The 57,671-nt window shown below is 50.2% G+C and carries 44 protein-coding genes, 6 tRNA genes and 1 pseudogene (1 of these 51 running past the window's edge); 44 read left to right on the top strand and 7 right to left on the bottom strand.

The features are described 5' to 3' along the window. Positions 1 to 136 precede the first annotated feature (136 nt). The 7 genes and pseudogenes from AC0MA3_RS03345 to AC0MA3_RS03375 all read left to right on the top strand — a co-directional run bounded on the left by AC0MA3_RS03345 (position 137) and on the right by AC0MA3_RS03375 (position 1,407). A pseudogene (locus AC0MA3_RS03345) lies at positions 137 to 675 on the top strand (AAA family ATPase). A gap of 79 nt (positions 676 to 754) precedes the next feature. Then, positions 755 to 829 (top strand) — tRNA-Glu (locus AC0MA3_RS03350). A 119-nt stretch (positions 830 to 948) separates the two neighbouring features. Beyond that, positions 949 to 1,022, top strand: a tRNA-Met gene (locus AC0MA3_RS03355). Positions 1,023 to 1,029: 7 nt separating this feature from the next. Beyond that, positions 1,030 to 1,107, top strand: a tRNA-Asp gene (locus tag AC0MA3_RS03360). A gap of 40 nt (positions 1,108 to 1,147) precedes the next feature. Beyond that, positions 1,148 to 1,222: transfer RNA gene (locus AC0MA3_RS03365), tRNA-Gly, on the top strand. Between the two features lie 6 nt (positions 1,223 to 1,228). Further along, positions 1,229 to 1,305 (top strand) — tRNA-Arg (locus tag AC0MA3_RS03370). Between the two features lie 23 nt (positions 1,306 to 1,328). Further along, positions 1,329 to 1,407: transfer RNA gene (locus AC0MA3_RS03375), tRNA-Leu, on the top strand. A gap of 461 nt (positions 1,408 to 1,868) precedes the next feature. On the opposite strand, the gene fabV is transcribed toward AC0MA3_RS03375, so the two are convergent. Next, on the bottom strand, positions 1,869 to 3,059 hold the full coding sequence (gene fabV / locus AC0MA3_RS03380; protein WP_474655176.1) for an enoyl-ACP reductase FabV: 1,191 nt from the start codon (positions 3,057 to 3,059) through the stop codon (positions 1,869 to 1,871). A gap of 314 nt (positions 3,060 to 3,373) precedes the next feature. Between fabV and AC0MA3_RS03385 the strand changes: the two genes are divergently transcribed. The 8 genes from AC0MA3_RS03385 to yajC all read left to right on the top strand — a co-directional run bounded on the left by AC0MA3_RS03385 (position 3,374) and on the right by yajC (position 11,227). Then, positions 3,374 to 4,144 carry a BofC C-terminal domain-containing protein gene (locus tag AC0MA3_RS03385; RefSeq protein WP_474655177.1) on the top strand — a complete coding sequence of 257 codons (771 nt, stop codon included), beginning with the start codon at positions 3,374 to 3,376 and terminating at the stop codon, positions 4,142 to 4,144. Positions 4,145 to 4,378: 234 nt separating this feature from the next. After that, entirely contained in the window at positions 4,379 to 4,882 is a 504-nt protein-coding gene (ruvC, locus tag AC0MA3_RS03390) for a crossover junction endodeoxyribonuclease RuvC (RefSeq protein ID WP_474655178.1), read from the top strand. Beyond that, positions 4,879 to 5,502, top strand: coding sequence for a Holliday junction branch migration protein RuvA (gene ruvA, locus AC0MA3_RS03395; protein WP_474655179.1), 624 nt, complete (start codon positions 4,879 to 4,881; stop codon positions 5,500 to 5,502). The genes ruvC and ruvA overlap by 4 nt, the downstream gene beginning before the upstream one ends. A gap of 29 nt (positions 5,503 to 5,531) precedes the next feature. Then, positions 5,532 to 6,539 (top strand): Holliday junction branch migration DNA helicase RuvB, encoded by a 1,008-nt coding sequence (gene ruvB, locus AC0MA3_RS03400; protein ID WP_379160953.1) that lies wholly within the window; start codon positions 5,532 to 5,534, stop codon positions 6,537 to 6,539. A gap of 41 nt (positions 6,540 to 6,580) precedes the next feature. After that, complete coding sequence (locus AC0MA3_RS03405) at positions 6,581 to 8,665, top strand: SpoIID/LytB domain-containing protein (RefSeq protein ID WP_474655180.1); 2,085 nt, start codon at positions 6,581 to 6,583, stop codon at positions 8,663 to 8,665. Between the two features lie 9 nt (positions 8,666 to 8,674). Then, positions 8,675 to 9,703 carry a tRNA preQ1(34) S-adenosylmethionine ribosyltransferase-isomerase QueA gene (gene queA / locus AC0MA3_RS03410; protein ID WP_379160957.1) on the top strand — a complete coding sequence of 343 codons (1,029 nt, stop codon included), beginning with the start codon at positions 8,675 to 8,677 and terminating at the stop codon, positions 9,701 to 9,703. A gap of 21 nt (positions 9,704 to 9,724) precedes the next feature. Next, on the top strand, positions 9,725 to 10,861 hold the full coding sequence (tgt, locus tag AC0MA3_RS03415) for a tRNA guanosine(34) transglycosylase Tgt (RefSeq protein WP_474655181.1): 1,137 nt from the start codon (positions 9,725 to 9,727) through the stop codon (positions 10,859 to 10,861). Between the two features lie 51 nt (positions 10,862 to 10,912). Then, a complete protein-coding gene (gene yajC, locus AC0MA3_RS03420) occupies positions 10,913 to 11,227 on the top strand; it encodes a preprotein translocase subunit YajC (RefSeq protein ID WP_074112186.1) in 315 nt (104 codons plus the stop codon). A gap of 75 nt (positions 11,228 to 11,302) precedes the next feature. On the opposite strand, the gene AC0MA3_RS03425 is transcribed toward yajC, so the two are convergent. Then, entirely contained in the window at positions 11,303 to 12,142 is an 840-nt protein-coding gene (locus tag AC0MA3_RS03425; RefSeq protein ID WP_474655182.1) for a phosphatase PAP2 family protein, read from the bottom strand. A gap of 96 nt (positions 12,143 to 12,238) precedes the next feature. Further along, on the bottom strand, positions 12,239 to 12,631 hold the full coding sequence (locus tag AC0MA3_RS03430; RefSeq protein ID WP_379160964.1) for a TIGR04086 family membrane protein: 393 nt from the start codon (positions 12,629 to 12,631) through the stop codon (positions 12,239 to 12,241). 292 nt (positions 12,632 to 12,923) lie between these two features. On the opposite strand from AC0MA3_RS03430, the gene AC0MA3_RS03435 reads away from it, so the two are divergent. Beyond that, positions 12,924 to 13,691 (top strand): YetF domain-containing protein, encoded by a 768-nt coding sequence (locus AC0MA3_RS03435; protein WP_474655183.1) that lies wholly within the window; start codon positions 12,924 to 12,926, stop codon positions 13,689 to 13,691. Positions 13,692 to 13,698: 7 nt separating this feature from the next. On the opposite strand, the gene spoVB is transcribed toward AC0MA3_RS03435, so the two are convergent. Then, the gene (gene spoVB, locus AC0MA3_RS03440) at positions 13,699 to 15,297 is read right to left on the bottom strand and encodes a stage V sporulation protein B (RefSeq protein WP_474655184.1); all 1,599 of its coding nucleotides are present in this window, start codon (positions 15,295 to 15,297) and stop codon (positions 13,699 to 13,701) included. A gap of 174 nt (positions 15,298 to 15,471) precedes the next feature. Here spoVB and AC0MA3_RS03445 point away from each other — a divergent pair, with 174 nt between their 5' ends. The 6 genes from AC0MA3_RS03445 (at position 15,472) to AC0MA3_RS03470 (ending at position 22,204) form a co-directional block, all read left to right on the top strand. Next, entirely contained in the window at positions 15,472 to 15,726 is a 255-nt protein-coding gene (locus AC0MA3_RS03445) for a post-transcriptional regulator (RefSeq protein WP_379160970.1), read from the top strand. A 216-nt stretch (positions 15,727 to 15,942) separates the two neighbouring features. Then, positions 15,943 to 17,193, top strand: coding sequence for a protein translocase subunit SecD (gene secD, locus AC0MA3_RS03450; protein WP_474655185.1), 1,251 nt, complete (start codon positions 15,943 to 15,945; stop codon positions 17,191 to 17,193). After that, entirely contained in the window at positions 17,183 to 18,085 is a 903-nt protein-coding gene (secF, locus tag AC0MA3_RS03455) for a protein translocase subunit SecF (protein ID WP_379160974.1), read from the top strand. The genes secD and secF overlap by 11 nt, the downstream gene beginning before the upstream one ends. Before the next feature lie 120 nt (positions 18,086 to 18,205). Beyond that, positions 18,206 to 19,168, top strand: coding sequence for a cation diffusion facilitator family transporter (locus AC0MA3_RS03460; RefSeq protein WP_474655186.1), 963 nt, complete (start codon positions 18,206 to 18,208; stop codon positions 19,166 to 19,168). Positions 19,169 to 19,196: 28 nt separating this feature from the next. Beyond that, a complete protein-coding gene (recJ, locus tag AC0MA3_RS03465; protein ID WP_474655187.1) occupies positions 19,197 to 21,608 on the top strand; it encodes a single-stranded-DNA-specific exonuclease RecJ in 2,412 nt (803 codons plus the stop codon). Between the two features lie 77 nt (positions 21,609 to 21,685). Beyond that, a complete protein-coding gene (locus AC0MA3_RS03470; RefSeq protein WP_474655188.1) occupies positions 21,686 to 22,204 on the top strand; it encodes an adenine phosphoribosyltransferase in 519 nt (172 codons plus the stop codon). Between the two features lie 104 nt (positions 22,205 to 22,308). Here the strand turns inward: AC0MA3_RS03470 and uraA are convergent, their stop codons facing one another. Continuing rightward, positions 22,309 to 23,619: a uracil permease gene (gene uraA, locus AC0MA3_RS03475; RefSeq protein WP_474655189.1), complete on the bottom strand. Its 1,311-nt coding sequence runs from the start codon at positions 23,617 to 23,619 to the stop codon at positions 22,309 to 22,311. Positions 23,620 to 23,923: 304 nt separating this feature from the next. Here uraA and AC0MA3_RS03480 point away from each other — a divergent pair, with 304 nt between their 5' ends. From AC0MA3_RS03480 to AC0MA3_RS03540, 13 genes are all read left to right on the top strand, one after another. Next, positions 23,924 to 26,104, top strand: a complete 2,181-nt coding sequence (locus AC0MA3_RS03480) for a RelA/SpoT family protein (RefSeq protein WP_379161581.1) — start codon at positions 23,924 to 23,926, stop codon at positions 26,102 to 26,104. A gap of 21 nt (positions 26,105 to 26,125) precedes the next feature. After that, positions 26,126 to 26,569, top strand: coding sequence for a D-aminoacyl-tRNA deacylase (gene dtd / locus AC0MA3_RS03485; RefSeq protein WP_379160984.1), 444 nt, complete (start codon positions 26,126 to 26,128; stop codon positions 26,567 to 26,569). Between the two features lie 533 nt (positions 26,570 to 27,102). After that, complete coding sequence (locus tag AC0MA3_RS03490; RefSeq protein ID WP_379160986.1) at positions 27,103 to 27,609, top strand: type 1 glutamine amidotransferase domain-containing protein; 507 nt, start codon at positions 27,103 to 27,105, stop codon at positions 27,607 to 27,609. Positions 27,610 to 27,670: 61 nt separating this feature from the next. After that, complete coding sequence (locus AC0MA3_RS03495; RefSeq protein WP_474655190.1) at positions 27,671 to 28,117, top strand: hypothetical protein; 447 nt, start codon at positions 27,671 to 27,673, stop codon at positions 28,115 to 28,117. A gap of 822 nt (positions 28,118 to 28,939) precedes the next feature. Next, positions 28,940 to 30,193: a histidine--tRNA ligase gene (hisS, locus tag AC0MA3_RS03500; protein ID WP_474655191.1), complete on the top strand. Its 1,254-nt coding sequence runs from the start codon at positions 28,940 to 28,942 to the stop codon at positions 30,191 to 30,193. 65 nt (positions 30,194 to 30,258) lie between these two features. After that, on the top strand, positions 30,259 to 32,037 hold the full coding sequence (aspS, locus tag AC0MA3_RS03505; RefSeq protein WP_474655192.1) for an aspartate--tRNA ligase: 1,779 nt from the start codon (positions 30,259 to 30,261) through the stop codon (positions 32,035 to 32,037). A 118-nt stretch (positions 32,038 to 32,155) separates the two neighbouring features. Further along, positions 32,156 to 32,911 carry a tRNA threonylcarbamoyladenosine dehydratase gene (locus tag AC0MA3_RS03510; RefSeq protein ID WP_474655193.1) on the top strand — a complete coding sequence of 252 codons (756 nt, stop codon included), beginning with the start codon at positions 32,156 to 32,158 and terminating at the stop codon, positions 32,909 to 32,911. Positions 32,912 to 33,042: 131 nt separating this feature from the next. Continuing rightward, positions 33,043 to 34,344, top strand: coding sequence for an NCS2 family permease (locus tag AC0MA3_RS03515; protein WP_379160996.1), 1,302 nt, complete (start codon positions 33,043 to 33,045; stop codon positions 34,342 to 34,344). 182 nt (positions 34,345 to 34,526) lie between these two features. Beyond that, the gene (locus AC0MA3_RS03520) at positions 34,527 to 36,713 is read left to right on the top strand and encodes a HelD family protein (protein WP_474655194.1); all 2,187 of its coding nucleotides are present in this window, start codon (positions 34,527 to 34,529) and stop codon (positions 36,711 to 36,713) included. Positions 36,714 to 37,098: 385 nt separating this feature from the next. Continuing rightward, positions 37,099 to 37,380, top strand: a complete 282-nt coding sequence (locus AC0MA3_RS03525) for a CD3324 family protein (protein WP_379161000.1) — start codon at positions 37,099 to 37,101, stop codon at positions 37,378 to 37,380. A gap of 178 nt (positions 37,381 to 37,558) precedes the next feature. Next, on the top strand, positions 37,559 to 38,863 hold the full coding sequence (locus AC0MA3_RS03530; protein ID WP_474655195.1) for a replication-associated recombination protein A: 1,305 nt from the start codon (positions 37,559 to 37,561) through the stop codon (positions 38,861 to 38,863). Positions 38,864 to 39,301: 438 nt separating this feature from the next. Then, positions 39,302 to 42,037, top strand: a complete 2,736-nt coding sequence (locus tag AC0MA3_RS03535) for a glycoside hydrolase family 9 protein (protein ID WP_474655196.1) — start codon at positions 39,302 to 39,304, stop codon at positions 42,035 to 42,037. A gap of 26 nt (positions 42,038 to 42,063) precedes the next feature. Then, complete coding sequence (locus tag AC0MA3_RS03540; RefSeq protein ID WP_474655197.1) at positions 42,064 to 45,045, top strand: glycoside hydrolase family 48 protein; 2,982 nt, start codon at positions 42,064 to 42,066, stop codon at positions 45,043 to 45,045. A gap of 135 nt (positions 45,046 to 45,180) precedes the next feature. Here AC0MA3_RS03540 and mnmA read toward each other — a convergent pair whose 3' ends face one another. Next, on the bottom strand, positions 45,181 to 46,302 hold the full coding sequence (gene mnmA / locus AC0MA3_RS03545; protein ID WP_474655198.1) for a tRNA 2-thiouridine(34) synthase MnmA: 1,122 nt from the start codon (positions 46,300 to 46,302) through the stop codon (positions 45,181 to 45,183). A 309-nt stretch (positions 46,303 to 46,611) separates the two neighbouring features. On the opposite strand from mnmA, the gene cymR reads away from it, so the two are divergent. Next, positions 46,612 to 47,031: a cysteine metabolism transcriptional regulator CymR gene (gene cymR / locus AC0MA3_RS03550; RefSeq protein ID WP_379161010.1), complete on the top strand. Its 420-nt coding sequence runs from the start codon at positions 46,612 to 46,614 to the stop codon at positions 47,029 to 47,031. A gap of 154 nt (positions 47,032 to 47,185) precedes the next feature. Next, a complete protein-coding gene (locus AC0MA3_RS03555; RefSeq protein WP_474655199.1) occupies positions 47,186 to 47,746 on the top strand; it encodes a YdhK family protein in 561 nt (186 codons plus the stop codon). A 17-nt stretch (positions 47,747 to 47,763) separates the two neighbouring features. Here the strand turns inward: AC0MA3_RS03555 and AC0MA3_RS03560 are convergent, their stop codons facing one another. Further along, positions 47,764 to 48,447, bottom strand: coding sequence for an SOS response-associated peptidase (locus AC0MA3_RS03560; RefSeq protein WP_474655200.1), 684 nt, complete (start codon positions 48,445 to 48,447; stop codon positions 47,764 to 47,766). 136 nt (positions 48,448 to 48,583) lie between these two features. Here AC0MA3_RS03560 and AC0MA3_RS03565 point away from each other — a divergent pair, with 136 nt between their 5' ends. The 7 genes from AC0MA3_RS03565 to AC0MA3_RS03595 all read left to right on the top strand — a co-directional run. Continuing rightward, complete coding sequence (locus AC0MA3_RS03565; RefSeq protein ID WP_474655201.1) at positions 48,584 to 49,063, top strand: 2-thiouracil desulfurase family protein; 480 nt, start codon at positions 48,584 to 48,586, stop codon at positions 49,061 to 49,063. 141 nt (positions 49,064 to 49,204) lie between these two features. Next, positions 49,205 to 50,356, top strand: a complete 1,152-nt coding sequence (locus tag AC0MA3_RS03570; protein WP_474655202.1) for a cysteine desulfurase family protein — start codon at positions 49,205 to 49,207, stop codon at positions 50,354 to 50,356. 98 nt (positions 50,357 to 50,454) lie between these two features. Then, complete coding sequence (locus AC0MA3_RS03575) at positions 50,455 to 50,976, top strand: PRC-barrel domain-containing protein (RefSeq protein ID WP_379161019.1); 522 nt, start codon at positions 50,455 to 50,457, stop codon at positions 50,974 to 50,976. Positions 50,977 to 50,990: 14 nt separating this feature from the next. Beyond that, positions 50,991 to 51,200: a hypothetical protein gene (locus tag AC0MA3_RS03580; RefSeq protein WP_042179559.1), complete on the top strand. Its 210-nt coding sequence runs from the start codon at positions 50,991 to 50,993 to the stop codon at positions 51,198 to 51,200. Positions 51,201 to 51,431: 231 nt separating this feature from the next. Beyond that, positions 51,432 to 55,916: a carbohydrate binding domain-containing protein gene (locus tag AC0MA3_RS03585; RefSeq protein WP_474655203.1), complete on the top strand. Its 4,485-nt coding sequence runs from the start codon at positions 51,432 to 51,434 to the stop codon at positions 55,914 to 55,916. Between the two features lie 133 nt (positions 55,917 to 56,049). Then, the gene (locus AC0MA3_RS03590; protein ID WP_474655204.1) at positions 56,050 to 57,456 is read left to right on the top strand and encodes a sugar ABC transporter substrate-binding protein; all 1,407 of its coding nucleotides are present in this window, start codon (positions 56,050 to 56,052) and stop codon (positions 57,454 to 57,456) included. Between the two features lie 72 nt (positions 57,457 to 57,528). Then, positions 57,529 to 57,671 carry the 5' end (the start) of a carbohydrate ABC transporter permease gene (locus AC0MA3_RS03595; RefSeq protein WP_474655205.1) on the top strand. 844 nt of this gene lie beyond the right edge of the window, so the window shows 143 of its 987 coding nt (coding positions 1-143); it begins with the start codon at positions 57,529 to 57,531; its stop codon lies beyond the right edge, outside the window.

The raw sequence follows: 57,671 nt of genomic DNA on the forward strand, positions 1-57,671 counted from the left end.
CCTCCAGCGCCGATGGTACTTGGACCGAAGGGTCCTGGGAGAGTAGGACGCCGCCAAGCACTGAAAGCCATTGTCGATTACTCGATAATGGCTTTTTTGTATATATTGAGAAATGTGATATCTTGTGGGTGCTCTTATGATCATTTGGGTGAATGGTTCGTTTGGTTACGGGAAAACACAAGTTGCTTATGAACTGCATCGCAGGCTACCACAATCTTTTGTTTTTGACCCTGAAAATACAGGTTTCTATATTAGAGATAACATACCGCCAGTTATATCAAAACTAGATTTTCAGGACTATTCTCTATGGAGAGATTTTAATTATCTAATGTTGAAGTACATAGACACTGAGTACGGTGGTACGGTTATTGTACCAATGACAATTGCTGACCCAACCTTTTTATGGAGATTATAGGCAGACTAAGGGAGGAGGGGACACTGGTTACTCAATTTACCTTATGCGCTTCCCGTGAAACGCTTTTAACAAGATTACGCAGCCGTGGAGAGGGAGAGTACTCATGGTCTGCCAAGCAGATTGATCGATGCGTTGAGTGCTTGAAAGACGAGGTGTTCCACTATCATTTGGACACAGAACTGCTGTCCATAGAAGATGTGGCAGAGAGTATTGCACTACAGTTAGGTATCACACTTTTGCCAAGGAACCGTGGACACTGAAATGAAATATTTATGTTGCTTTAATCTCAAAATATTGATATAATATTTTTTGTTGTCGAAAGATTATTAAAGTGTATGAGGCTCGTTGGTCAAGGGGTTAAGACACCTCCCTTTCACGGAGGTAACATGGGTTCGAATCCCATACGAGTCACCAATTTCTTTTATTGCTTATGAGTTCTTAGACCAATGGTGTTAATAAGGTTTGCATTTAGGGCCAGAATGTGTTAAGATCATTAAGTTGCTTCTTTCAATGAATAGAACATTTATTACTGACGCGGGGTGGAGCAGCCCGGTAGCTCGTCGGGCTCATAACCCGAAGGCCGCAGGTTCAAATCCTGCCCCCGCAATTAATTTGGAACCGTGGTGTAGTTGGCCTAACATGCCTGCCTGTCACGCAGGAGATCGCGGGTTCGAATCCCGTCGGTTCCGCCATCAATATTTACTTAAGTTATAAATGATATACATACCGTGTGCGGACGTGGCTCAGCGGTAGAGCATCGCCTTGCCAAGGCGAGGGTCGCGGGTTCGATTCCCGTCGTCCGCTCCATAATTTGCGCCCTTAGCTCAGCTGGATAGAGCGTTTGACTACGAATCAAAAGGTCGGGAGTTCGAATCTCTCAGGGCGCGCCATTTCTACTTATAAACAATAATACGCCGGCGTGGCGGAATGGCAGACGCGCTCGACTCAAAATCGAGTGGGAAACCGTGGAGGTTCGAGTCCTCTCGCCGGTATAACTCAATAGCCTTGTTAATCGCTTTTGGCGGTTTACAAGGCTATTTTTATTATCTGTCAGTCACCTGGTAAAGTTCTATTGAGGACTGGCAACCTGCTTGAATATGCTCCACTGAAGCTTGAACTGTGATGAGGCCGGGCTTGTCATGAAGGCATTACCGTTGGCTGACAAAACTAATCTGCTGTACGAAAAGATCATTACATTTGTATTTTATGAGATTACATAGATCTGCCTAAATCCAAGCCATAATACCACGAAAATAAAAAACTATTTGGAGAGCATGAGCAGCTTGAATTCATGGAAAGTTATAATGCCCTGCTGAATAGGTGCCGAAGCATATAAATGAAGAGATATAAAAGTTTTGAAATGCAGGTGATAAAATTGTAAATGCGAAAAGCCGCCTCCCGAACTACAGGGAGCGGCTTCTTCGTCAATTGAAGAGCGATATTTCAACAAGCTTTAAACCTGGTTGGGGATCTCTACCGAAGGATCGGTATCGGCCTCGTAGTCCACACCTTCAGTCTGGAAGCCAAACAGGTGGAAGAAATCTTCACGATAACCTTCAAGGTCTGCCAGTTCAGGAACATTATCCGTTTCAAGCTCATTCCAGCGTCTCATAACCTCGATTTGTACATCCTCGCGCATTTCCCAATCATCAATACGAATCAGGTGGCTGCCGTCTGCAGCAGCTTTACCGCCATTGTACAGATGCTCTGCGAATAAACGGTACATTTGCTGGATGCAATTTTCATGCAGATCTTTTTCCTTCATCACTCTGTACAGTGCTGAAATGTACAACGGAACAACGGGAATGGCCGAGCTAGACTGTGTGACAAGCGCTTTGTTAACCGATACAAAAGCACGTCCGCCTCTTGCAGCCAGCTTCTGATTCAGCGCGATAGCAGTCTGCTCCAGATCATTTTTGGCCTGTCCAATCGTTCCATCTCGGTAGATCGGATGGGTAATCTTTGGTCCAATGTAAGAATAGGCTACTGTGGTTGCCCCATCTGCCAGTACTCCGGCTTCCTGCAGCTGGTCAATCCACATTCCCCAATCTTCCCCGCCCATAACAGCGATTGTCTGGCGGACTTCTTCGTCTGTCGCGGTCTCAATGGTAACCGTAGAAACCTCTCCGGTATGGAAGTTCATGGTTTTGTTGGTATAAGCAGTGCCTACCGGTTTAATCACGGAGGAGAAGGTTTCACCCGTTACAGGATGGGTACGACGCGGAGAAGCAACACTATACACTACAAGATCCACCGTGCCATACTCAGCCTTAATAAGATCGATGGTTTTGGTTTTGATAGCATCAGAGAAGGCATCCCCAACGATGCTGTGGGATTTGAGGCCTTGCTCTGCAGCTGCCTGTTCAAAAGCGGCGGAATTATACCAGCCTGCAGAAGCGGTACGGACACCTTCAGCAGCTTTGTCAAAGAACACACCGATCGTATTGGCTCCAGCTCCAAAAGCGGCAGCAATCCGCGAAGCCAAACCGTATCCGGTAGAGGCACCGATAACGAGCACGTTCACGGGTCCGGTTAACTTCTTTTGTGATTTTACATAATCAATTTGTTCTTGTATTTGTTTGGAGCACCCTACCGGATGGGCGGTTGTGCAAATGAATCCGCGGGTTTTTGGCTGAATGATCATCAAGGATTACCCCTTTGTTTTAGTTTTTAACTTTTTTCACTAATATAGAGTATAGCAAATGATGACGCAGAAAGATAAGTATGAATGTATTATTATATATATTAGAACATTGGGGTGATAGTGAAAACTGCTATTTCTATGGTGAATAGGAAGTTAATTAGAAATTGTCGCCGCTTTATTGCGCCTGTTCGGCCCATTAAGTCTGGTTGGTCATAGGGAATGAAATCCGGGATATACGGCAAATTTTCTGCTTCTGCGCATAAATGTTCCCTCCACAGGTCACAATAGGGAAAAAGCAGAATGAAGGGATCCACGTGAATGCTTTTCGCTTAAAGAAACAATTGTGGCGGCGATGGAGACGTTGGAAAAAGGCCCCCTGGGTAGGAGCGGCTTGTATCGTCTTAACGATGCTGGCCTGGCGCGGTATGCAGGTCCCGGAGGAACTCAGCAGCCTGTTGCGTGATTCAGCATGGACTGTACCAGACAATCTTAGCGGGCTAAGTCATCAGGTGCAAACCGGCCATATTGGAGGAAGTGTGTCAGCTGCAGCCGCAGTATACAGCCATACTGATGACAACAGCAGTGAAGAGGCAGTTGTGCTTGATCATAAGCAGCTGCTCATGGCGGTAAGTGCAGAGCCGTTTCGCCGAACGGTCCACTTAATAACCACATATATTTCCGGTGATGAGACATTGACTCTTCCGGAGAAGAAGTCGATTGATCAACTAAAAGAGGTCATTGCTGCACACCCAGACTGGAAAGGCTGGATTAGTGCAGATGGTGATTTGTGGATGAAACACAGTGTTAATGATTTGTCACCCCAAATCAAGAAAGATGCTTTTATCGGGATGGATGAGTATGGCAATCTGAATCTCTTCAAAGGTCCACCAGCGGATGAGAAGGTGCTGAAAACTTTTTTTCAAATGGATATGGGCTCTATGAAGTCCTCGTTGCCGGAGGATATTCTGAATCAGCTGCATGAGGGTATCCGTGTACAGGATGTTGAAGAATACAATAGCGTTCTGTCCACTTTCAGTGATTATGCAAGGGACTCGTCAGAACAGGTTATGCAAAGTGAGGATTAACTTATACGAAACCAAGGCCGCTTCTGTGCTGATGTGCTACAGCCAGAGCGGCCTTTTTGTGTTTTGTCGATACGCTGGGACCAAAGTTCCTATTCTCGGTAGACCAGAAACTTTTATACTCCGGGAAGATAGATTTTGCTATAATGATTAGAAGGAATACATATGTTCGCTTCACGGCGGAGAAATGGATGAAACAGTAGGAATATTCTGCCTGATTAAGAGGAGAGATTGGATTTGCGCATCTTGGGAATTGACCCGGGGCTGGCAATTGTCGGCTTCGGCTTTGTAGATAAAGTAGGAAATAAGTTAACCCCGGTTCAGTACGGGTGTATTCAGACCGAGGCGCATACACCGGAAGAGGAACGTCTGCTGCATGTCTACGAAGGAATGGTAGAGCTGATTGATAAATACAAGCCGGATGCGGTTGCTGTAGAAAAACTATTCTTTAGCCGCAATGTAACCACAGCGCTTCCGGTAGCACAGGCTAGAGGCGTAGTGATCCTGGCTGCTGTCCAGGCTGGACTTCCCGTTGCAGAGTATACACCAATGATGGTGAAGCAGGCTGTGGTTGGCTATGGCAAGGCGGAGAAGAAGCAGGTACAGGAAATGGTTAAGCTGCTGCTGAAGCTATCGGCTGTACCTAAGCCTGATGATGTGGCGGATGCTCTGGCGGTTGCGGTATGCCATGCCCATTCCGTAAGTCTAAATTCCAAATTAAATGAGGTATTGCGAAAATGATAGATTACTTAAGAGGACTGGTTGTACATTTGGAGTCAGAATATATTGTTATGGACGTTCAAGGCGTAGGATATCGGGTGTTCTGTCCGAATCCATATGCTTTTGCCAAATCAGAGGGTCCTATGACTGTCTATATTCATTACCAGACCCGTGAAGATGCGACCCTATTATTCGGATTCGCAACAAGGGAAGAGCAGAAGCTGTTCCGTAAACTGATTGAAGTATCGGGTATTGGCCCGCGAGTAGCCCTGGGTATTCTGACCGGAGGAACACCTGACCAGCTAATCTCAGCGATTTATCAGGAGAATATTACCTTCCTGACTAAGCTCCCTGGAATCGGCAAGAAAACGGCCCAGCGGATGATTCTGGATCTCCGCGATAAGCTGGACGGCCTGAGCGGAGCATCTATGCAGACCGGACTGTTCGCCGTAGCCGCTGAAGCACAGGCTGCAGCAGAAGCGCTGCCTTGGGAGGAAGCACGGGACGGGCTGAAGGCCCTCGGCTATACTGACGCTGAACTGGACCGTGTATGGCTTACTATGAAGAAAGAAGGCACAGATACTGGAGCTGTTGATGTGCTGATGAAGAAGGCGCTGGGGCTGCTGTTTATAGCCAAATAGGGTGTTTGACAGAACGGAGTGATAGATAGATGGATGACCGGATTATATCGGCTAACCTGATGATGGATGAGCAGGCGGTGGAGTTAAGTCTGCGCCCCCGTTATCTGGGGGAATATATCGGACAGAATCAGGTAAAAGAAAATCTGAAAATATATATAGAAGCTGCCAAAATGCGGAATGAGGCACTTGACCATGTGTTGCTCTATGGCCCGCCAGGACTTGGAAAAACAACACTCGCGAATATTATCGCCAACGAGCTGGGTGTGAATCTACGCACAACCTCCGGACCAGCCATTGAACGGCCTGGAGATCTGGCTGCGCTGCTGACCAATCTTCAGCAGGGGGATGTTCTGTTCATTGACGAGATCCACCGGCTTCACCGTACGGTTGAGGAGGTCATGTACCCGGCGATGGAGGATTTCGCGCTGGACATCATGATTGGTAAAGGGCCAAGCGCCCGCTCGGTGCGTCTGGACCTGCCGCCCTTTACACTTATCGGCGCAACAACCCGTGCCGGGCTGTTGTCTGCACCTCTGCGGGACCGATTCGGTGTTGTCAGCCGGTTGGAGTATTATAATATTGAGGAACTGAGCTTCATTGTTTCCCGTAATGCAGAGCTTCTTGGCATTGAGATTCTCGGCGATGCTGCTGAAGAGATCGCTTTGCGTGCCCGGGGAACTCCACGTATCGCGAATCGCCTGCTGAAGCGGGTCCGCGACTTTGCACAGGTGCGCGGCGATGGAATTATCACACCGGAGATTGCAGCAGAGTCGCTGAAGATGCTCCAGGTGGACCCGCGCGGACTGGACAGCATTGATCACAAGATGCTTCATTCCATGATCAGTTCTTTCCGGGGCGGGCCTGTAGGTCTGGACACCATAGCTGCAACGATTGGAGAAGAGAGTCAGACCATAGAGGATGTATATGAGCCTTATCTGCTGCAGATTGGCTTTTTGCAGCGGACGCCGCGGGGGAGGGTCGTGACCCCTGCTGGTTATCAGCATTTGGGTCTCCCGATACCTCCACAGCCGAAATAATCGTTGTTCTGCTATCATTATTATTTTTAGGAGGCATCTAGATGAAGCTTGCCAAGTGGAAAAAGACAGGAGTAACCTTGCTTGCAGGTGTTCTTATTGCAGGCGGCCTTCTTGTTCCTGCCGCTGACAGTTACGCCGATTCAAACGCAACTATCCGGGTTGCGCTGTATGCCGATATTGGCAGCAAATATAAATCTACCGTCCCTTTCGTGACGTTGAGTTCAACGATGGACTTTAGCCTGATGTCCGGCAGTGCTAAGCTGCTGCCCATTCCGGCGAATAACAAAATCCGTATCAGCCTCGACGGGTATAAGGTCAAGGTAATGGACAGCCCCACATGGCAGGCAGCCGCAGAAGCTGCCAAAAGACTTCAATCAACCTCCGATAAACCGCTGCTCTTTGTAGCTTCACGGAATGGAGCACCTGTCTATCAGTTGTATACAGGTCCTTATACGAGTGAAAATGCGGCTAAGGAAGGCTTGAACCGGATCGGCAAAGCAGGCCTAGCCTTGCCTCAGGGGCAGGTTCCGGCTTTGACGGGAAGCAAACATTTGTCTGCCGGTACCTTTCCTTCCCTGCAGGAAGCGGATGCTGTGATGAATACGATCACAGCTGCCGGGTTTGATGCCTGGAAGACGCTGGTGAGTGGAACTGACGGCAGTACACAAGTGGAAGTGTGGGTGGGGGAAGCGGCGAGCGACGGTGATCTTGCTGCTCTGCGTTCAGCTGTAACGAGTGCGCTCCCGCAGCTTGCTATATCCGAAGGGGCAACTGCCATGCCGGGAATGATGATCCGCACGGATGCGGGAATGGACTGGAGCAGTGAGAGCCAAGCGTTTCACTATCAGGTATCTGGCACAGGAGCCAAGTTTGTGGTGTCTGGGAATTCTGCAGGCATTCAGCTGCTTGAACGATCCAAACGTATTTATCGCGGTAATCTGGAGCTTAGCGGACTCGGCGGATCTTTGGCTGTAATAAACGAAGTTCCACTGGAGCAGTATTTGTACGCAGTCGTTGGCGGAGAGGTATCTTCGGGTTGGCCGCAGGAGGCGCTTAAGGCACAGGCCGTAGCAGCACGTAGTTATGCACTGGCGCAGGGCAACCGCTTTGATGTAGCCAATGTGGTAGATACTACACTCAGCCAAGTCTACAACGGTATCGGCGCTGAAGCACCGGTGATAACCAAGGCAGTGGATGCTACCGCCGGTGAAGTGTTGATGAGTGGAGGCAAAGTTGTTGAAGCCGTATTCTCCTCCAATAGCGGTGGTGTGACAGCTGACCCGTCGGAGGTATGGGGCAACGGAGGCAATGCTTTTGTCAGTGTAGCCAGTGCTGAGGATTCCGCCGCAGTTGCTACATCGAAGAAGTGGTATTACCTGCTGCTTGACAGCGGGGTCTCGGGTTATGCCCGGGAGGACAATATCAAATTGACTGGCAGTAAAACTGCGGCTGGTCTTGATATGGCCACAGCGAGCACCAGTGATGTGAATATCCGTCCGTTACCTGTCATTGAGAGCAGTGTCAGTCCCATAGGCAAGCTGAATCCCGGTGAAAATGCTGTAGTTCTGGATCAGTTCTACGAGAATGGAAGCTACACCTGGATTAAAGGGCCTTACAGCTCAGCGGAACTGCTCAAGAGTCTAACAGGAAAGGTTAGCAGTTCCCTGCCGTCGACTATCGCCACTCTGGAGGTTGCACAACGCGGGCCATCTGGAAGAGTAACTCAAGTGAAAGCTAATGGTGGGATTCTGCAGGTGAAATATCCTGATTTGTTCCGCTCAGCACTGGGCGGGTTGCCCAGCACATTGTTTGATATTGTACCTGCCGGCAGTTATACTGTATTAGGCGCTGACGGCTCTAAGGGGACTGTTAACAGCTCGCAGAGCACTGGAGTGCTGTCCGCATCCGGCATCGTGACGGTGAAAGGCAGCGGTACAGTTGTCATGGGTGCAGATACATCGTCCAGGGCAGTCACGAACAGTTCCGGCTTTTATTTTATCGGCTGGGGAAATGGCCATGGGCTCGGTATGTCCCAATGGGGAATTAAGGGCATGGCTGACAAGGGGTATGATTACACACAAATATTGCAACACTATTTTAATAACGTTACTATAGTTAAGGAATGAAGACTGACCATGAATGTAGACGATTATGATTTTCATTTGCCGGAAGAACTCATAGCCCAGACTCCGCTGCCTGACCGCAGCGCATCACGGCTCCTGCTCGTGAATAAGGACAATGGACAACTGCAGCATAAGCATTTTACGGATATACTGGACCAATTCCAGCCCGGTGACACACTGGTTCTGAATGATACACGAGTGATTCCCGCACGGCTCTTCGGCATAAAAGAAGACACGGGTGCGAAGGCGGAGGTTCTACTGCTGAAGAATCTCGGTGAAGACCGCTGGGAAGCGCTGGTGAAGCCCGGCAAGAAGCTGAAGACCGGAGCAGTGATTATTTTCAGTGAGGAGCTTCGTGCAGTTATTGAAGACGAGGCTGATATGGGGGGCCGGACGCTCCGTTTCATCTATACAGGGATTTTTCAGGAAATTCTGGACAGGCTGGGAAGCATGCCGCTTCCACCCTATATCAAGGAGACGCTGGATGACCGCGAGCGTTACCAGACAGTGTATGCCAAACATGAAGGTTCTGCGGCCGCACCGACTGCGGGCTTGCACTTCACCCGGGAGCTGCTGGAGCAAATCAAAGCTAAAGGCGTCACGATTGCCTATATTACGCTTCATGTAGGACTTGGAACCTTCCGCCCCATGTCTGTAGAGAAGGTTGAGGAGCATGTAATGCATGCTGAGTACTTTGTTCTGTCCAAGGAGACAGCAGATGTACTTAATGCTGCAAAAGCCCGGAATGGACGAATCATAGCTGTTGGCACAACGTCCTGCAGAACACTAGAAACGGTGGGGAGACAATCCCAAGGCGGCCCAATAGAAGAGTGCAGCGGCTGGACGGATATTTTCATCTATCCCGGCTATACCTTTACCGTGGTAAATGCACTGATTACTAATTTTCATCTGCCTAAGTCTACACTGGTGATGCTGGTTAGCGCGCTGGCTGGACGGGAGAATATCCTTGCCGCCTATGAAGCCGCAATAGAACAGCAGTACAGATTCTTCAGTTTTGGCGATGCAATGTTTATTTATTAAGCAAGAGGAAGGGTTATATATATGGCAGCAATAACTTATGAACACATTAAGACCTGCAAACAATCGGGTGCGCGGCTCGGCCGGGTGCATACACCTCATGGTGTTATTGAGACTCCAGCCTTTATGCCTGTGGGTACGCTCGCTACGGTCAAAACAATGAGCCCAGAAGAGCTGAAGCAAATGGACGCTCACATCATTCTGAGCAACACATACCATCTGTTTCTGCGCCCTGGACATGATATTATCCGCGAAGCCGGCGGCCTGCACAAATTCATGAACTGGGACCGGCCGATTCTGACGGACAGCGGAGGTTTTCAAGTCTTCTCACTGAGTGATATGCGTAAAATCACTGAGGAAGGCGTGCATTTCAGTTCCCACCTGAACGGGGACAAGAAGTTCCTCTCGCCGGAAGTAGCAATGGAGATCCAGAATGCCCTGGGTTCCGATATTATGATGGCTTTTGATGAGTGTCCGCCGTATCCGGCAGAATATGATTACGTTAAAAAGTCACTCGAACGTACTTCACGCTGGGCCGAAAGATGCCTAAAAAGCCATGCCCGTCCTGAGGACCAAGGGCTGTTTGCCATCGTTCAAGGAGGTATGCATGAGGATTTGCGGCGCCAGAGCGCGGCTGATTTGACTTCCATGGATTTCCCGGGGTATGCTATTGGAGGACTCAGCGTCGGAGAGTCCAAGCAGCTTATGTATGAAGTACTGGATTATACGGTTCCGCTGCTACCCCAAGGAAAACCGCGTTATTTGATGGGCGTGGGATCACCGGATGCGCTTTTGGAAGGGTCAATCCGCGGAGTGGACATGTTCGACTGTGTCCTGCCTACGCGTATTGCCCGCAATGGAACGACGATGACCAGTCAAGGAAGACTCGTAGTGCGCAATGCACAGTATGCACGTGATTTCGGGCCGCTCGATCCGGAATGCGACTGCTATACCTGCCGGAATTATTCCCGTGCTTATTTGCGCCATCTGATCAAAGCCGATGAAACCTTCGGTTTGCGGTTAACGACATACCATAATTTGCATTTCCTGCTGGATTTGATGCGTAAAGTGCGTGAAGCCATCAGGGAAGATCGGCTGCTTGATTTTCGCGATGAGTTTTTTGCACAATACGGATTATATGATAATCTGAAAGGCTTCTAGTACGGTTACAGCTGGATTGTGCTTTAGTGTTTTTGGAAAGGGGGGAGAAATATGGTACAGCAATTTCATTTTGCAGCAGCTTCAGGGGGCGGTAGCATCCTGGGTCTAGTAGGCCCATTTGTGCTTATGTTTGTAGTATTCTACTTCTTGTTGATTCGTCCACAGCAGAAGAAGACCAAAGCTCGCAACGGAATGTTAAAATCCTTGAAAAAAGGCGATAAGGTAGTGACTATTGGTGGCCTTCACGGCACGATTATGGAAATTTCCGATGATATTGTGGTCTTGCGGGTAAATGATGTAACCAAGCTGACCTTTGACCGGGGCTCCATCAGTCACTCTGTTGTCGAAGTAGAAGACAAAGAGTAAATAGTAAATTACATAAAAGCGGCGTCCTCTTCTTAAGGGGACGCCGCTTTTTTAATGCTGTAGACTTTGGTTATATTAGTTGATTTCAGTTGCACGGCTGCGGACAGCGAGTTTGGCTTCTCCGCTGCGCAAGGTCAGCTTGGCGAGCTGGACAGCTACCGTAGTTGATAGAATGGCAAGCAGAGTGCCGCCCATCATGTCGGTCAGCCAGTGAATACCCAGATAGAATATGCCGAATACAATGATGACCGCTGACACAGTGGTCATCGCCATCCAGCGCCGATTGCCGGAACGGTAAGCGAGCAGTGCTGTTGATACAGAAATTGCCGTGTGCAAGCTTGGAAAACAATTGTTCAGCCCTGAAAGTGGTCTGTATTCCTGCTCAAACCTTGGAAACACATCCAGCATGGTAAACCGGACACCCGCCGGGACATAGGACCAGACCTCATTCACCGGGAAGTAGAGATAAAACGGAATGGCGACCGCATAATTTAGAATAATCGTATAGCAGGTCGCATACAGCATCACCCGGTTTTTATCCAGCAGATAGACGCCGAGTGAAGCGGCCAGCACAGACTGAAGCATGAAAATATAAAAGAATACAATAATCGGCGTCAGCCAGGGAGTGAAAAATAGATGCTGCAAATTCCTGACAAAATGGCCTTCAAGCCCAAAAACGAATGAGGTGTAATCCGATGTGAGATTCAGCTTCCTCTCAATCTGGAGTTCGTATTTATTCAGAGCCAGCACACCGAACATACCCACAACCAGCAGCAGGAATTTGTAAGAGCGCAGAAGTTCTTTTCCGATCTCAACAAAAGCCAGCAGCGGATTGCGAAGGGTACTAAGCCACATCAATACAGCAACAATTACAACCGTGTACAGCACTACATAATTCATGGATTGGTAAAGCAAAACAATCGAAGCCTCCTTGATCCTGCATGAAGTCATATAAAATCAGTTTACCATATTTTAAGGAGTCGGATTCGATTTTTTGAGAAATTAAATTATTTAGGATTTATGTAAATTAACCCCAAACATTCCGCCGAATGCTGCGATGCCTGAAGCAGCAAGTATCCATAAACAGTCTATGCCGGCAGGTGCACTATCCAATGCCAAAAAACCAATCAGTAATACAATTATTCCGTAGAAAGCCCCCGTCATTCCCCCGTGGTACCAGCCCCTGCTCGATGATCTCCGGCCTGCGGTCAATCCACCGAAGGCGGCAGCAATGCCGTGAACAATATAGGTGTACATGGTAAGATCCTGTTCTTCGAGTCCGCTGCCCCACAGGAACAGGGAGAGGACAACCGCTCCAAGCAGCATCCATAAGAAGGAGCGGCACAAACCGGATAATACAGGACTCGATATTCTCCACGAGAACAGGCGCCGTATTAAATACATGGTACAACCTCCTAAAAGTTTTTTGAGCGATACCCTACGAGATTAGCTACGAAAAAACTGCCCCGGAAGCATATGCTAAGTTTTTTGTGCGATACAATGCGCAAGGTTAATTACTAACTATTGTATGGGGAGGCTTGCCCCAATAGTACAAGAATAGTCATGACGTCTTTTTACCATTAATTAATAACCCGTCTTCCGAATGTTCCCTCGGCTGAGAGGCCAGAATAGGGGTACATAAATGTGCCCTCTCCCAACAAAAGCGGGGGGTCAATGGAAGGGGAGCGAAGAGAATATGTTCCAGCATATTTCTGCCCATATATTCCTGACTGTGCTGATGTATATCTTCATTTTCCTGTGCATGCGGATTATGGGTAAAAGGGAAATCGGTAAGCTCTCGGTATTTGATCTGACGATCTCCATCATGATTGCCGAGATAGCGGTTTTTTCAATTGAAGATATAGAACGGCCAATTTATGACGGTCTGGTGCCGATGGCAACGCTGGTGCTTATTCAGATCCTCGTCGCACAGCTTAGCCTGAAGAGTAGAAAGCTGCGGCTGCTGATCGACGGCAAGCCAAGCATTCTGATTTCGGACGGTAAGCTGCACCGAGGAGAGATGCGTAAGCAGCGGTATAACATTGATGATCTGATGCTTCAGTTGAGAGGTCAGAATATCGACAGCCCGGCAGATGTAGAATTTGCGATTCTGGAAACGAGCGGCCAACTGACCGTTATCGAAAAAAACAAAGGCATATCTTCCACTAATCAAAGTGGTAATAGCAGTACTGCAGCAGAATCGGGACAGCCTAACGGGAATTCTGAAGGGAATAGTTCAGATCGTGTGAAGCTGCCAAGCCATAAAATCAGATATGAAGGCCTGCCGATTCCACTTATCATGGATGGTAAGGTACAGGACCAGAATTTGGAGATGATCGGAAAGACGAGATTCTGGCTCAGAACCCAAATTCGGCAAAAGGGTGTCTCGGATTTTCGGGATGTATTCCTATGCTCCATTGACCATAAAGGCAGAATATATGTAGATCGTCTGCATAACCATTGAATGCTGTTCAGCGCCATTTTTTAATAAAAGGCACCCGGTCCAGATCATGGACAGAGATCAAGCCGGACAGAAGGCAGATTCCAAAGTAGATCGCCATTCCACTGCATGAGGCTAACAAAAATTGTACCCACTGAACGGAAGCAATTGGGACGGAGGTATAGATATATGACATACCTGCTGCCATAATGATCATTGCGGCAAATGTTTTGAACGGATCGGCCAATCTCAGCGATAGCGATACCAGCCTGATCACGCTGATTCCGTGCAGAAGAGTCACCAGAATGCTGTTGACAATAATGGCGATAATCGCTCCATAGATGCCGTACTCTGGTTGTGAAGCCAGGCCGAGAATCAGCAAGATTTTGATGACCGCGCCAATCAGGGTATTGACCAAAGCTCTACCCGGCCGTTCCATCGCCTGGAGAGCCGCCTGAAGCGGTGCTTGGACATATAGAAACAAAGCGAAAGGGGCCATCATCCGCAGCATCGGGGCCGTATCGGCATTGCCGTACATTAATGTACAGAGCGGTACAGCAAAGATGTACATAACGGCAGCAAACGGTGCACCAGTTACCATGGCTAGGCGTAGCGCCTGATGCATTCGTTTGTGGATCGTGGGCAGATCATGCCGCGCCGCAGCCTCTGATAAAGAGGGGACGAGAGACACAGCGAGTGAGGAGCTGAGCACCCCAGGCAGAAGCAGCAAGGGAATAACCATCCCCTGGAGGGAGCCGTATTGAGCGGTGGCCGCAGCGGTAGCAATTCCAGCGAACGCTAGGCTGCGCGCAGTGATAATGGATTCCAGCAAGTAAGAGAATGAACCCACAAGACGTCCCGCAGTGACAGGAACAGAAATCCGGATCAACCGCTTCAATATGGAGAGATCCCTGTTGGAAGAAATGGAGTGAAGCGCCTTTCCTGGTGCAGGTTCAGAAGAATCTGAAGTGAGGGATAAACCTGTCTTCTTGTCCTTTTTTACGATAAAATAATATTGCCATAGAAGCGCCAGCATTCCGACGACTTCTCCGACGGTTACCCCCAACATGGCTCCGGCAGCGGCATAGGCGATTCCCCTCGGAAGCAGCAGCCAGGAGAACCATAACATAAATACAATTCGAATCACCGATTCCAGTACAGAAGACAGTGCCGAGGGAATCATGTTCTGCCTGCCTTGAAAGTAGCCTCTATAAATTGCGGACACGGCAACAATGGCGATCATGGGTGTCATACTTATGAAGGTGTAATAGACACGGTTGTCCGTCAGAACTACACTCGAAACCCATGAGGCGCCGAAAAGGGAAAGCAGTGTAAAAAAGACACCAAGTCCCAGACTAAGAGAAAGTCCGGTATGCAAAATCCTCTTGGATTCCTCCGGGCGCCCCTCTCCTTCGGCTTCAGCGACCATTTTGGCAATTGCCAGCGGGATTCCTCCGGTGATAATGGTAACCAGCACAATGAAAAACGGATAACCAAGCTGATAGAGACCTACGCCCTCGGCGCCGATCACACGCGGTAAAATAATCCGCGGAATAAAACCGAGCATCCGGTTAATGATGCCTGCGGCCAGCAATATCAAGGTTCCTTGTATAAAGCTCTGTTTCCTCAAAGGGCACTCCTTCTTCCCAAAGTAGTCTCTCATACATTGATATGCGGCTGAGGGTCCTTTCGATGACAAGCTTTAGTTGTGACAACTTTTCAGCAGGAAGAAGGAAACCGGGAAGTATAGTCGAATACATACTGTGAACATGCATAAGCGAGCGATCTTTGGAGGTGTCAACACGTGGAATCGGAACAATGGAATTACGAACAGCTTAGTGATGAATTCGAAGCCATGTGCCGCAGTAAAGCGGAGGAATTTCGGCTCCTCGGCTATGAATATGTAACGGGCAAGGATATTTGGGATTGCGTTAGCCGCAATTACGCCAAGGAAGGCAGGCCTGCCCTGCATAAGCTGGTGAATGATATCTATTCACTCAAGGCCAATAGTTATATGAACTATCTGACTATTGCCGCTTATCGCGGTTTGAACGCATAAAAGGAACGATTTGCTTTTGCAAACGGGTTCAGGAAGCGTTAAAGTAAGAGAAGAGTAATTCACCATTTCCTATCAAAAACGGATGGCTTGCCGCTTGAGCAGAGCAGGCCGTTTCTTTGTGTGAAAAATGTAACGTCATTCCTTCCTGAATTGACGGTGATTTCGCACGTGGCTATAATAGGAATATTGAGTAATGAAAGGGGAACTAGCAAGAGCATGAAGAGAATGTTGAGCTTTATTATTACCGTGCTCGTATTGACAGGAGTCATGGTGTTTACCACTCCCGGGCTGCTGGACAAGGTCCGTCTGGGTCTTGACCTGAAAGGCGGCTTCGAGATCCTGTATCACGCCGAGCCGATGGAGGCGGGCGCTGAATTAACCCGTGCTTCACTCCAAAAGACAGCGGAAAGCCTGGAAAAACGGGCGAACGCGCTTGGAACAAGTGAGCCTGAGGTTACTACCGAAGGAACGGACCGCATCCGTCTGAAGATTGCGGGCGTTACCGACGAGGCCGAAGTCCGCAAGAAAATGAAAGAACCTGCTGTTCTTACTTTCCGTAGTGCCGCTCCAGGCGATGCTGCCGGAACCTACAGCAAGATTGAGCTTGTAGGTAGTGATTTTGTAGAAGGTGCGGCAGATGTTCAACGCGATAATCTGAACCGGCCGGAAATCAGCATCAAGGTCAAAGATAAGTCCAAATTTGCTGAGATTACCAAACGTCTGGTGGGACAGAAACTTGTAATCTATCTTGATGATAGAATGCTCTCAGATCCCAATGTCAATACAGAGATCTCCGATGGCAATGCTTCAATCTCAGGGAATTATACGCTGGATCAGGCCCGTGAATTGGCTGATACTATCAACCTCGGTGCGCTGCCATTGAAACTGACCGAGAAATATTCCCAAAGCGTAGGCGCAACATTGGGTAAACAGTCACTGGATCAGACCATCAAAGCTGGTCTTGTGGGTTCTGTAATTATTCTGATCTTCATGATCGGCATGTACCGCCTGCCGGGTGCTCTTGCCAGCTTCGCGCTGATCCTTCATACCTGGCTGCTGATTGCGGTGTTTGTCATTGCCGACTTTACCTTGACTCTCCCCGGTATTGCCGCATTCATTCTCGGTATAGGGATGGCGGTTGATGCCAATATCATTACCAATGAACGGATAAGGGAAGAAATGCGCAGCGGCAAGAGCATACTGTCTTCTGTCAAAGCAGGGAACAAAACTTCTTTCCGTACAGTAATGGACGCGAACGTAACCACTATCATTGTAGCGGCTGTAATGTTCGCTTTTGGTACCGGTGCGGTTAAAGGTTTTGCACTGATCCTGATTGTGGAAATTGTGCTTAGTATAGCAACGAACCTTTATTTTGCCCATTGGCTGCTTACCGTGCTCGTTAAAGCCGGTGCGCTGAAAAAGCCGAAGCAATTTGGGGTAAAGGAGAGTGACATCCGTGCGCTTTAAAAAAGAGCTTGATTTTGTACACCTGAGCAAATTTTTCTATATTTTTTCCATTGCCATTACGATAGCAGGTCTAATTTTTCTGGCAACTATGGGCTTGAACTACAGTGTTGACTTCAAAGCAGGCTCAAATGTGGATGTGGCGTTGTCGAAGAATATCACCCTGGAACAGCTTAAACCTGCTCTGGATGGTCTTGGGATCTCGAGTGAGCCGACAATCACATTGGGTGAGAAACGTGTGAATATCCGTTATGATAAGGAACTTGACAACACTCAGGATCAGGCACTGAAAGCTTCGATTACCAAGCTGGATGATAAAGCCTCCTTCGAGGTCAATACTGTAGATACGGAAATGGCCAAAGAACTGGCGCGTAATGCCATCTATTCTGTGCTTCTCTCCTGTCTCGGGATTATCATTTACGTAAGTATCCGCTTTGAATGGCGGTTTGCCTTGGCTGCGATTGTAGCGCTCATCCATGATGCGTTTATCGTCGTATCCGTCTTCTCCATTTTCCGTCTGGAGGTCGATTTGACTTTTATAGTCGCTGTCTTGACGATTATAGGTTATTCCATCAATGATACGATCGTTATCTTTGACCGTATTCGTGAGAATCTGCGGTTCGGCAAGCAGAAAACCTATGAGGATCTTAAACTGCTGGTTAACAAAAGTGTGTCCCAGACTCTTCTGCGGTCCCTTTATACAGCATTTACGGTGTTTATTGCCGCATTCTTCCTGCTTATTCTTGGGGGAGAGTCGATCAAAATGTTCTCTCTTGCGATGGTTATCGGTTTGCTTTCCGGAGCGTATTCATCTATCTTTATCGCAAGTCCGCTCTGGTTGCTGTTGAAGAAGCGTCAGAAGACGGCCGTAAAGAGCAATCCGGCCAAAGCCTAAAGCCAGTTACACCCGAAAAGCCGCGTCAAAGACGACGCGGCTTTTCGAAATCTTTGGAGTGGAATGTCTGGCCAAGCAGTCATCATGAGATTACTTGCTAGTGGCAAGGAGGAACTCGGAATGTATGACAAACAATCACCACCAAATGATAGAGTAGTCTGGACCGGAGTTGCAGGTGATCTTGCATTGGCTGTAGCCAAAGGGACTATTGGTTATGTCTCGGGCAGTAAGGCATTAATTGGTGATGCCTTATATTCAGGATCTGATGCGGCCGCCAAGCTGGCAGAGATTCTTCCGCTTCCGTGGCGGACAGAGCGAGATCAGAAGAATAGATCAACCCAGCGAAATCAAGAGAACCATAAGGGACCGATTATAGCTATTCTTTTTTCAGTACTTATTCTAATGGGGGGGCTTCAAATAGTCTTCTCAGCGATTCGTGATCTGACGAGAGGACATTTGTCTGCACCAGAGCAAGCGGCAATTGTTGCCGTATTCATCTCTATTGTTGTGAAAGAGGCCATTTTTCAGTACCAGTACCGTTATTTCAAAAAAAAGGGCGATGGCAGTCATGCTGCATATGCAGATAACCACCGTTTCAGTCTATATACTTCAATTACTGTAGTAATCGGGATTTCCCTGGCGATGGCCGGAGGATCGTTAAACTGGCATCCCCTGTTATATATGGACCCAATTGCTGCGCTATTAACCGGCTGCTTGATCATCCGCAAAGGTTATTTGCTCATCACTGCTTCTGTGTACGGTAATAAACTTCAGGAGCTGCCTTCTGAAGAAGCAGCCAACTTTATTGAAACTGTCCAGCGGGTGCATGGTGTGATCCGGGTAGAATATTTGCAGGCACTGGAGCAAGGACGTTATGTTAATCTACAGGTGAAAATCAGCGTGAATCCGCGTATCACGGTTATGGAAGCCCAGGATATTTCGGAATGCGCCAGAAAGCTTTTACAGCACCGTTTTGTGCATGTAGGCGAGGTTCATATGGATGTTGTACCGTATGATCCGGGTTATCCTTACAAAAGCAACCACGAGCTTGTTGACAATGAAATCCCAACGTTGCTTCAATAGCCGCTAAGGGAGAGAAAGGTGAAATCTATTGCTTCATTCAAAAACAAGATGGCAATCTCCGGCAGCCGATCCTGATGAAGTTCGGGAATTGGCCCGGAGCCTTTCAGTTTCTCCGCTCCTGTCATCGTTACTTGTGAAGCGAGGCCTGAACACGCCGGACAAGGCGCTTATGTTCATGGAAGGCGGAGATCAGGAAGGGTATGATCCCTTTCTGCTTAAGGGGATGACCGAAGCAGTACCCCGGATTAGAAAGGCTTTACAGGAAGAAGAGCATATCCTTGTATATGGCGACTATGATGCGGACGGAGTGTCCAGTACTGCGCTGATGATCTATCTGCTGCGCTACCTGGGCGCTTCTTTTGATATTTATATTCCACACCGCGCAAATGAAGGCTACGGACTGCACAATCATGCGCTGGACTGGGCAAAGCAGCAAGGTGTATCGCTTGTCATCACGGTAGATACTGGTATCAGTGCCTATCATCAAATTGCATACGCCAGCGGGCTTGGGATGGATGTGATCGTTACGGATCATCATGAACCACCGGAGCTTTTGCCTGAAGCTTATGCTCTGATTAATCCCAAGCTGCCCGATTGTCCTTATCCGTTCAAAGGATTAGCGGGTGTAGGGGTGGCGTACAAGCTGGCACAGGCACTGCTTGGTGATGAGGTTCCTGAAGAATGGAGTGAGATCGCTGCAATTGGGACCGTTGCTGATCTGATGCCACTTCTGGACGAGAACCGCAGCATTGTTCGCAAAGGCCTCTCCAGTATGAGGAACTCGCCATTCCCGGGCATACGAGCCCTGCTTGGAGTAAGCGGAATAACGATAGATACCGTAAGTGCAGTGAACATTGCTTTTGGAATGGCACCTCGGATCAATGCCAGTGGACGGCTGGACCATGCTGGACGTGCTGTTACTTTGCTGACTACGGAGCACATGGATGAGGCTGAGCAGCTTGCCGGTGAACTGGATCTGTTGAATAAGGAACGCCAGCTGGTTGTCGAGAGAATAGCGGCCGAAGCCACTGCCATGCTGGAACTCCAGATTCAGAAGGACAAGCTTCCTGATATTGTTGTGCTAGCCCATCAAGGATGGAATGTCGGAGTAGTAGGAATAGTTGCCTCCAAGCTGTTGGAACGATACTATCGTCCTGTGATTATTCTGGACATTCATCCCGAGACAGGCATGTGCAAGGGTTCAGCCCGTTCAATTCCCGGTTTGGATATCTACGAAGCTTTATCCTCCTGTGCAGACCTAATGGATCATTTCGGCGGACATCCAGCTGCGGCCGGGATGAGCCTGCATCAGGACAAATTGATAGATTTTGCGGCAGCTTTAAATGAGTATGCTGCGAAGGTACTGAAGCCGGAACATCTTCTGCCGGTGACTGCTGCGGATGCAGAGACGGAGATTGCTGATTTGTCGCTGCAGGCTGCGCTCGAACTGGACAGGCTGGCTCCATTTGGAATGGCTAACCCGGTGCCCAAATTCATCGTTCGTGGTGCTGCTGTGAAAGAAACCCGTAAGATGGGCCAGGATGGCAAACACTTGAAGATTGTTCTACAGCAGGGCAGTCATACTATTGAAGTGGTGGCCTTTGGCAAAGGAGGGCTTGCTGAATTACTCCCGGGCGGAACACTGATCAATATTCTGGCCGAGCTGTCGGTCAACGAATGGAATGGCTCTCGTAAACCACAGCTTATCCTGCAGGATCTGGCGGTGGAGAGTCCGCAGCTATTTGACCTCCGCGGTGCCGCCGATGCGGTGAAACAAGCCGCACAGCTTACAGAGCTGTTGCAGCCTTATTGTGGTGTAGAGCCGCTCAGAACAGCTGCTGTATTCCAGAACAGCCGCTTGTCGCCTATGAGTGCTCTTCAAGGCATGTCCCTATGGGTATATGATGAAGACGCTGGCATATCACCGGTTCGGCTTGAACCGGCAGATTCAGAAGGCACACGGATATCCTTACTCTGTCTGCTCGATATGCCGGAGACCCCGGAACAGCTGGATGCGCTCCTTGCTGCATTCCCGCATGCAGATAACATTGCCTTGCTGCATTCGATCAGGGATGGTCGGGACCGGCTTCAGGTGCCGACAAGAGACCACTTCAAAGTGCTGTATAAATCATTGGCTGCGCTGGCAGCAGCTCCAATACCCGAGCATGAACTGCTGCTGAGGCTCACCAGGCAGTCATCCATGGGGATGCGCATGCTTGCCAAAATGCTCGACGTATTCGAGGAGCTCGATTTTATTGAGCGTACCAAGGGGACAGTTACCTTTGTTACACAGCCCGCTGCTAAGAGCCTTACTGCTTCGCAGCATTTTGTGAGACTGGAACAAACGGCGGAGCTGGAACGTTATTTCATGGAAAGCAGCCGCAGCGAGCTGCAGGAGTGGATCTTATCCCGCCGGCTGGATGATTTCCGGTTGGGATAACTAAATGCTTTTCGGAGCAAGTTGGTTCGAAGTTAATTCAGTGAGGTAACGCTCACAAACTTTTAGGAGATGATAGTGTGGATTTAAAAGACAGTATTCGTGTGATTCCGGATTTCCCGCAGCCGGGCATCAGCTTCAAAGATATTACTACCCTGCTTAAGGATGGTGAGGCTTACCGCCGGGCGATTGATGAGCTGAAGGCTCTGGTATCGCATCTGCAGATCGACGTAATTGCCGGCCCGGAGGCACGCGGATTTGTGGTAGGCGCCCCCCTGGCCTATGCACTCGGGGTCGGTTTTGTGCCGATCCGCAAGAGCGGCAAGCTTCCGTACGACACGATTGAGGTGGGTTACGATCTGGAATACGGAAAAGATACGCTTGCCGTTCACACGGATGCGGTCAAACCTGGACAGAACGTTCTTATTGCAGATGATTTGCTGGCAACGGGTGGCACTATCGCCACTTCGGTCAATTTGATCGAGCAGTTGGGCGGCAAAGTGGTCGGAGCGGCCTTCCTGATCGAATTGACACAGCTTGCCGGACGGAATAAGCTTTCCGGTATTGAGATTCATTCGCTGCTTACTTACGAAGATTAATTTAACCCTGGTGACTTTTCCCGGGAAATAAAAAGCGGACTGCTGTCGATTATGACAGTAGTCCGCTTTTATATACAGCATATATCCCGTTTATTAAGTGTATATTAATGTGCAGTTTTGTCGCTGTCCTGCTCATTCGATAAGCCAAGTACTTCAATTACTTTGAACAGCAGGGACAGAATCATGCCGACAATGGTTGCAAGCGCCATACCTTTAAGCTCTACACCGCCAAGTTTAAGCGAGATACCGCTAATGCCGACTACAAGAACCAAAGTTGCCAGAATCATGTTGGTTGCTTTGGAGAAATCAACCTTTTGCTCAACAAAGATACGCAGACCGGAAGCCGCAATGACACCGAACAGCAGCAGGGAGACACCACCCATAACAGGCTGCGGAATATTGGCAATAATAGAGGAGAAAGTTCCGGAGAACGAGAGCAGGATCGCAATCACAGCTGCACCGCCGATCACATAGACCGAATATACTTTGGTTAGCGCCATAACACCGATATTTTCACCGTAAGTGGTGTTTGGGGTAGAACCGAAGAATCCGGAAAGAATAGTGGAAATCCCGTTGCCCATCAGCGAGCGGTCCAGTCCGGGGTCCTTGGTCAGGTCTTTGCCGACAATGTTGCTGGTAACGAGCAAGTGGCCAATGTGTTCTACAATGACTACAAGCGATACCGGGATAATGGTCAGGATGACCTGCCAGTCGAAGGATGGGGTAATAATGGTGGGATGGGAAAAGAAGTGCGCGCTCGAGATCGCGTCTGTATTCACCACTTGCATAATATAAGCCAGAACATAACCGGTTACGATACCGATGAGGATATGAATGATTTTGGGGAAACCACGGAAGAGCACTGCGCCAATGACAGTTACGCCCAGTGTTACCATAGAAAGGGTGATCGCTTTGGTATCGGGAGTCCAGTCGGCCACACTTACGCCTTCGGGAGCAATCAGTCCAGCCATGCGCGCCGCAACGGGTACCAGTTCCAGTCCGATGGTCGCTACGATAGCGCCCATAACCGCCGGAGGAAACACAACATCAATCCAACCGGTTCCGGCATAACGGACAATCAATGCGACAAGGATGAAGATCACGCCAGTTACGATAAAAGCACCCAGTGCAAGCGAATATCCATGCATATGATCTCCCTTATGTTTGTCCAGTACGCTGAGCACCGGGGAGATAAAGGCAAAGCTTGAGCCGAGGTATGCAGGGATTTTGCCGCGGCAGATCAGAATGTACAGCAGTGTGCCGATACCGTTCATCAGCAGGATCATGCCGGGGTCGACTCCGAACAGGTTAGGGACAAGCACCGTACTGCCGAACATAGCGAACAAATGTTGAAGACTCAGCAGAAAACCAGGACCCCATGGGAGCTTTTGATTAACTTGAATTTCGCGTTGCAATGGTATTCACTTCTCTTTCATGTCTATTTTATGTGAGGTTCCAAAAAACCGCCTTTACTAGATTAAATAGAACGGCGTCTTTTTACAACAACATTTTTGCAAGTGCCACGAAATTGTCTATTCTCGACACAATACCTTGCCCGTATGCCATGCTGTGGCAAGTGTTGACGTAATCCATCGCAAGCGTCATAATTATAGACAACTTTACACTGCGGGTAGCGCAGATTCGAAACATATGGAACCTGCAAATTCTGCAACGCTTGCGGGTTCATTTTATTATAGAAAGGAAACGGATACGACGAGAATGGGCATAGAGCAATTAACCGAAAAGGCCGGCGCCTATATAAAAGAAAAAGATCTTCTCCGCATCCGGGAAGCTTATGAATTTGCCGATCAGGCTCATTACGGGCAGGTTCGGAAATCGGGGGAGCCATACATTCTGCATCCGCTCGCGGTCGCAGATATTGTCGTCAATATGCAAATGGATGTTATCTCCATAATTGCAGCGCTGTTGCATGATGTTGTAGAAGATACTACGGTTTCGCTGGAGCAGATCCGCGAGAAGTTTGGCGATACCTGCGCGATGCTAGTGGACGGTTTAACCAAACTGGAACGGATTCGCTTCCGCTCCAAGGAGGAGCAGCAGAACGAGAACTACCGCAAGATGTTCATCGCCATGGCTCAGGATATCCGGGTCATTGTGATCAAGCTGGCAGACCGTCTGCATAATATGCGCACTCTTAAGTACCAGTCAGAAGAAAGCCAGCGCCGTATTTCTTACGAAACGCTGGAGATTTTTTGTCCCATTGCGGACCGGTTGGGGATTTCCGCGATCAAATGGGAGATGGAGGATATTGCTCTCCGTTATTTAAACCCGCAGCAGTATTACCGTATTGCCAACCTGGTCCATAAGAAACGTGCGGAACGGGAACAGTTCATCGACAACGTTATCGGCCGAATCCGTTCCAAACTGGATGAAATGGGCATCGAAGGAGATCTTTCGGGCCGTCCCAAGCATATTTACAGTGTGTATAACAAGATGAATACGAAGAACAAGCAGTTCAACGAAATTTATGATTTGCTTGCCATCCGCATTATCGTCGACAATATTAAGGATTGTTATGCCACACTCGGCATTATTCATACTCTTTGGAAGCCGATGCCTGGCCGTTTCAAGGATTATATTGCTATGCCCAAAGCGAACATGTACCAATCGCTGCACACTACCGTGGTGGGTCCGGGCGGAGAACCGACTGAAGTGCAAATCCGCACGTGGGAGATGCACCGTACAGCCGAGTTCGGGATTGCGGCCCACTGGGCTTACAAAGAAGGCAGCAGTAATAATGTCAATCCGGAGAACCGGATGCCATTTTTCCGTGAGATTCTGGAACTCCAGCATGAGGCTAAAGATGCAGAAGAGTTCGTAGAATCGTTGAAGATGGACTTTTTCTCGGATCTTGTATTTGTGTTCACCCCTAAGGGTGAGGTTGTGGAGCTTCCAGCAGGTTCTGTGCCGCTCGACTTTGCCTTCCGGATTCATACAGAGGTTGGGAACCGGACGATCGGCTCGAAGGTGAACGGGCGTATTGTACCGCTGGATCATAAGCTGAAGACCGGGGATATCGTGGAGATTCTAACTTCGAAGAACTCTTACGGCCCAAGCCGTGATTGGCTGAAGATCGCCCAGTCCTCCCATGCCCGCAGTAAGATCAAGCAGTGGTTCAAGAAGGAGAAACGCGAGGAGAACGTTGAAAAGGGCCGGGAAGCCATTGAGCGTGAACTGAAGCGTCTGAACGTAGAAGTGTCAGATTGGCTGACAGAAGACAAATTGTCGGAAGTGTCTAAGAAGTTCGCGTTCAATGATGTGGAGGATATGCTCTCAGCCGTGGGTTTTGGCGGCATTACCGCTGCCCAAATCGCTTCCAAGCTTACAGAGAAGCTACGCAAGGAACAGGAAGAAGCGGCCGGCCATCTGGAGCTTACTTCCGAAATGAAAGAAATCAAGTCCAGCGGGGAGAGACGCAATCAGCCGACCAACGGGGTGCGTGTAAAAGGCATTGATAATCTGCTGGTTCGTTTTGCCCGATGCTGCAACCCAGTGCCTGGCGACGATATTATCGGTTATGTGACCCGCGGCCGCGGTGTTTCCGTCCATCGTGAGGACTGTCCGAATATTCCCACCGAAGGGGATGGGGAAGAATCGGCACGGGTTATCGAAGTGGAGTGGGAAGGCAGCATGGAGGCCAACTACAGTGTGGATATTGAGATTACCGGACATGACCGCAATGGACTGCTGAATGAAGTGCTGCAGGCCGTGTCGGAGAGCAAGACGAATATTTCCGCCGTCACCGGACGCAGTGACAAGAACAAAATGGCGATGATTCATATGACCATTCTGATCCGCAATACGGATCATCTGCAGTCTGTGGTCGATAAGGTGAAACGGGTTAAGGATGTATATACAGTTAATCGCATAATGCAATAGAGCAAGGAGCTGGAAGGCGTAATGAGAGTTGTGGTGCAGCGCTGCAAGGAAGCCAAAGTAAGCGTAGCAGATACAGTGACCGGAACGATCGGTGAGGGTCTGATGCTGCTGGTCGGCGTTACCCATGAGGATACAGAGAAGGACGCCAAGTATTTGGCAGATAAAATAGCCGGACTCCGCATTTTTGAGGATGAGGCCGGTAAAATGAACTTCAGTGTTACCGATACAGGAGGAGCCATATTGTCCGTATCCCAATTCACACTGTATGGAGACTGCCGTAAAGGCCGCCGTCCGAACTTTATGGCTGCGGCTGCGCCTGCTGAGGCAGAGCGGCTGTATGATTATTTCAACCAGGAGCTGAGGGCTGGCGGGCTGCAGGTGGAGACGGGTGTCTTCGGAGCGATGATGGATGTGTCACTGACTAACTGGGGGCCGGTAACGCTTCTGCTGGACAGCCGCGGCTAATGAACTCCGTATCGAAGTAGTACAGAACCAACGCGCTATAGATGATGTTCCAGAGTGTCTTACGTAATTCCGGGAGGAATTGGCGTGAGGCACTTTTTTTATAAACATGGAATGATTAAAAGGGGGACCCGTCCTTCATACGGATAGACCCCGCTTGGGCTGGACAGACTAGAAGGGATCAAGTATTCGTAGGGTAGCGGGGTGTCAGGCCATGAGACAATCGGAAAAGTCGCGAAGCTGGAGCAGCATTCCGGCCTATTGCGCAGGTTGCTGTGCTGAAGCAATAGCAGCAGCCAAGAGTGCCGAAGATTGTAAAGAGCGTCCAGTGTTAAAAGGAAACAGCCGCAGTCTTTTGCCGCGCACCTGAGGTGCAGGAGAGTGCGGCTGTTTCTGTATGCATCTTCCTTTCTTCGCTTCGTTCTTGAAGGTAAATATTCGGGAGTTGTCCCGGGATCGTTAGAAAGCATCTTAATGCGGGTAATAGAAAGACGAAGACAGAATGAACACAGAACAGTGAGAGGAGAAACAATCTCATGAGTAAAGTTGCATTTCTGCTGGCAAACGGTTTTGAAGATTCCGAAATGAAAGTCCCTTACGATGAAGTGATAAAAGCAGGACATCAGGCAGAGATTATCGGCCTGAAGAAGAATGAGACCTTGCTTGGCAAGAAAGGCGATGTCTCCTATGCAGCGGATAAAGCAATCAGCGAGGTGAAGGCTGGTGATTACGATGCTGTGGTCATACCAGGAGGCTCATCGCCGGAGAATCTGCGGCTGAACCCTGATATTCTCCAGTTCGTCAAGGAAGCTGACGGTGCAGGCAAACCTATTGCATCCATCTGTCACGGACCGCAAATCCTGATCAGTGCAGACCTGTTGCAGGGCCGGACGGTAACTTCCTATCCTCCGCTGAAGGATGATGTGATTAACGCAGGAGCAGAGTTTAAGGATCAAGAGGTGGTCCTGGACCGCAATTACATTACCTCACGTACACCCAAAGATGAGCCCGCATTTGTGCGTGAGCTGCTAAAGGTGTTGTAATACACGTGATTCAGCATCACAGGAACTCAAGGATCTGACCATTCAGAAGGAGGGAACGACCATGACTACAAGAATTCAGGCGTATTTCAGAAATGAAAGTGAAGCAGAAGGTGCGAAGACAGCTTTGATTCCTTACGAAGTGGAAGGCATAGAAGTATCTCCATTAACAGATCCTCTGGACAAAGGAGACCGCGGGAACCGTAATATTCTGCTGCCGCTGGTGCCCTACAACAACTCAGGCATGGCCGGCGGGGCTTTTGGAGTTGCAGGCGCTACAGGATCGCTATCTGGAGCAGCCATCGTACCGGGCATCCGTGTGGATGATAACCTTGATGACAACATAGACGCACGCAGTGCTGGCGATGTGCGCAGTGATTCGGATGCGGACGGCCATGATTGGGACGATCTGCATTATGTGATGGCCCTCAAAGTACCTGAAGAAAAGCATAATGAGGTCGTTGATGTCCTGCGGGGCAAGCATGCCTTTGTCGAAATATTTGAAGATTAACGTGTGCTCAGGCTAGCTTTCTCCGGGGCAAAAGCTGTATCGGTGAGATTAGCAGGCTGAACCCCAGAAAGGCTCCAGAACCCTTCAAAAAGGGCTCGATGGAGCCTTTTTTGGTGTTGGAACACAAAAGTTGTACTATATCTCTAGACAGAGAATAATGTTGTAGTGTAAAGTAATTTGCAGGTAAGAGAATAGGGAATGTCCCGGAAAATAAAACGCTTTCTTTTCTGTAATGCAACCGTAATATTTCATTCATGATTCCTTAATATAGCGTGTTTATAATAAAAGCATGACCCCCTTTTTTATAATATATGATGATGGACCTGCAGCAATCGGCTGCAGGTCATTTTTTTGGCGCAAGCGTTCAAGAGGACTTGGAGAGGATGTATTTTGTTTCATGCCTTGACTTTAGCGCAGTGGTTCAGTAGAATCTAACAATATACGATATGTTATAACGTTTTGATGACGGGACCAAGTAATCCGTAGCCCACAACCCCAGAGAAGAATCCCTGCTGAATCAGCTGTAGTCCATTAGGTGGACTAACAGACTGTTTACGCGCTGGCTGTAAGGATTCTGTTGATGAACGGATGAATGACTTCCCCGAGAACGCACGGCGAAAGCAGGCCATCGCAGGATTGCCGCAGGTCAGTAGCCGGAGCGCGTAGGCGGGCGTTAACCGCTTTGAGCGGGTTTAGGGGGAATATCCTGAATCCGGAATGTGGGTGGTACCACGGGTGAATTATTGGTTATGATAATCCCTCGTCCCTGTTTGTTACAAACAGAGACGAGGGATTTTTTGTTATTTTCAGGAGGGATTGGCTGTGGCAAAGGAAAGATTTGAGAAACCAACGGGCACGCAGGATGTGCTTCCTGGTGCAGTGGAGAAATGGCAGGTTGTAGAGAGCAAGGCGAGAGACCTTTGCCGGCGGTTCAATTACCGTGAGATCCGCACACCGATGTTCGAGCACACAGGGCTTTTTGAACGCGGTGTGGGGGAAACAACGGACATCGTGGAAGGTGAAATGTACACGTTCAAGGATAAAGGCGACCGTGATCTGGCGCTGCGTCCGGAAGGAACCGCTGGTGTTGTGCGTGCTTATGTCCAGAACAAGCTGTATGGTGAACCGGATGTCAGCAAGCTGTATTACATCGGACCCATGTTCCGTTATGAACGTCCACAGGCAGGAAGATACCGCCAGTTCCATCAGTTTGGTATTGAAGCCTTTGGAGCGGTGGACCCGGCCATTGATGCGGAAGTTGTATCGCTGGGATACCAATTCTACAAGGATTTAGGATTGAAAGACGTGAAGGTGGAGCTGAATTCCGTAGGGAATGCACCCAGCCGTGCGGCTTACCGCGAGAAGCTGCTGAACTTCTTGCGGCCGATGCGGGATACCCTGTGCAGTGATTGTCAGCGCCGGATGGAACGTAATCCGCTGCGTGTGCTGGACTGCAAGGTGGACCAGGATAAATTCGGCGGCGCACCATCCATTCTCGATAGTCTGGATGAGGAATGCACTACACATTTTGAACAGGTCAAAGCACATCTGGATGTTATGGGTGTCGAATACAGTATTAATCCACGTCTTGTACGCGGTCTCGATTATTACACGCATACCGCGTTTGAATATAAAGCAGCAGGTATCGGCTCTATTGATACTGTTGGTGGTGGGGGACGTTACAACGGTCTGGTGGAAGAAATCGGCGGGCCGGATCAGCCGGGCATCGGCTTCGGAATCGGACTCGAGCGCATTCTGCTGATCCTGGAGAATCAGGGTGTAGAACTGGAGCAGGCCAAGCCGCTGGATGTGTATTTTGTCGCACTTGGCGAAGCAGCCGATATGGAGATTACGAAGCAGTTGTTCACGCTGCGAAGCCTTGGATTCTCTGCGGAACGGGATTATCTTGGACGCAAGATGAAGGCGCAGATGAAATCGGCAGACCGTTTGAATGCACGCTATACAGCGATTCTTGGCGAAGATGAGCTGAACAATGGCGTCATTGCCCTGAAATCGATGGCAACAGGTGAACAGCGGACAGTCAAGCTGGAAGACCTGGCAGCGTCGCTGGAGTAGGATTTGTAAGGAATGGACGAGCACACCAAAATACGTATTTTAACCATAAAGGGGCAGGATAAATTATGAGTAGAAGTCATAACTGTGGACAGCTGACACTAAGTAACATTGGCGAGACGGTAACACTGAACGGCTGGGTGCAGACCCGCCGGGATTTGGGGGGCGTCCTGTTTATCGACCTGCGCGACCGCAGCGGGATTGTGCAAATCGTGTTCAACCCGGACTATTCCGGTGAAGCGCTGCAGACTGCTGACAAGGTTCGCAGTGAATATGTGCTGTCTGTTACGGGTAAGGTTGTTAAAAGAGATGAAGAAACCATTAACCGTAATCTGCCTACCGGCGAGATTGAAGTACAGATTACAGAAATCGAAGTGCTGAATGCAGCCAAGACGCCTCCATTTTTCATTGAAGATGGGGTTGAAGTCGATGAGTCCCTGCGTATGAAATACCGTTACCTGGACCTGCGCCGTCCGGAGATGTATAAGACCCTGCTGCTCCGTTCGAAAGCGGCCAAGATCTTCCGCGACTTCCTGGACAACGAAGGTTTTATCGATATCGAAACGCCGATCCTGACCAAAAGCTCTCCGGAAGGCGCACGTGATTATCTGGTGCCGAGCCGGGTTCATGACGGTGAATTCTTCGCGCTTCCGCAGTCACCGCAAATCTACAAGCAGCTGTTGATGGTTGGCGGTATTGAACGTTATTACCAGATGGCCCGCTGCTTCCGTGATGAGGATCTTCGGGCTGACCGCCAGCCGGAATTCACCCAGTTCGACATCGAGACTTCGTTCATGCCTCAGGACGAGCTGCTTTCTTTGATGGAATCGCTGATGCAGCGTCTCCTGAAAGAAACGATTGGGGTTGAAGTCTCTACCCCGTTCCAGCGTCTGACATATGCAGAAGCTATGGGCAAATATGGCTCAGATAAACCGGACCTGCGTTTTGGTCTTGAACTGGTAGAAATGAACGATATCGTGGCTGCCAGCGGTGTGAAAGTGTTCGCCTCTGTGATTGAAAAAGGCGGAGAAGTGAAATGTCTTAATGCCAAAGGCTGCGGTACGTGGACCCGTAAGGAAATCGATGATCTGGGACCTTATGCAGCACGTTACGGCGCGAAAGGGCTGGCTTGGATTCAAGTGAAAGACGGCGAATTCAAAGGCCCTATCGTTAAGTTCTTCACAGAAGAAGAGATTGCTGCGGTGAAGGAGCGCACAGGCGCTGAAGAAGGCGACCTGCTGCTCTTCTCTGCTGATAATAAGAAGGTTGTGGCAGATGTACTTGGGGCGCTGCGCCTGAAGATCGGCCGCCAGCTGGGCTTGATCGATGACAGTGTATTCAAATTTGCCTGGGTAACTGAATTCCCGCTTCTCGGCTATGATGAAGACCAAAAGCGTTATGTAGCAGAACATCACCCGTTCACCCGTCCTATGGACGAAGACCTGCATCTGTTCGATACCGATCCTGGAGCTATCCGCGCACAGGCCTACGATATTGTACTTAACGGCTATGAAGTCGGAGGCGGCTCGCAGCGTATATACAAGCGTGATGTGCAGGAGAAAATGTTCGATGCCCTGGGCTTTACTCCAGAAGTTGCCTATGAGAAATTTGGTTACCTGATGGACGCCTTTGAATATGGTACACCTCCGCATGGCGGAATCGCGTTTGGGTTCGACCGTCTGATTATGCTGCTGGCCGGACGTACCAATCTGCGTGAAACAATTGCCTTCCCAAAAACAGCGAGTGCAACAGATCTGCTGATGGATGCTCCTTCACCGGTAGATGCTATTCAATTGGAACAGCTGCACATCAGGCTGGCCCCTAAGCCAGACAAAGAAAAGAAATAAATCATTTTAAGATTCAGAATGCTATGCTCACAAAACTTAAGCCTATGCTTTCGAAGTGAGTTTTGTATGAAGTCAATCTGAATGCTATGCTCACAAAACTTTTAGGAGGCTGTACGTTATGCTGCATCAGTTCTCACGTACGGAGCTGGCTATTGGACCGGAAGGTCTGGAGATCATGAAAAACAGCACAGTGGCAGTACTCGGGATCGGCGGTGTAGGAGCCATGGCGGTTGAAGCCCTGGCCCGTACCGGGATCGGCCGGATTATCCTGATCGACAAGGATACGGTGGATATCACGAATATCAACCGCCAGATCCATGCACTGACTACAACTGTTGGCCAGAACAAAACGGATCTGATGGTGGAGCGCATCAAGCTGATCAATCCGGAATGCGAAGCGATCGCGCTGAACATGTTCTATACGGAGGAAACGTATGAGGAGCTGTTCAAGTACAAGCTGGATTTCGTAATTGATGCATCCGATACCATTATCTACAAAATCCATATCATCAAGGAATGTCTGGCCCGGGGAATCCCTATGATATCGAGCATGGGCGCAGCCAATAAGATGGATCCAACCCGCTTTCAGGTGGCTGACATTTCCAAGACCAGTATGGATCCAATTGCCCGTGTCATCCGGCAGAAGTTGCGCAAGGAAGGCATCAAGAAAGGCGTTAAGGTTGTGTTCTCAACGGAAGAACCGATGAAGCCGCGTGAGGATGTTACAGAACAGATTGTGCCAGCCAATGCGCCTGACCGGCGCAAGGCTCAACAACCCCCGGCCAGCAATTCTTTTGTGCCGCCGGTCGTTGGTCTCATTATGGTTAGTGTCACCGTACACGACCTGCTGGAGGCAGGCGGGATCACGGTATAGTTGAAGTATTGAATGAATGAAGGATTGAACAAAGGGCGTACAGCCGCCATCCGGCTGTTTACGCCCTTTTATTGCGGTTTATGTATGCTACAGGGACTGATTGGGATTTAATTATTAGTGGAGGTTTTTGCATGAAATCGAAGGTTTGGCGAAATAGTGTAGGCCTGGAGCCGGGCGACAACTGGAAAAGGGAACTCTCGGCAGGCATCCTGTCCTATTTTGCTTCTGTATATATTGTGATGGTCAATGCGGCAATTCTGCATGATGCGGGGATGCCGCTGCGGGCGGGAATGGTGGCTACACTGCTGACGGCAGTTGCTGGCTGTCTCCTGATGGCTTTTGGCGGCAAAACGCCGATTATTGTGGTGCCGGGTATGGGCATCAATGCATTTTTCACCTATACGCTGGTGCACTCCATGAAGCTGGACTGGCGTGAAGCGCTTGCTGTAGTAGTCGTAACAGGAGTACTGTTCGCCGTGGTGGCATTTACCTCACTGTACCGGATATTAAGCGATGCGATTCCCCATAATCTGCAGCATGCAATCACAGTGGGGATCGGACTTTTTCTGACCTTTATCGGTCTTCAAAAAAGCGGCATCGTCATCGCTCACCGCACGACTTTTGTCGCCATAGGGCATTTCAGTGATCCTGCTGTCATCACCTCCAGTATGACGCTCATTCTTGCACTGGTTCTGTTTATCCGCGGAACAAGGGGCGGGCTGCTGATTAGTATGCTGGCAGGCACGGGGCTGGCTTATGTGCTGGGGGCGGCGCATGCACCGGAGATGACAGATTCAGGGCATATATTCGCTGGATATGGTGATGTGTTTGCCGGTATGGACTGGAGCCGGGGGATCAGTCTGGTCTTCTGGATCGCTGTATTCTTGCTGCTGTTGATTGTTGTCTTTGAAAATATCGGCCTCATCTCGTCCCAGACCCTGATGGCAGGCCGCCCGGAGCGCTTCAAAAGCAGCCTCCGTGCGCTGTCCATCGCCAATATCGCTGCCGGCCTGTTCGGCAGCAGCCCCGTGGTCGCGGCTGCTGAATCTACTGCCGGGATCGCCGCAGGCGGCCGCTCTGGCCTGACCTCGCTTGTCACCGGCATCCTGTTCAGTGCCACGTTCCTGTTCATTCCGCTGCTGGCATACGTCCCGGACAGCGCTATTGCACCGATTCTGATTGTTATCGGCGGTCTGATGGTGCAGAGCGTGCGCGAGATGGACCTCAGTGACTTGACCGAGCTGTTCCCCGCATTCCTGGTTATGGTGATGATTCCGTTCACCTACAGCATCGTGGATGGCATGGCCTTTGGCTTCATCACTTACCCGATTGTGAAGCTGGCAACGGGCAAAGGCAAAGATGTTCCACCAGCGCTGTATGGTATCGCCGGTTTGTTTGTTGCCAACTTTGTGCTGCATGCTTTTATGGGATAGTCAGTTTCCGGCAGAACGGAAGCCGCTTCTGCTTGGTTTAATAGGGATGGTATTCCAGAATCTGTTGTGATATGATGAATATCCTTTTTGTGTGAGTATAGCCAGTCTTGCACGGGGCAAATCAGGGTGTGCGCTTGCGGAAGCAGGTGTATGCCCGTATAACTTTTAGGAGGTAACTGAAATTGGAGGACAACTTTCAAAGTGCCTATCAAGAGGAAGAAGACAGGCTGAACAACGCGCTTACGGAGATTGACACAGTTCTTGAGAGACTGCGCGGCATTCCGGTGTACACAGGGCATGAGTATACGGAGCAGGTGCTGGAGGACTCAAGGGAGCAGCGGCGTAAAGATCTTGCCAAGCTGCGGCAGGAGCCTTATTTCGGACGGCTTGATTTTCAGGGCAAGGATGAGGATGAACGCAAGGCGCTCTATATCGGCAAAATCGGTGTAGACCGGGAACAGGTAAGCGACCGTCCGCTGGTAATCGACTGGCGCGCTCCGGTAGCGAGCCTGTTCTATTCGTTTACCGGCGGGACAGAACCAGCTTCCTATGAAGCGCCGGAGGGGCTGATCGAAGGGCTAGTGTATCTGAAGCGGAACGTAGTGATCCGCAAGCAGATTCTGGAGCGGGTGGCGGATACCTATAATCGAGACAGCGACGCTCCGGCCGTGTCGGATGAATTTCTGGTCTACCGTCTGGGCGAGAACAAGGACAACCGGCTCCGGGACATTGTATCTACTATTCAGGAGGAGCAGGACAAGATCATCCGGGCGGCCAAGAACACTGCGCTGATTATCCAGGGCGTGGCGGGCAGCGGAAAAACTACTGTCGCCCTGCACCGGCTGGCGTTCCTGTTATATCAATACAAGGATCAGGTATCTGCTGAGAAAATGATTATTTTCGCACCGAACCGGATGTTTCTGGATTATATTTCGGACGTGCTTCCAGAGCTTGGCGTCGGTAATATTGCCCAGAGTACGTTCCCCGACTGGGCTGCAGAGGTGCTGGGGGTTGAGCTGCCCGAGCAGAATGCTGCAGATACTATGAATCTTTGGTTTGAACGCGAAGGCGGGATGCCCGAGATTACAGAAGAGACACCGGGCCGATTCAAAGGGTCCACAGCATTGATGGGAATTATTGAGTCAGCCATAGGCCTCCTGGAGAACGGGGCGGTTCCTGAAGGTGACTTCAGTCCGTGGGAAGGCTCGGTGCTGAAGCGGTCCATGATTATGCGCTGGCATAATGAGGAATACGCCCCGTATCCGCCGGCTAAGCGCAAGGAACGGGTGATGGCGCGGATTCACCGCTGGATTGAAATGGAGCTGAAGAAGAGTCCCTCCGCTGCGGCAATGAAGGACCGCAAGAAGAAAAGCGCGGCGCGAGAGAAGGCCTACAGCGCAAAATGGCCGAAATATGATCCGCTGATGATCTACAAGCAGATCTTCCGCGCAGTAAAAGTCCCTGAGGATTGGCCAACAGCAGCGCCGGACAGAATTCCGCAGGGTGTGCTGAAGCAGACGGTCAAAGACCTCAAAAAAGGTATTTTGCATGAAGAGGATCTGCCGCCGCTGCTATACATTCATTATTTGCTGAACGGCAATGAAGGCAGCAGCCGCTTTGACCATATTGTTATTGATGAAGCACAGGATTTCTCACCTTTTCAGATTGCAGTGCTGGATTTGTATGTGAAAGGGCATTCCTTTACCATTCTGGGTGATCTGTCTCAAGGGATTCATGCTTATAAAGGCGTGCATGCCTGGGAAGAAATGCAGATTCTGTTTGACCCTGACCACACGGCTTACCATGCGCTGACGCGCAGTTACCGCTCAACCATGGAGATTATCGAATTCGCCAACGGCATTCTGTCTGCCGGAGTCGGCAGCAGCCTGTTGGCTGTACCTGTCTTCCGCAGCGGGAATCCCGTACGCCTGATTCCTTACACAGGACCGTTGCCTGAGCCAGCAGTAGGCGGGGACAGTCGTGTTAAGGCCGTTAGCAAGGCTCTGGCCTCGCTCTCCGGCCGGGAATACCGGACAGTAGCCGTATTGACCCGCAGCCTGCGGGAAGCCGAAGAGCTGTACACGGAGCTTGCCGGTTCGTTCGATGATATTCATCTGATCGACGGCAGCATGAACGAATATAAAGGGGGACTGTCAGTACTTCCAGTCTACCTGTCTAAAGGGCTGGAGTTCGACGCTGTAATTCTCGCCGATGCCGATTCGGACCATTACGGTGACGCCGCTTGGGATGCGAAGCTGATGTATGTAGGATGTACACGTGCTCTCCATGAGCTGTGGATACTGCACAGCGGCAATCTTCCGTCTTATCTTCAGAATGGGGATGGGACTACCCTAGGGTGGCCGGAATAAGTTATCTCGTAATCTCACCCTTCCGTACTGGTGAAGAACGATTATAACTATTCTTGAACTTGTAACGGGGGCTTCCCTGTGGCTTAATAATAAGTGTCCGGCCGGGCAAGATTACTTCTGGAAGGAGGCTGATTGCAATGATTTCAGAATACGAGGTGGTTTCCGTCTAGTACGGAAACCTGTATATGAGGAGGCCGCGAGGCCTCCTTATCATTTATGAACAGTATCATCACATTGAATGTAGACGCTAACCACAGGGTTTTATATAATGAAATTACGTTTTTACCAAATTTGAGGAGAAGAAAGGAGGCAGGTGACATGAAGCTGATGAACAGCGCAGTGATCGGACATAAGGGAACACACCTGTTGAAGGAGGAAATGTTACGTGAGTTATGTAAATGGAAAGGATGTGCTCCCCCCAGGCCTGCTGGAAGAGCTTCAGGGATACATCCAGGGTGAACTGCTCTACATCCCGAAGAAAACGGAAGAGCGGGTAAGATGGGGCGAGAACAGCGGTACCAGGCAAGAGATTGCCAGCCGCAACGAGGAGATTTTCTGCAGTCACAGCAGCGGCTGCTCGGTGAACGAGCTGCAGAAGAGATACCACTTGTCTGAAGAAAGCATCCGCAAGATTATATCAAAAACACGACTGGCGATGAACCGCTAGCCTGAATTTTGAACGAAGAGCATGGCACCCGCCAGGATGGCGAGGTCATGCTCTTTTTATATGGAGATCAAGAAAGGTACAGCTCAAGTGCCGGGTTCTTGATTGCGGGCGCTGTGTGGTATGATAGAGAGCGGAAATGCTATACAACTCCTAAAGATTACAGCAAGGAAGTGGAATTATGGATTTATTTTCTTTCGGTGAGGAACCCGCGGGCGGACGTCTGCTTGCAGACCGGATGCGACCGGGGAATCTCGATGAATATATTGGCCAGGAGCATATTGTGGGACCGGGCAAGCTGCTGCGCCGTGCAATTGAAGCCGACCAGGTATCTTCCATTCTGCTCTATGGCCCTCCCGGCTGCGGCAAGACGACCTTAGCCCATATCATTTCCCATCATACGCAGGGAGAATTTGTACGTCTGAATGCGGTGGAGGCATCGGTTAAAGATGTGCGTGAGGTCATTGAGCGTGCCCAGAGCAATAAATCACTGTACGGCTCGAAGACGATATTGTTCCTGGACGAGGTTCACCGTTTCAACAGTTCCCGCCAGGATGCCCTGCTTCCCGCTGTGGAGAAGGGGACGATTACTTTTATCGGCGCGACTACCGAGAATCCATTCCATTATGTAAACGGGGCGCTTCTGAGCCGCTCCACGCTATTTCAACTTGAATCACTGACCAGTGAGCATAGCTTGATTGCCATGCGCAGAGCACTGGCTGATGAGAAGCGGGGACTTGGATTCATGCAGCTGCAGGCAGATGAAGAAGCGCTGCAGCATATTGCTGATATGGCGAACGGCGATATTCGGCGCGCACTGAACGCGCTGGAGCTGGCTGCCATGACCACTGCGCCGGAGTCGGACGGCAGCGTCCATATTACGCTTGCGGTAGCGGGGGAATCGATCCGCCGCCCGATTGTCAAAGCCGATGAATCGACGCAGTATGATATCCTGTCGGCTTTTCATAAGAGCATCCGCGGCTCCAGTGACGCCGCCCTATTCTGGTTCCTCTACGCCGTGGAGAAGCTTGGTATGGACCCAATGACATTCATCCGCCGCCTGATTGCAGCCAGCAGCGAGGATATTGGCTTAGCTAATCCGCAGGCGATGGTACAAGCGGTCAGTGCCCTGGAGGCTTACCGCAACAACGGCTGGCCGGAGGCCAGGCTGAACATCGCCCAAGCGATTCTGTTCGCAGTAGAGAGTCCGAAGTCGAACGCCGTCGTGATGGCGATTTCGAATGCGCTGAATAGCATTGAGGAACTGAAATCCGCCGAAGTGCCGCTCCATCTGAGGGATACGCACTACAAGGGCTCATCGGCGCTAGGCCATGAGGGATACCAGTATCCGCATAATTTTCCCGGCCATTATGTGAAGCAGGAATATTTGCCGAAGGCAATTGCCCGGAGGGTCTTCTATCAGGCTACGGAGCAGGGAAATGAAGCGAAGATCCGCCATAATCAAGGATTGCGGCGCGGGCAGTAACATAGATCAAGCATTGGGGAATAGTGGAACAAATCCGTTCTTTTACGACATGAGGCAGCATGGCCTCCCGTGAGAGGACGGTTTTTTTTTTTGAAATAGAAGAATTTATCTGCTCACACTAGAGTTTTAGGACGAAATAGCCTTTTTCACTTGGGGGAATTTCAGGATAGCCTAAACAACGCGCGTTAAATATGATCAAAATGGAAATTATTTTACAAATAATACTGTTTTCTTAGGTTTTTTTAATGTAAATATATAGAATTAAATCCCTGTATATGGTATATGTGTATATGGGACGAGTATTCCTGACATCAGTATGGGAGGTGGATGCTAAATTTGGCGAATGAACAGAATTAAAGTCTGGACACTGGGGCGGTATTGATTCGTGATGCAAGGGATCGAACAGGCATGTAAGAAGGAGAAGGGAGCTGGGCTTGAATGAATTATAAGAAGCGGAAGCAAGGCCTAATCTTATCTTTAAGTGTAGTGCTGGCAGGCACATTGGTCTCAGGTACAGTAATTCACCCGTCAGTCAGCAAAGCGGAGGGAAGTGGATTCAATTATGCAGAGGCACTGCAGAAATCGATCTATTTCTATGAAGCTCAGCGATCCGGAGACCTGCCGGATAACAACCGTGTGGAATGGAGAGGCGATTCAGGGCTGCAGGACGGAGCGGATGTTGGTCACGATCTGACCGGAGGCTGGTATGATGCTGGGGACCATGTGAAATTTGGGTTTCCTATGGCATATACAGCCACGATGCTGGCATGGTCAGTCTATGAGTACAAAGATGGATATGTTCAATCCGGCCAGCTGGATGAGATCCTCGACAACATCCGCTGGGCAACAGATTATTTTGTGAAAGCGCATACTGCTCCTAATGAGCTGTGGGGACAGGTCGGAAATGGTACTGCGGATCACAATTGGTGGGGGCCGGCGGAGGTTATGCCTATGGCGCGTCCGTCGTACAAGATTGATGCTGCCCATCCCGGCTCTGATCTGGCGGCGGAGACTGCTGCAGCCCTAGCATCGGCGTCGATTATTTTCAGGGACTCTGATCCGGCATATGCGGACAAGCTTCTGCTGCACGCGAAGCAGCTGTACAATTTTGCCGATACGTACCGTGGGGCTTACTCAGATACTATCACTGACGCTAAGCAGTATTACAATTCCTGGAGCGGTTATGAAGACGAATTAAGCTGGGGCGGAGTCTGGCTCTATATGGCGACTGGTGAACAGAATTATCTGGATAAAGCCGTAGCCGCCAGCAAATTGTGGGGCACTAATCAAGCCGGGCAATGGGGTTATCAGTGGACCCAGTCCTGGGATGACAAGCATTATGGTGCACAGCTCCTGCTGTCGCGTATTACAGGCGATCCCAAATTTATTCAATCTACTGAACGGAATATGCAGTTTTGGACAACCGGGGTGAACGGGACAACCGACCGTGTGGCCTATACTCCGGGGGGACTTGCGCATCTGGACCAGTGGGGGGCACTGCGGTATGCAGCGAATCAGGCGTTTCTGGCTTTTGTCTATGCGGACTGGGTAACCGATCCAGTGAAGCAAAATACAGCCCGGACGTTTGCTGAGCGTCAGATTACCTATATGCTAGGAGATAATCCCCGTAACAGCAGCTATGTCATTGGCTTCGGCAATAATGCACCACAGCATCCGCATCACCGGACCTCACACGGCTCCTGGAGCGACAGCCAGACAACCCCAGTCAACCACCGTCATGTTCTGTATGGTGCCCTGGTTGGTGGACCTTCCAAGACCGATAGCTATACGGATGCAATCAGCGATTATGTCTCGAATGAAGTTGCAACCGATTACAATTCAGCCTTTACAGGCTCTTTAGCCAAAATGATGCTCCTGCACGGGCAGGGTCAGAAGCCGCTTCCTAACTTCCCTCCGGCTGAAACTCGGGAGGATGAAATGTTCACCGAGACTTCGGTGAATGCGAGCGGCAGCAATTTTGTGGAAATCCGGGCGCTGATTAATAACCGTTCCGGCTGGCCGGCACATTCCAGCAGCCAGATGTCATTTAATTACTATGTAGATCTTAGTGAAGCTGTAGCTGCGGGGTACGGGCCGGAGGATATTACGGTCAAAGCAGGAGGCTACAATCAGGGCGGGACTGTCTCACAACTGCTCCCGTTTGACGCAGCGAATCATATTTATTACACGAAAATTGATTTCACCGGCACTCCCGTTTATCCTGGCGGGCAATCGGCCTACCACAAGGAGATCCAGTTCCGGATTAGTGCTCCACTGAACACCACTTTCTGGGATAACACGAATGATTTCTCCTTCCGTGGTGTGTCTTCGAGCGCATCCGCTCCTGTGAAGAATCCGTATATTCCGGTGTTCGATGCAGGTGTTAAGGTATATGGAGAACTGCCGACTGGCGCCAACCCCGGGGAACCGCAGGTTCCGGGCCGTCCAACCGGACTACAGGCAGCGGCAGGGAATGCCAGCGCAGCGTTGACCTGGAATGCGGTTAGCGGCGCAGCAAAATACACGATCAAACGTGCGCTCGTCAGCGGAGGACCTTATACGGTTATTGGGACGGTGACAGGAACAGCCTACAATGACAGCGGGCTGGTGAACGGTGTGGACTATTATTATGTTGTAACCGCTTCAAATGGAGTAGGGGAGGGTACGGCTTCCGCTCAGGCCACTGCCCGGCCGCATGAGACCCCCGCGCCTTCCATCGGAGATTTGCGGGTACAATACCGCACCAATGATACGAGTCCCGGTGACTCACAGATCCGCAGCCAGTTCCGGATTGTGAATACGGGAACCACGGCGGTGGCACTTAGCGGACTGAAGCTTCGTTATTATTACACCGTGGATGGAGATAAGCCGCAGGAATTTCACTGTGACTATGCTGTTGTTGGCAGCGGGAATCTAAGCGGCAGCTTTGTGAAGCTGACTGCACCTGCTGCACTGGCGGATTCATATGTGGAGATTTCTTTTGCCGCTGGGGCCGGAAGTCTTGCTCCAGGTGCAGATACTGGCGAAATCCAGGTGCGCTTCAACAAAACAGATTGGACTGCCTACAATGAAAACAATGATTATTCCTACAACGGAACCCAGCAGAGCTTCGCAGATTGGGATAAAGTCACACTGTACCGTGAAGGCAAATTGGTATGGGGATTGGAACCATAAAATGATCCAGAGAGGGAGCATGCCAAATGATTAAGCTAAGTTCAATCAAGAAACCTATTTCCTTGGCCATGGCTGCAGTCCTGATTCTCACCCTTATGACCGGTACCTTTAATTTCAGACCTGCAACAGCAAGGGCAGCTTCGGTGGAACAGACACGGTTCTTGCAGCTTTACGCTCAGTTGAAAAACCCGGCAAGCGGTTATTTCTCGGCTGAAGGTATACCGTATCATTCGGTAGAGACCCTACTCAGCGAGGCGCCCAATTACGGGCATATGACCACCTCAGAAGCATATAGCTACTGGATGTGGCTTGAAGTATTGTATGGCTATCATACGGGGGACTGGAGCAAGCTGGAGACGGCCTGGGACAACATGGAGAAATACATCATACCTGTTAATGAAGGGGATGGTGTACAGGAACAGCCGACCATGAGCAACTATAATCCAAACAGTCCGGCAACCTATGCCTCCGAGTTCGCGCAGCCCGATCAATATCCGAGCCCGCTGAACGGAAAGTATACACCGGGTAAAGATCCGCTGGATACCGAACTGAAGTCTACCTATGGCAACAATCAGACCTACCTGATGCACTGGCTTGTGGACGTGGACAACTGGTATGGCTTCGGCAATTTATTGAATCCTTCTCATAAGGCCGCTTACGTGAATACTTTTCAGCGGGGCGAGCAGGAATCCGTATGGGAGGCTGTCCCGCATCCATCCCAGGACGACAAATCATTCGGGAAAGCGAATGAAGGCTTCATGAGCCTGTTCACCAAAGAAAGCAGTGTTCCTTCAGCGCAGTGGCGGTACACCGATGCTACCGACGCTGATGCACGTGCAGTGCAGGCTATGTACTGGGCAAAAGAGCTCGGTTATAACAATTCGGTGTATTTGAATAAAGCCAAGAAAATGGGCGACTACCTGCGCTACGGTATGTACGACAAGTATTTTCAAAAAATCGGCAGTGCTGCGGACGGTACGCCTGAAGCCGGAACCGGCAAGGATGCGAACCTTTATTTGCTGGCCTGGTACACTGCATGGGGCGGTGGCCTTGGCGCTAACGGGAACTGGGCGTGGAGAATTGGCTCCAGTCATACGCATCAAGGTTATCAGAACGTAGTTACTGCGTATGCCCTTTCTGATCCGGCCGGCGGCCTGGTCCCGGCTTCAGCAACGGCGGGACAGGATTGGAGTAAATCGCTGACCCGCCAGCTGGAATTCTACAATTGGCTGCAGTCATCCGAAGGGGCAATAGCAGGTGGAGCCACTAACAGTTATAAAGGCTCCTACAGCGCTTATCCGGCAGGCACGAGCACATTTTATGGCCTGGCCTATGACGAAGCTCCTGTATACCATGATCCTCCGTCCAACGATTGGTTCGGTATGCAGACATGGAGTGTAGAGCGCGTAGCGGAGCTGTATTACATTCTGGCTTCCAGCGGAGATACCACTTCGGCTAATTTCCAAATGGCCAAACGCGTTGTAGAGAACTGGATCGACTGGTCCACTGATTATGCTTTTGCCGGCAGCCGTCCTGTGACAGATTCAGAGGGTTATTATCTGAACAAACAAGGACAACGGATTCTGGGCGGAGCTGACCCGCAAGTGGCTACCGTATCCGCACCCGGCGAGTTCTGGATTCCCGGCAATGTAGAGTGGCAGGGTCAGCCGAATACCTGGAACGGATTCAGTAATTTCAGCGGCAACAGCAACTTGAAGGCGGTTACCAAGAATCCAGGTCAGGATACCGGCGTGCTGGGCAGCTACATCAAAGCACTTACATTCTTTGCGGCTGGCAATAAGGCTGAGCATGGAGCCTATACCGCGCTCGGCGGGACAGCCTCACAATTGGCCAAATCACTGCTCGATACTGCCTGGGGTTATAATGACGGGGTCGGTATCACAACAGTAGAAAAACGGGGGGATTATTCCCGTTATTTCACCAAAGAAGTATATTTTCCTGCGGGCTGGACGGGTACTTTTGGACAGGGAAATACAATTCCGGGTAGTTCTACCGTAGCCTCTGATCCTGCCAAAGGCGGAAATGGAGTATACGCAAGCTATACGGATGTACTTCCGGCTATCAAAAATGATCCTAAATGGAGCTATTTGCAGGCGAAATATAACAGCTCCTACAATCCGTTAACCAAGACCTGGGACAATGGAGCTCCTGAGTTCACCTATCACCGGTTCTGGTCACAAGTGGATATGGCCACAGCTTATGCTGAATATGACCGTCTGATCAACAAGAGTACTGTAGAACCTGCTGCACCAAAGGCCCCATCCAAACCGGCGGCAACAGCAGGCGACAAACAGGTAGCGCTTAGCTGGAATAAGGTAACGGGTGCAGACAGCTACACGGTTAAGCGGTCAACCACGAGCGGCGGACCCTACACTAACCTCGGTGTTGTCACTCAGGCCACCTACAAAGATATGAACGTGCTTAATGGTACAACCTACTATTATGTGGTGAGCGCTGCTAATCAAGTTGGGACCAGTCCGGATTCTCCGGAAGTCTCCGCCACACCAGTAGCTGTACCTGTACCTACTGTGGGTGATTTGGTGGTACAATACCGCACAACGGATACGAACTCCGGTGACGCACAGTTCCGTCCGCAATTGCGGATTATCAATAACGGAACTAAAGCAGTAGATCTCAGCACACTCAAGCTGCGTTACTATTACACGATTGACGGGGAAAAAGCACAGCAGTTCAATGTGGATTATGCCACATTGGGCAACAGCAATGTGCAGGGCAGTTTTGTGAAGCTCGTTCCTGCTGTAGCCGGAGCGGATTATTACGTTGAGATCTCGTTCAGTTCGGCAGCAGGCAGCCTGGCTCCCGGTGCGAACACCGGAGAGATTCAGCTGCGGATCAACAAAACGGACTGGAGCAATTACAATGAGACCGGGGATTATTCTTACGATCCAACTAAGACAGTCTTTACCGACTGGAACCGGGTGCCTCTGTATATGAATGGCGTATTAGTATGGGGGCTACAGCCATAATTCCACTGGAATCTGGATAGAGGAATGAAGATTTTGAACATTTCCACGTAAAATCATACAAAAGAACCTTCAACCCACTGCCCAGTGGTCTTGAAGGTTCTTTTGCATACGGCTATATCTTAAAATGCGGAGAAGTTACACCTGCGTCTGCGGCACGACCTTCTCGGCAGCCTCGATAATTCCACCGCCCAGGCAGTGCTCGCCAAGGTAGAATACAACCGCCTGACCTGGTGTAATCGCCTTCTGCGGCACATCAAAGGCTACATGTACTGTACCGTCTTCCCGGGCAGTCAAGGTAACACCCTGATCAGGCTGGCGGTAGCGGAACTTCGCAGTACACTTCACCGGAGTAGCTCCGAGTGTACCTGCTTCGATCCAGTTCACACCGGAGGCGATCAGACCTGTCGAGTACAGACTGTGGTGCTTGTCTCCTTGAACCACATATAGAATGTTACGTTCCAGATCCTTCTCGGCGACGAACCAAGGTTCCCCCGTACCAGAGCCTCCGATACCCAGACCCTGGCGCTGGCCCAGCGTATAGTACATAAGGCCATCATGCCGGCCTTTGACCGCTCCGGTGGCGATGTCCACCATGTCACCCGATTGGGCAGGCAGGTACTGGCTGAGGAATTCGCGGAAGTTGCGTTCCCCGATGAAGCAGACGCCGGTGCTGTCTTTCTTCTTCGCGGTATAGAGTCCGGCTTCTTCGGCAATCCGGCGCACCTCAGGCTTTGGCAGATGTCCGATCGGGAACATGGCCTTAGAGAGCTGGTATTGATTGAGCGCATTCAGGAAATAGGTCTGATCCTTGTTGTTATCCACCCCGCGCAGCAGTTTGAAGACACCGTCTTCTTCAATGACCCGTGCATAGTGGCCTGTGGCCACATAATCCGCGCCAAGCTGAAGTGCTTTATTAAGGAATTCTCCGAATTTGATCTCCCGGTTGCACATCACATCCGGATTCGGTGTCCGGCCGGCCTTATATTCATCGAGGAAATAGGAAAAAACTTTATCAAAGTATTCCTTCTCGAAATTAACGGTATAGTAAGGGATATCAATCTGCTCACATACGCGGCGGACATCCTCAGCGTCGGTCTCGGCTGTACATACGCCGAATTCGTCGGTATCGTCCCAGTTCTTCATGAAGATGCCGATGACGTCATAGCCCTGCTGCTTGAGCAGAAGCGCCGTAACAGAGGAATCGACTCCTCCAGACATGCCGACAACGACACGCGTATCCTGATTTGCCTTTGTCATCGAAATCACCATTTTCTATGCAAAAAATACCGGTGAGCTGACCCGGTTCATTGTGTATTATAGCATACCTGTCTAACTTAGACAGCATTTGCTGACTGCAGTTTGTAGCGGATGTGACGGAATATTTGACAATTTGTCCACCAGTGGCGAACATAATTACAAAAAATTACGGTTTTCGCTCCAAATGTGTCCAAGGATATGATAACATAAGCTGAGAGCAAACATCGGAATACGTTGATATGACATTTCTCATGTGATGCAACGATTAGACTTACTCACGCCAGCAACTAAACCGAAAGAGGTGCACCTTTGAAAATATCGACAAAAGGACGCTATGGATTAACAATTATGATGGAGCTTGCCCTGAAATTTGGCGAAGGTCCTACATCACTTAAGAGCATCGCCGAGAAGAACGGGCTATCCGAGCATTATCTGGAACAGCTGATCGCTCCACTTCGTAACGCCGGCCTGGTGAAGAGTATTCGTGGAGCCTACGGCGGATATATTTTATCCCGTGAATCCAGCACCATTACTGCAGGAGACATCATTCGCGTACTGGAAGGACCTATTTCACCTGTGGATTTCACAGAAGAGGATGACCCGGCGAAGCGGGACCTTTGGCTGCGCATCCGCGACAGCATTGCTGATGTACTGGATTCCACAACCTTGTCCGATCTGATCAACTTTAAAGAAGAAAGTCATGCAGACAATTATATGTTTTACATCTGAACCTCTCCAACCCAAGGTTACACTCAAAGCCCCTTCCCGGGGGCTTTTTTTATTTCCTCACCGTCCGCTTCTGCAAGCAGCAGGTTTGTTATATACCCATAGAGGGTATAATGTACTGAAAACCCAATCCACCCGATCAAGGAGTGCTGCACCTATGAAAAGAATATTCGTATTACTTAGCCTGGTTATGGCCGTTGCTCTTAGCGGCTGCGTGAATGGAAAGAAAACTGCGGAATCGGATGGCGCTACGAACATCAATCAAGTGGCGCATAATGCGGAGATGGAGCATAACGGCTCCGGTGAAGTTCCGGAAGGACTCAAGAAGGCTGAGAAGCCAGCCTTTCCAGTGGGCAGTCAGGTTATTGTCAATGCAGATCACATGCCTGGCATGAAGGGTGCCACAGCGACCGTAGTAGGCGCTTTTGACACCACAGCATATGTGGTTTCTTATACCCCGACTACAGGGGGAGCAAGAGTTACCAACCACAAATGGATCATTCAGGAAGAGATTAAAGATGCGAAGGAGAACCCGTATCCGCAGGGCGCTACTATCACAATTACAGCGGATCATATGAAGGGGATGAAAGGCGCAGAAGGCACTGTGGAATCCTCCGAACAAACGACAGTATATATGATCGACTATACTCCTACAACCGGTGGGGACAAGGTAACTAATCATAAATGGGTTGTAGAAAGTGAGTTGTCAGCAAAATAGTCCGATGTGAGCCGAATCTAACCTGCTGCTTCGTCCACTTCATCAACTAATGCTTTAAAGTCATTGCGTACATTGCCCACCGCCGCTGACACAGGGTACGCCCGCATTTCTTCCGCAGCATAGGGCTGCAATAGCTTCATTAGCTCCGGAACATCATGATTATTGCGGTCAAGCCACTCCGCTTCGGCTTCGCGGCTAAGAATAACGGGCATGCGATCATGGATATCTGCCATCAGACGGTTGGGCTCTGTAGTAATAATGGTGCAGGTGCTCAGCCGCTTCCCGCTGGGATCCATCCATATATCATACAGACCTGCCATGGAAAAAAGCTCACCGCTCTTCATCACGACCCGCATCGGCTGTTTGTTCCCGGGATGCTGTTTCCATTCGTAGAAACCGTCAGCAGGTATGATGCAGCGGCGCGAACTGATAAGGTTGCGGAACGAGGGTCTACTCTGTAGTGTCTCCTGGCGCGCATTCATCATTTTGCTGCCGTGTTTGTCATCCTTTGACCAGGAGGGGACCAGCCCCCAGCGCAGCTCACCGAGCCTGTTCTGCTTGCCGTCATGAATAATCGCAGGAACATTCTGCATGGGGGCTGCGTTGTATTTTGGTGCATAATTGACAATGGAGGCATCCCCAATAAAATAATGGAGCATTAATTCCTCCATGCTTACCATAATGGTATATCTTCCACACATTCTGCAGAGCCTCCCCGGACCTTTGATGTTATGTTAGGGGCTTGTTTACAGTTGTAAAGCCCTCATGCTATGCTCTTTGTATTTCTTAGCATCTATTATAAAGGAAGATGCAGACGATAGCGAAGGAGTGCATCCCATGATTATAGTAAGCTCCTGTCTGGCAGGAATGCAAGTAAGATACAATGGGACAGCTTGTCTGGATGAGACCATTCAGAAGCTGCTGGATAATAATCAGGCGGTTGCCGTCTGCCCGGAGCTTCTTGGAGGGTTCTCCACCCCGAGAGAACCGGCAGAGATTGTTGGCGGAGACGGGGATGCTGTGCTTGATGGAAAGGCTAAGGTCGTTGACCGTCTTGGAAAGGATGTCACCGGAATGTATCTCCAAGGCGCCTATGAGACGCTGGGACAGGCACAGCGGGTGAATGCGTCAATTGTGGTTCTCAAGGAGAACAGTCCTTCCTGCGGCAGCTCCATGATCTACAACGGGTCATTCTCCGGGCGTAAGATTCCCGGACAAGGTGTGACCTCTGCGCTGCTTAGACGCAGTGGCATTGAAGTGATTTCCGAGGAACAGCTCGCCTCCAGATTGGAATCAATCGATTCCCATGAGAAATAAGGTGCTGTGGAATCCGCATAACAATGGTTACAGCATGTTACAATATTGTGTTTATTGACAGGTGGTAAAAGAACAGGTTCAAGAGTATAATCGAATAGTCCTGTATGACAATCCTGAATAACCAGAAGCGGAGAACACGTCATGAAACCGATCTATATGGACCACGCCGCGTCAACCCCGGTTCATCCGGAAGTGGCTAAGGTCATGTATAATATGCTGCTTGAGCAATACGGCAATGCGTCCAGTGTACACACGTATGGACGTTCCGCCAAAAAGATAATCAACGGTGCGCGCGATTCCATCGCGGGCTTTTTAGGCTGTTCGCCGGATGAATGGGTGTTCACAAGCGGCGGCACGGAGAGCGATAATCTCGCCCTGTTTGGGGCTGCTGCGGCCTCTGTACATAAAGGGAAACATATCATTACGACTTCCATTGAGCATCACGCAGTGCTGCATACCTGTGAAGCGCTGGAGAAGCAGGGTTTCACCGTCACTTACCTGCCGGTCGATGCTGCTGGACGTGTATCCGTTACTGACGTAGAAGCCGCCCTGCGCGAAGATACGTCGCTGATCAGTGTAATGTTCGTGAATAATGAGGTAGGAACTGTAGAACCTATACAAGAGATTGGCAGAGTAGCCGCAGAACACGGGATTCTATTTCATGTCGATGCTGTACAAGCTCTCGGCATGCTGCCTATTACTCTCCGCGAGCTTCCTGTGGATTATATGAGCTTCAGTGCTCACAAAATAGGCGGTCCTCAGGGGATTGGCGGGTTGTATGTGCGGCGGGGAGCCCCCTTGCTTCCAAGACAGTATGGTGGACTTCAGGAACGCGGTAGACGGGCCGGAACCGAAAGTCTAGCGAACTCAGCCGGCTTTGCCAAGGCTGTGGAGCTTGCAGTAACCGGGCTGGAGCAGCATAGGGACAAAGCGTTCATGCTGCGGACAACATTGCTGGAGAAGCTGGATCGACGGATCGGGCGAGATAGCTATGTTATTAACGGAGACAGACAGGAATTTATGCCGTCCATACTGAATCTGAGCTTTCCCGGAGTGAGAACCGATGTGCTGCTAATGAACCTTGATATGGAGGGGATTGCTGCTGCGAGCGGTTCGGCCTGCACCTCTGGTTCTCTGGAGATTTCACATGTGCTGCAGGCGATGAGGCTTCCAGAGGAACTTTTGAACTCTGCGATTCGATTTAGCACAGGTTTGGGTAATACTAATGAAGAAATGGAGTACGTGGCCCAAAAAGTTGAAACCATCCTGAATCGGCTGCGTAAGAAGGATTAGGCTCAGGTATAGCCTCGTTGCCGATACAGTGTTTGAGTGCTCTTCAACCCAAAGGGAACTCGTAAGTACACTCAAAGTAAAAGGGGACATCAACAGCCATGAAACTTCAAGAAATGATCGGCTTGGCTGTATACGAGGTTGAAGAAGGTAACGAAATCGGCAAAATTGTCGACGTTATACTCGATTCAAACTGGAATATAACGGGTATTGAACTGGAAAGTAAAACTTTTTTCTCCAGTCATGTGAAAGTTGTGGCATGGGAAGATATCGTCGCTTATGGCGAGGATGCTGTCATGATCCGCAGTAAAGAGTCGATTGTGAAGGCTGACACTGACCATATACCCTATACATTTCTTTTGGGAAAAAATAAATTAAAGGATCTTCAGGTGCTTACGGCATCCGGAACGATCCTCGGACGTGTATCGGATGTTTATTTTGACCAAAAGTTGGGAAACACAATAGTAGCGCTGGAAATCAGTGACGGGTTAGTAACTGATTTGATCGAAGGCCGCAAATGGCTGCCTTGTTCTGATGGAATGTCCATTGGGGAGAATTCCGTACTGGTTCCCGCGATGAGCGAAGAACGGCTTCAAAAAGCCATTAATATTGTTAACGGATAGGTGGAATGTTTGATATGAAGTGTCCAAACTGCAACTCCAAGGATATCGGCAAGATTGGTTCCCACCAGTTCTATTGCTGGGGCTGCTTCATCGAACTGACAGTCAACGGCGAGAAAATGTCGGTGTATCAGGTTGAAGAAGACGGCACGCTAAGCTCGCTTGACGATTTGTTCTCCGGGGAAGAGATAGCTCAGGATTTCCCGCAGATTCATGCGTCTTCTTGATCTCTCTCCTGATTCTTGTTCCAAATGAGTTACATAGATTTGCCGCACCCAATTTTTGAGTGGCTCTTGCAGCCGCCCGGAAATTGGGTTTTTTGCTTTTCTACAAAAGTTGCATCTTTGTTATATGCACTAAGGAATTGGTATGTTCCCTGCCGGAGACGGGCCCTATACTGAAATCGACCAGCGGTAACGCCGGGATTCTACGAGTTCTACATAAGGGGGAATGTTTAGATGTACCGCAGAGGATTATCCAAACTACTGGTTACAGTTATGCTGCTGTCATGGCTTCAGCTTCCGGTAAACACGGGATTGGCCAGAGCAGCGGGGTTAGAAGGGCTGCCCGGATCAGCTGAAAGCACAGATAGCGCTAATGCAGCCGGAACAGCAGCATTTGCCGATATGAATCAGCATTGGGCTGAGGCAGCGGCGGATAGGCTGGCTGCCGCCGGGATTTTGCAGGGCGACGGCCAAGGCCGATTTGAACCGGGACGCGCGGTCACGCGCGCAGAGATGGCGGTTATACTGAGCCGGGTATTCCGTTACAGTAACCCTGGTAATTCCGCTTTTAAAGATGTAAGCGCTTCTTCATGGTATGGAAAGGATATTGGCGGGGTCAACGCAGCGGGTATCATTAAGGGTTATGCGGACGGCCGGTTTCAGCCGGAAGCGGCTGTAACGCGGCAGGAAGCGATAACGATGCTGGCCCGGGCTTTCCGGCTGGAGGCCTCTTCCCAGGTTGCCGCGGGCGGACAGGCCGACGGGATAGCCGTTAGCAGCTATGCCCGGGAAGCTGTGAATGCCATGCTTGAGAAGGGTTATATCCGCGGTGATTCGGAGGGTAAGTTGAATCCGCAGATTACGATGACACGTGCTGAGCTGGCGGCGCTGCTCGGCCGGATGATCGGATGGATCAGTCCGGGGGAAGGGACTTATTCGATTGGTGCCGTGTCCGGTAACGTTATTGTCAACCGGGCGAATGTAAGGATAGATGGCGGGGCAGTCAACGGAAATCTTTATGTGACTGCCGGAGCGGGAGAGGGGGAAGTATCATTCTCCGGAATCCAGGTGAAGGGGAATACCCTGATCTCCGGAGGGGGCGGATATTCAGTCGTCTTCCACAAATCATCCTTGGGGCAGACCACCCTAAACGCATCCAAAGCGACTGTGTGGCTCATCCTGGAGGATGGAAGCTCAGCCCATGGAATCGAATTGCTCCAGCCGGCCAAAGTTGAAATTGGGACTGGCTCAAGGGTGGATGCCCTGATCGTCGGTGTTGCCGCCGCTGGATCCGAGATTATTAACCGGGGTCAAATCGGTTTGCTTGAGACAAAAGCGGGTGATGTTCTGCTCAACGGAACAGTACTCAAAGCCGGTGACACGCTTCGGGATTTATCCGGAATTAGTAGTTCACCAAAGGCCAGTGCTGTGGCTACCTCCACGGCGAGCGGCGGAACTGGAAATGGAGCGATACCTGTGCCAGCTACACCCGCTCCGCCATCCGAGGTGAATCCATGGGAAATGGTCTGGAGTGACGAATTCGACGGCCCATTCATTGATAAGAACAAATGGAATATTCAAGATACAGGGAATGTATACAATAACGAACTGGAATATTACCATCCGGACAACGCCTCATTGGAGAAGGAGAGCGGAAAGAGTGTACTGGCACTGGAAGCGCGTAAGGAAGCTTACGGCGGCAAGGGGTATACCTCTGCCAAGCTGACCTCCAAGATGAAGGGTGACTGGACGTACGGGAAATTCACGGTGCGCGCCAAGCTGCCGATTCAGCAGGGCATGTGGCCAGCTATCTGGATGATGCCAACCGACGAAGAGAAGCAGTACGGACCTTGGCCCGGAAGCGGTGAGATGGACATTATGGAATTGACAGGACCGGTGGCCGGTGATACGGAGAAGGCCGATCTGTACCCTAGAACCGTTCATGGTTCCATACATTACGACATTCCACATACGTCCCAGTCCAAGACCTACGTTCTGCCGGAAGGCCAAACGTTCGCTGACGATTATCATGACTTCACGCTTGAGTGGCTTCCAGGGCTGATCCGGTATTATGTGGACGGTAAAATGTATTTCGAAACGAGTGATTGGGGAACCAAGGCTGAGGGCCAGCCGGATTACTATACGTACCCTGCGCCGTTTGACCGGCCGTTCTATATGATTCTCAATCTGGCAGTGGGCGGCGATTGGCCGGGGAATCCGGCGGCTGACTTCCAGTCAGATAAGATGTATGTCGATTATGTACGGGTCTACAAGTACAAGAATCTGGATCAGTGGCCGGACGTAACCGGACATCGTCCAACGAAGCCTGAGATATCGGTTCCGCAGCGTCCTGCTCTTGCGGATGGTAACGAGATCTACAACGGCGATTTCACCGGTGCCGCAGCAGCGGACGGGCTTCCTAAGTACTGGGAATTGATCGAGAATGCGGGCGGTGCGGGTACAGCTTCCGTCGTTGATGATACTGATAAGGGCAAGGCGGTGAAGGTTGCTGTCCAAGAAGCGGGCACCAAGAATTATGCCATTCAGCTTACCCAAATGCCGCTGATGCTGGAGAAGGGTAAAGCCTACAAGGTAACATTCGATGCCAAAGCAGATGCAGTCCGTCCGCTAATGAGCAAGCTTACCGAATTCGGCGGCGGATGGACAGCCTATTCCAAGGAACGGAATTTCCAGCTCACTCCGGACTGGCAATCGTTCGAATACACCTTCAACATGGACCAGGCTACCGACAACAATGTCCGATTCGAGTTCAATCTGGGCCTTAATGACATTGCAGCTTATTTCGCTAACGTCAGGGTTGTGGAGACGAAGCCTCTGCCGGTGATTCGTACTCCGCTTGCAGACGGAAATCTGATTTATAATGGAGGGTTTGATCAAGGAGAAGGGCGGCTGGGGTACTGGACATTTGCGGTTAAGCCAAATTCAGGGGCAGTAGCTGAAGCCAAGGTAACCAATATACTGGAACTGCCGCTTATGAAAAGGGAGCTGGAGGCTGAAGTCCGGAATACCGGCGGATCACCACAGGATGTGATACTCACCCAGACGGGCATCCCTATATCTTCAGGAGGGGTCTATCAGCTCACGTTCGATGCCAGATCGGATCAGGCGCAGCCGATCGGAGTCAAACTGGAGACCGGCGGTGGAGACCCGCTCTATCCCGACGGATCAACCTTTACACTAACACCGGATTGGAAGAGCTATACAGCGGAAATAGCGCTGGCTGGTGCGTCCGGCACTGAAGGTGCACTGTCATTTCTTCTTGGACAGTCAGCCGGACAGACTGGGATCGATAACGTGCGTCTGGTCCGCAAGACCGATCCGCCCGCACTTAGCGGCGGTTACCTGCATCTCCGTGCCGATCAATATTGGAGCGCATCAGGAATCAGCCTGACACCGAGCGGTGAGGGCGGCAAGGATGTTACCGATATGGATAAGGGGGATAACGCAGAGTACAAAGTGGTTCTTCCTCAGGCAGCAAGCATTGTGCCGGTGGCCCGGGTGTCCAGTGTACGGGCGGATTCTGAACTGGAGCTGTCTGTACTGGATGCCGGCAAGCGCAGTGTGGTGACGGCATCCGTCTACAACACTGCAGTTGGAGATACGGGAGGGCTTCAATCTTATCGTGCAGTTATTGGAGCTCCGCTTGAATTGCCTGCGGGAACCTATTATTTCCGTCTCGGCGGCAGCGGCTACAATCTGGCTTGGCTGGATCTTTCCCGCGAACTGGTGGTGAACGGAAGCTTCAAGAACGCTTCGGCCGAAGGCTGGACGCTGTTCAAGAAGGATTGGGTGGACAATGATCCGGTGAAGAATACCGTGATGACCGCTGAGCATGGAGCGCTGCAGATTGCCCTTGGCGGCAGTGGAGACGAGGAGTGGAATGTACAAGTGAAGCAGGATGCAATTCCGGTAGAGCAAGGTAAGAAGTATCTGCTTCGCTTTGATGCGGAAGCCTCTGTAGCCCGGTTGATGCGGGTACTGGTTCAACATGACGGTTCTTCGGACAACGATTGGACCGCCTATACGAACCAGACAGCCAGTCTGAGTGGAGCCGGCGGACACTTCGAATACTATTTCACCTCTCCGGTAAGCGATTCCTCCGCCCTGCTTCAGTTCAGTCTCGGCAAGGTGAACGAGGTGTTGGGGGCGCACAATGTCAAGCTGAGCAACATTTCTCTCCTTCAGGTAAGTCCGGTGCTCGCCGGAGAAGCGTATGGGGAGAATCTGATCCCGAACGGGGATTTCTCGGCTCCGCTCCAAGGCTGGAGCTCGTATTCCTCTGACAGCGGTGAATTGTCTATTGATAATGTGAATGGATCACTGCGGATGCAGGTTGGTTCCACAGGGACGAACAGCTGGGACCGGCAGGTCTATTATGAGGGAGTAGCTTACAACGATGGCAATCATTACACGCTTACTTTTAAAGCCAAGGCAGGAGCGGCGCGCAAAATGAACATCAGCATCGGCTGGTTGGATGCCGCGAACAATTATACCTGGCATGGATATGCGAGCAAAATTATTGATCTTGGTACGGACTATGCTGAATATACCCTTGAATTCGACGTTACCGGAGAAAGCACACCGATCGGCCGGATCTCTTTCGAACTGGGGAATATTGAGAATGGGGGCTCGGGTCAGCTTGCGGTAGATGTTGATGATATTGTCCTGACGAACAACGGAATGGTATCTGCACCTTAAGAGAAGCTTTATAATTTGTTATCCAGGCTTGGGATTTGGTATTTAGACCGGTACCAATCGCTTTTATAATCAATACATGGGGGACGGGCAACCGTTCTCCATGATCTTCAAAAGACAATGGGGGAGATTAATTGTGAAAAAGACAGCCGTTTCCATTAGTGCACTGCTCATGGCATTTTCAGTAGTCGTCAGCGGATGTGGGGGCAATAACAATTCATCAAATTCTGCTAACAACGGAGGAAAGAAAGAAGAGGCGAATGCGACTACGGCTCCTGCAGCTTCTGAAGCTCCAAGCACGAAACCAGTTACACTGAACGCCTGGGTCATGCCGAACAGTCCGAAACCGGATGCGGACTTCCTGAAGACCCTTGATCCCTATCTGAAAGAGCATCCGAATGTCAAAGTCAAGGTAACGGTGCTGGACTGGGGTTCTGCCTGGACTAAGATCACAACGGCGGCGACAAGCGGCGAAGGCCCGGACCTGCTTCAGCTGGGTAGCACCTGGGTACCGGCAATTGCCAGCATGGGCGGTATAGACAAGGTGACTGACAAAGTTGCCGATGTGGGCGGTGCTGAGGCTTTCTTGCCGGCAATCTGGCAAACAACCTCCATTGCAGGCGACAGCGAGGTGTACGGAGTACCGTGGTTCGTGGATGCGCGTGCCATTTACTACCGGACGGATGTGTTCAAGCAAGCCGGGGTAAATCCGAATACTGCATTCAAGGATTGGGATTCCTTCAAAAGCGCGCTGAAAGCGGTCAACGGACAAACGGTTGACGGTAAAAAGATCGCTGCGCTGGGACTTCCGGGCAAGAACGACTGGAACGTGGTGCATAATATTTTTCCTTGGATCTGGGCTGCAGGCGGCGACGTTCTCTCCCAAGATAATAAAGGTGTAGTATTCAACGAAGAAAAAGGTCTTAAAGGCGTTATGTTTTACACAGGACTCGCGCAAGAAGGTCTTGTTGAAAAATCATCACTCGAAAAGAACTCGTCGCAGATCGAGGGTGACTTCGGTGACGGCAAGTCGGCAGTGATTATCTCCGGCCCTTGGCTCGCCAAAAACTTTGCTACGCCAAAAGCAAACGGGGGTATGGATGACAAGAAGGCAGCGAAAAACTTCGCGGTGGCTCCGCTTCCGGCTGGTCCTGAAGGACAAGCCACCTTTGTCGGCGGCAGTGAGCTGACAGTATTCAGCGGCTCTAAAAACAAAGAAGCCACATGGGATGTTATTAAATACCTGACCTCGGATGAAGCGGAGAAGGCTTATGCCAATGTATCCGGTCAGCTTCCAGCCAGAGTGTCCCTTCTGAATGCGCCGGACCTTGATGTCCATATGAAAGCATTCTCGGAAGCAACTAAATACGGAAGAACCTACCCGTCCATTCCACAATGGGGACCTACAGAAACAGCACTGCAAAAGCATTTTGCTAACGTGTGGGATATCGTTGCCGGTGTGAAGGGTACGTACAGCGAAGAAAGCATCAAGAAGGAGCTGGACTCCGCAGCGGCTGAAGTCAAAGCCATTATTAATCAATAACTACTAGAATTTTGGAGGCCGCCGCGCGATAGGGCACGGCGGTTCTTCCATTAACAAAGTGAGGGATAGTAGATGGGACTCCATACTGAAAACGATCTTCCCGTGAAAGTGAAAGCCTCTTCCGGCAAGCGAGCATTGTGGTTCAAGCGGGTCAGAGAGAACAAGTTCGCTTATATGCTGATGGTGCCGACCATCATCTTCATGATGCTGGTACA

It is taken from the genome of Paenibacillus sp. LS-5 (assembly GCF_056121505.1).

What these genes read in the sequence shown, in the direction of transcription:
- tgt (WP_474655181.1), top strand. Translation starts at nt 9,725, where the DNA reads ATGGCAGCAATAACTTATGAACACATTAAGACCTGCAAACAATCGGGT.
- AC0MA3_RS03570 (WP_474655202.1), top strand. Translation starts at nt 49,205, where the DNA reads ATGAAACCGATCTATATGGACCACGCCGCGTCAACCCCGGTTCATCCG.
- AC0MA3_RS03405 (WP_474655180.1), top strand. Translation starts at nt 6,581, where the DNA reads ATGAAGCTTGCCAAGTGGAAAAAGACAGGAGTAACCTTGCTTGCAGGT.
- ruvA (WP_474655179.1), top strand. Translation starts at nt 4,879, where the DNA reads ATGATAGATTACTTAAGAGGACTGGTTGTACATTTGGAGTCAGAATAT.
- AC0MA3_RS03585 (WP_474655203.1), top strand. Translation starts at nt 51,432, where the DNA reads ATGTACCGCAGAGGATTATCCAAACTACTGGTTACAGTTATGCTGCTG.
- AC0MA3_RS03460 (WP_474655186.1), top strand. Translation starts at nt 18,206, where the DNA reads ATGTATGACAAACAATCACCACCAAATGATAGAGTAGTCTGGACCGGA.
- AC0MA3_RS03575 (WP_379161019.1), top strand. Translation starts at nt 50,455, where the DNA reads ATGAAACTTCAAGAAATGATCGGCTTGGCTGTATACGAGGTTGAAGAA.
- AC0MA3_RS03510 (WP_474655193.1), top strand. Translation starts at nt 32,156, where the DNA reads ATGCTGCATCAGTTCTCACGTACGGAGCTGGCTATTGGACCGGAAGGT.
- AC0MA3_RS03490 (WP_379160986.1), top strand. Translation starts at nt 27,103, where the DNA reads ATGAGTAAAGTTGCATTTCTGCTGGCAAACGGTTTTGAAGATTCCGAA.
- AC0MA3_RS03535 (WP_474655196.1), top strand. Translation starts at nt 39,302, where the DNA reads ATGAATTATAAGAAGCGGAAGCAAGGCCTAATCTTATCTTTAAGTGTA.
- AC0MA3_RS03565 (WP_474655201.1), top strand. Translation starts at nt 48,584, where the DNA reads ATGATTATAGTAAGCTCCTGTCTGGCAGGAATGCAAGTAAGATACAAT.
- aspS (WP_474655192.1), top strand. Translation starts at nt 30,259, where the DNA reads ATGAGTAGAAGTCATAACTGTGGACAGCTGACACTAAGTAACATTGGC.
- dtd (WP_379160984.1), top strand. Translation starts at nt 26,126, where the DNA reads ATGAGAGTTGTGGTGCAGCGCTGCAAGGAAGCCAAAGTAAGCGTAGCA.
- mnmA (WP_474655198.1), bottom strand. Translation starts at nt 46,302, where the DNA reads ATGACAAAGGCAAATCAGGATACGCGTGTCGTTGTCGGCATGTCTGGA.
- secD (WP_474655185.1), top strand. Translation starts at nt 15,943, where the DNA reads ATGAAGAGAATGTTGAGCTTTATTATTACCGTGCTCGTATTGACAGGA.
- AC0MA3_RS03560 (WP_474655200.1), bottom strand. Translation starts at nt 48,447, where the DNA reads ATGTGTGGAAGATATACCATTATGGTAAGCATGGAGGAATTAATGCTC.
- AC0MA3_RS03495 (WP_474655190.1), top strand. Translation starts at nt 27,671, where the DNA reads ATGACTACAAGAATTCAGGCGTATTTCAGAAATGAAAGTGAAGCAGAA.
- AC0MA3_RS03580 (WP_042179559.1), top strand. Translation starts at nt 50,991, where the DNA reads ATGAAGTGTCCAAACTGCAACTCCAAGGATATCGGCAAGATTGGTTCC.
- queA (WP_379160957.1), top strand. Translation starts at nt 8,675, where the DNA reads ATGAATGTAGACGATTATGATTTTCATTTGCCGGAAGAACTCATAGCC.
- AC0MA3_RS03515 (WP_379160996.1), top strand. Translation starts at nt 33,043, where the DNA reads ATGAAATCGAAGGTTTGGCGAAATAGTGTAGGCCTGGAGCCGGGCGAC.
- AC0MA3_RS03540 (WP_474655197.1), top strand. Translation starts at nt 42,064, where the DNA reads ATGATTAAGCTAAGTTCAATCAAGAAACCTATTTCCTTGGCCATGGCT.
- AC0MA3_RS03530 (WP_474655195.1), top strand. Translation starts at nt 37,559, where the DNA reads ATGGATTTATTTTCTTTCGGTGAGGAACCCGCGGGCGGACGTCTGCTT.
- AC0MA3_RS03430 (WP_379160964.1), bottom strand. Translation starts at nt 12,631, where the DNA reads ATGTATTTAATACGGCGCCTGTTCTCGTGGAGAATATCGAGTCCTGTA.
- yajC (WP_074112186.1), top strand. Translation starts at nt 10,913, where the DNA reads ATGGTACAGCAATTTCATTTTGCAGCAGCTTCAGGGGGCGGTAGCATC.
- AC0MA3_RS03555 (WP_474655199.1), top strand. Translation starts at nt 47,186, where the DNA reads ATGAAAAGAATATTCGTATTACTTAGCCTGGTTATGGCCGTTGCTCTT.
- AC0MA3_RS03480 (WP_379161581.1), top strand. Translation starts at nt 23,924, where the DNA reads ATGGGCATAGAGCAATTAACCGAAAAGGCCGGCGCCTATATAAAAGAA.
- fabV (WP_474655176.1), bottom strand. Translation starts at nt 3,059, where the DNA reads ATGATCATTCAGCCAAAAACCCGCGGATTCATTTGCACAACCGCCCAT.
- ruvB (WP_379160953.1), top strand. Translation starts at nt 5,532, where the DNA reads ATGGATGACCGGATTATATCGGCTAACCTGATGATGGATGAGCAGGCG.
- AC0MA3_RS03435 (WP_474655183.1), top strand. Translation starts at nt 12,924, where the DNA reads ATGTTCCAGCATATTTCTGCCCATATATTCCTGACTGTGCTGATGTAT.